General features: G+C 41.8%; 62 protein-coding genes (1 of these 62 cut by a window edge). 22 read left to right on the top strand and 40 right to left on the bottom strand.

The features are described from left to right. Positions 1 to 202: 202 nt before the first annotated feature. Complete coding sequence (locus A9Z07_RS10370; protein ID WP_069578430.1) at positions 203 to 817, top strand: hypothetical protein; 615 nt, start codon at positions 203 to 205, stop codon at positions 815 to 817. Between the two features lie 63 nt (positions 818 to 880). Here the strand turns inward: A9Z07_RS10370 and A9Z07_RS10375 are convergent, their stop codons facing one another. After that, positions 881 to 2,155, bottom strand: coding sequence for a hypothetical protein (locus A9Z07_RS10375; protein ID WP_069578541.1), 1,275 nt, complete (start codon positions 2,153 to 2,155; stop codon positions 881 to 883). Positions 2,156 to 2,276: 121 nt separating this feature from the next. Here A9Z07_RS10375 and A9Z07_RS10380 point away from each other — a divergent pair, with 121 nt between their 5' ends. Together A9Z07_RS10380 and A9Z07_RS10385 are read left to right on the top strand one after the other, a co-directional pair. After that, entirely contained in the window at positions 2,277 to 3,056 is a 780-nt protein-coding gene (locus tag A9Z07_RS10380; protein WP_069578432.1) for a class I SAM-dependent methyltransferase, read from the top strand. A gap of 19 nt (positions 3,057 to 3,075) precedes the next feature. Continuing rightward, entirely contained in the window at positions 3,076 to 3,636 is a 561-nt protein-coding gene (locus A9Z07_RS10385; RefSeq protein WP_069578434.1) for a hypothetical protein, read from the top strand. Positions 3,637 to 3,696: 60 nt separating this feature from the next. On the opposite strand, the gene A9Z07_RS10390 is transcribed toward A9Z07_RS10385, so the two are convergent. Beyond that, positions 3,697 to 4,260 (bottom strand): hypothetical protein, encoded by a 564-nt coding sequence (locus tag A9Z07_RS10390; RefSeq protein ID WP_004775961.1) that lies wholly within the window; start codon positions 4,258 to 4,260, stop codon positions 3,697 to 3,699. Positions 4,261 to 4,426: 166 nt separating this feature from the next. Between A9Z07_RS10390 and A9Z07_RS10395 the strand changes: the two genes are divergently transcribed. Next, the gene (locus tag A9Z07_RS10395) at positions 4,427 to 5,062 is read left to right on the top strand and encodes a class I SAM-dependent methyltransferase (protein ID WP_069578440.1); all 636 of its coding nucleotides are present in this window, start codon (positions 4,427 to 4,429) and stop codon (positions 5,060 to 5,062) included. Here the strand turns inward: A9Z07_RS10395 and A9Z07_RS10400 are convergent. Further along, entirely contained in the window at positions 5,059 to 5,526 is a 468-nt protein-coding gene (locus A9Z07_RS10400) for a Holliday junction resolvase-like protein (protein ID WP_069578442.1), read from the bottom strand. The genes A9Z07_RS10395 and A9Z07_RS10400 overlap by 4 nt on opposite strands. Positions 5,527 to 5,656: 130 nt before the next feature. On the opposite strand from A9Z07_RS10400, the gene A9Z07_RS10405 reads away from it, so the two are divergent. Continuing rightward, positions 5,657 to 6,301 carry a ParA family protein gene (locus A9Z07_RS10405; protein ID WP_004775966.1) on the top strand — a complete coding sequence of 215 codons (645 nt, stop codon included), beginning with the start codon at positions 5,657 to 5,659 and terminating at the stop codon, positions 6,299 to 6,301. Positions 6,302 to 6,382: 81 nt separating this feature from the next. Here the strand turns inward: A9Z07_RS10405 and A9Z07_RS10410 are convergent, their stop codons facing one another. After that, a complete protein-coding gene (locus A9Z07_RS10410) occupies positions 6,383 to 6,733 on the bottom strand; it encodes a hypothetical protein (RefSeq protein ID WP_069578444.1) in 351 nt (116 codons plus the stop codon). Positions 6,734 to 7,069: 336 nt separating this feature from the next. Here A9Z07_RS10410 and A9Z07_RS10415 point away from each other — a divergent pair, with 336 nt between their 5' ends. Beyond that, positions 7,070 to 8,164: an AI-2E family transporter gene (locus A9Z07_RS10415; RefSeq protein WP_047430408.1), complete on the top strand. Its 1,095-nt coding sequence runs from the start codon at positions 7,070 to 7,072 to the stop codon at positions 8,162 to 8,164. A gap of 108 nt (positions 8,165 to 8,272) precedes the next feature. Continuing rightward, a complete protein-coding gene (gene sodC / locus A9Z07_RS10420; RefSeq protein ID WP_069578446.1) occupies positions 8,273 to 8,854 on the top strand; it encodes a superoxide dismutase family protein in 582 nt (193 codons plus the stop codon). A 94-nt stretch (positions 8,855 to 8,948) separates the two neighbouring features. Here sodC and A9Z07_RS10425 read toward each other — a convergent pair whose 3' ends face one another. Next, the gene (locus A9Z07_RS10425) at positions 8,949 to 10,184 is read right to left on the bottom strand and encodes an MFS transporter (RefSeq protein WP_413772630.1); all 1,236 of its coding nucleotides are present in this window, start codon (positions 10,182 to 10,184) and stop codon (positions 8,949 to 8,951) included. Positions 10,185 to 10,542: 358 nt separating this feature from the next. Continuing rightward, positions 10,543 to 10,914 carry a hypothetical protein gene (locus A9Z07_RS10430; RefSeq protein WP_069578448.1) on the bottom strand — a complete coding sequence of 124 codons (372 nt, stop codon included), beginning with the start codon at positions 10,912 to 10,914 and terminating at the stop codon, positions 10,543 to 10,545. A gap of 179 nt (positions 10,915 to 11,093) precedes the next feature. Between A9Z07_RS10430 and A9Z07_RS10435 the strand changes: the two genes are divergently transcribed. The 3 genes from A9Z07_RS10435 (at position 11,094) to A9Z07_RS10445 (ending at position 12,997) form a co-directional block, all read left to right on the top strand. Beyond that, positions 11,094 to 11,969, top strand: a complete 876-nt coding sequence (locus A9Z07_RS10435) for a DUF4349 domain-containing protein (protein ID WP_069578450.1) — start codon at positions 11,094 to 11,096, stop codon at positions 11,967 to 11,969. Between the two features lie 112 nt (positions 11,970 to 12,081). Next, a complete protein-coding gene (locus tag A9Z07_RS10440; RefSeq protein WP_069578452.1) occupies positions 12,082 to 12,669 on the top strand; it encodes an NAD(P)H-dependent oxidoreductase in 588 nt (195 codons plus the stop codon). A gap of 13 nt (positions 12,670 to 12,682) precedes the next feature. Continuing rightward, complete coding sequence (locus A9Z07_RS10445; protein WP_069578454.1) at positions 12,683 to 12,997, top strand: putative quinol monooxygenase; 315 nt, start codon at positions 12,683 to 12,685, stop codon at positions 12,995 to 12,997. A gap of 296 nt (positions 12,998 to 13,293) precedes the next feature. On the opposite strand, the gene A9Z07_RS10450 is transcribed toward A9Z07_RS10445, so the two are convergent. Next, positions 13,294 to 14,058, bottom strand: a complete 765-nt coding sequence (locus tag A9Z07_RS10450) for a DNA polymerase beta superfamily protein (RefSeq protein ID WP_069578456.1) — start codon at positions 14,056 to 14,058, stop codon at positions 13,294 to 13,296. A gap of 136 nt (positions 14,059 to 14,194) precedes the next feature. Between A9Z07_RS10450 and A9Z07_RS10455 the strand changes: the two genes are divergently transcribed. After that, positions 14,195 to 14,983, top strand: coding sequence for a xanthine permease (locus tag A9Z07_RS10455; protein WP_069578458.1), 789 nt, complete (start codon positions 14,195 to 14,197; stop codon positions 14,981 to 14,983). Positions 14,984 to 14,996: 13 nt separating this feature from the next. Here the strand turns inward: A9Z07_RS10455 and A9Z07_RS10460 are convergent, their stop codons facing one another. Both A9Z07_RS10460 and A9Z07_RS10465 read right to left on the bottom strand, forming a co-directional pair. After that, positions 14,997 to 15,314 (bottom strand): hypothetical protein, encoded by a 318-nt coding sequence (locus A9Z07_RS10460; RefSeq protein WP_069578459.1) that lies wholly within the window; start codon positions 15,312 to 15,314, stop codon positions 14,997 to 14,999. Positions 15,315 to 15,389: 75 nt separating this feature from the next. Then, positions 15,390 to 16,799 carry an FAD-binding oxidoreductase gene (locus A9Z07_RS10465; RefSeq protein WP_004775981.1) on the bottom strand — a complete coding sequence of 470 codons (1,410 nt, stop codon included), beginning with the start codon at positions 16,797 to 16,799 and terminating at the stop codon, positions 15,390 to 15,392. Positions 16,800 to 17,146: 347 nt separating this feature from the next. Here A9Z07_RS10465 and serA point away from each other — a divergent pair, with 347 nt between their 5' ends. From serA to A9Z07_RS10490, 5 genes are all read left to right on the top strand, one after another. Further along, positions 17,147 to 18,379 (top strand): phosphoglycerate dehydrogenase, encoded by a 1,233-nt coding sequence (gene serA / locus A9Z07_RS10470; RefSeq protein ID WP_004775983.1) that lies wholly within the window; start codon positions 17,147 to 17,149, stop codon positions 18,377 to 18,379. Positions 18,380 to 18,484: 105 nt separating this feature from the next. Then, positions 18,485 to 19,366, top strand: coding sequence for an EamA family transporter (locus A9Z07_RS10475; protein WP_047430385.1), 882 nt, complete (start codon positions 18,485 to 18,487; stop codon positions 19,364 to 19,366). Positions 19,367 to 19,388: 22 nt separating this feature from the next. Next, a complete protein-coding gene (locus tag A9Z07_RS10480) occupies positions 19,389 to 19,859 on the top strand; it encodes a GNAT family N-acetyltransferase (protein WP_069578461.1) in 471 nt (156 codons plus the stop codon). A gap of 39 nt (positions 19,860 to 19,898) precedes the next feature. Then, entirely contained in the window at positions 19,899 to 20,756 is an 858-nt protein-coding gene (locus A9Z07_RS10485; RefSeq protein ID WP_069578551.1) for an EamA family transporter, read from the top strand. Between the two features lie 36 nt (positions 20,757 to 20,792). Beyond that, a complete protein-coding gene (locus A9Z07_RS10490) occupies positions 20,793 to 21,710 on the top strand; it encodes a LysR family transcriptional regulator (RefSeq protein WP_069578463.1) in 918 nt (305 codons plus the stop codon). 54 nt (positions 21,711 to 21,764) lie between these two features. Here A9Z07_RS10490 and madM read toward each other — a convergent pair whose 3' ends face one another. The 29 genes from madM to ispH form a co-directional block, all read right to left on the bottom strand. After that, the gene (madM, locus tag A9Z07_RS10495) at positions 21,765 to 22,526 is read right to left on the bottom strand and encodes a malonate transporter subunit MadM (protein ID WP_005259911.1); all 762 of its coding nucleotides are present in this window, start codon (positions 22,524 to 22,526) and stop codon (positions 21,765 to 21,767) included. A gap of 39 nt (positions 22,527 to 22,565) precedes the next feature. Beyond that, positions 22,566 to 22,967 (bottom strand): malonate transporter subunit MadL, encoded by a 402-nt coding sequence (madL, locus tag A9Z07_RS10500; RefSeq protein WP_004657521.1) that lies wholly within the window; start codon positions 22,965 to 22,967, stop codon positions 22,566 to 22,568. A 41-nt stretch (positions 22,968 to 23,008) separates the two neighbouring features. Next, positions 23,009 to 23,953, bottom strand: coding sequence for a malonate decarboxylase subunit epsilon (mdcH, locus tag A9Z07_RS10505; RefSeq protein ID WP_069578466.1), 945 nt, complete (start codon positions 23,951 to 23,953; stop codon positions 23,009 to 23,011). 12 nt (positions 23,954 to 23,965) lie between these two features. After that, positions 23,966 to 24,574: a malonate decarboxylase holo-ACP synthase gene (locus A9Z07_RS10510; protein WP_139126638.1), complete on the bottom strand. Its 609-nt coding sequence runs from the start codon at positions 24,572 to 24,574 to the stop codon at positions 23,966 to 23,968. Continuing rightward, on the bottom strand, positions 24,565 to 25,392 hold the full coding sequence (gene mdcE / locus A9Z07_RS10515) for a biotin-independent malonate decarboxylase subunit gamma (RefSeq protein ID WP_069578469.1): 828 nt from the start codon (positions 25,390 to 25,392) through the stop codon (positions 24,565 to 24,567). The genes A9Z07_RS10510 and mdcE overlap by 10 nt, the downstream gene beginning before the upstream one ends. Continuing rightward, the gene (locus tag A9Z07_RS10520; RefSeq protein ID WP_069578473.1) at positions 25,389 to 26,240 is read right to left on the bottom strand and encodes a biotin-independent malonate decarboxylase subunit beta; all 852 of its coding nucleotides are present in this window, start codon (positions 26,238 to 26,240) and stop codon (positions 25,389 to 25,391) included. The genes mdcE and A9Z07_RS10520 overlap by 4 nt, the downstream gene beginning before the upstream one ends. Continuing rightward, complete coding sequence (locus tag A9Z07_RS10525; RefSeq protein WP_032811244.1) at positions 26,233 to 26,532, bottom strand: malonate decarboxylase subunit delta; 300 nt, start codon at positions 26,530 to 26,532, stop codon at positions 26,233 to 26,235. The genes A9Z07_RS10520 and A9Z07_RS10525 overlap by 8 nt, the downstream gene beginning before the upstream one ends. A gap of 2 nt (positions 26,533 to 26,534) precedes the next feature. After that, positions 26,535 to 27,419 carry a triphosphoribosyl-dephospho-CoA synthase gene (locus tag A9Z07_RS10530; RefSeq protein WP_069578480.1) on the bottom strand — a complete coding sequence of 295 codons (885 nt, stop codon included), beginning with the start codon at positions 27,417 to 27,419 and terminating at the stop codon, positions 26,535 to 26,537. Then, on the bottom strand, positions 27,419 to 29,098 hold the full coding sequence (mdcA, locus tag A9Z07_RS10535) for a malonate decarboxylase subunit alpha (protein ID WP_069578482.1): 1,680 nt from the start codon (positions 29,096 to 29,098) through the stop codon (positions 27,419 to 27,421). Before mdcA ends, A9Z07_RS10530 begins: the two co-directional genes overlap by 1 nt. A gap of 159 nt (positions 29,099 to 29,257) precedes the next feature. Then, positions 29,258 to 30,031, bottom strand: a complete 774-nt coding sequence (locus A9Z07_RS10540; protein WP_062846586.1) for a sulfite exporter TauE/SafE family protein — start codon at positions 30,029 to 30,031, stop codon at positions 29,258 to 29,260. Positions 30,032 to 30,043: 12 nt separating this feature from the next. Continuing rightward, positions 30,044 to 30,937 carry a tRNA pseudouridine(55) synthase TruB gene (truB, locus tag A9Z07_RS10545; protein WP_069578488.1) on the bottom strand — a complete coding sequence of 298 codons (894 nt, stop codon included), beginning with the start codon at positions 30,935 to 30,937 and terminating at the stop codon, positions 30,044 to 30,046. A gap of 138 nt (positions 30,938 to 31,075) precedes the next feature. Then, positions 31,076 to 31,447 carry a 50S ribosomal protein L19 gene (gene rplS / locus A9Z07_RS10550; protein WP_004657502.1) on the bottom strand — a complete coding sequence of 124 codons (372 nt, stop codon included), beginning with the start codon at positions 31,445 to 31,447 and terminating at the stop codon, positions 31,076 to 31,078. Positions 31,448 to 31,639: 192 nt separating this feature from the next. Beyond that, on the bottom strand, positions 31,640 to 32,380 hold the full coding sequence (gene trmD / locus A9Z07_RS10555; RefSeq protein ID WP_005259937.1) for a tRNA (guanosine(37)-N1)-methyltransferase TrmD: 741 nt from the start codon (positions 32,378 to 32,380) through the stop codon (positions 31,640 to 31,642). 45 nt (positions 32,381 to 32,425) lie between these two features. Then, entirely contained in the window at positions 32,426 to 32,974 is a 549-nt protein-coding gene (gene rimM, locus A9Z07_RS10560; RefSeq protein WP_004776004.1) for a ribosome maturation factor RimM, read from the bottom strand. Positions 32,975 to 32,990: 16 nt separating this feature from the next. Further along, complete coding sequence (gene rpsP / locus A9Z07_RS10565) at positions 32,991 to 33,248, bottom strand: 30S ribosomal protein S16 (RefSeq protein ID WP_004776006.1); 258 nt, start codon at positions 33,246 to 33,248, stop codon at positions 32,991 to 32,993. A gap of 163 nt (positions 33,249 to 33,411) precedes the next feature. After that, complete coding sequence (locus A9Z07_RS10570; RefSeq protein WP_264754285.1) at positions 33,412 to 33,846, bottom strand: type IV pilin protein; 435 nt, start codon at positions 33,844 to 33,846, stop codon at positions 33,412 to 33,414. A gap of 109 nt (positions 33,847 to 33,955) precedes the next feature. Further along, positions 33,956 to 38,464, bottom strand: a complete 4,509-nt coding sequence (locus A9Z07_RS10575; RefSeq protein ID WP_069578500.1) for a pilus assembly protein PilY — start codon at positions 38,462 to 38,464, stop codon at positions 33,956 to 33,958. A 12-nt stretch (positions 38,465 to 38,476) separates the two neighbouring features. Next, on the bottom strand, positions 38,477 to 39,208 hold the full coding sequence (locus tag A9Z07_RS10580) for a PilX N-terminal domain-containing pilus assembly protein (RefSeq protein ID WP_069578502.1): 732 nt from the start codon (positions 39,206 to 39,208) through the stop codon (positions 38,477 to 38,479). Next, positions 39,205 to 40,233: a PilW family protein gene (locus A9Z07_RS10585; RefSeq protein WP_069578504.1), complete on the bottom strand. Its 1,029-nt coding sequence runs from the start codon at positions 40,231 to 40,233 to the stop codon at positions 39,205 to 39,207. The genes A9Z07_RS10580 and A9Z07_RS10585 overlap by 4 nt, the downstream gene beginning before the upstream one ends. 1 nt (position 40,234) lies before the next feature. Next, positions 40,235 to 40,720, bottom strand: a complete 486-nt coding sequence (pilV, locus tag A9Z07_RS10590; RefSeq protein ID WP_005259948.1) for a type IV pilus modification protein PilV — start codon at positions 40,718 to 40,720, stop codon at positions 40,235 to 40,237. Further along, complete coding sequence (locus A9Z07_RS10595; RefSeq protein WP_069578506.1) at positions 40,717 to 41,220, bottom strand: GspH/FimT family pseudopilin; 504 nt, start codon at positions 41,218 to 41,220, stop codon at positions 40,717 to 40,719. Before A9Z07_RS10595 ends, pilV (A9Z07_RS10590) begins: the two co-directional genes overlap by 4 nt. Positions 41,221 to 41,542: 322 nt before the next feature. Then, positions 41,543 to 42,007 carry a type IV pilin protein gene (locus tag A9Z07_RS10600; protein ID WP_069578510.1) on the bottom strand — a complete coding sequence of 155 codons (465 nt, stop codon included), beginning with the start codon at positions 42,005 to 42,007 and terminating at the stop codon, positions 41,543 to 41,545. Beyond that, the gene (locus A9Z07_RS10605) at positions 42,001 to 42,495 is read right to left on the bottom strand and encodes a type IV pilin protein (protein WP_069578512.1); all 495 of its coding nucleotides are present in this window, start codon (positions 42,493 to 42,495) and stop codon (positions 42,001 to 42,003) included. Before A9Z07_RS10605 ends, A9Z07_RS10600 begins: the two co-directional genes overlap by 7 nt. A gap of 9 nt (positions 42,496 to 42,504) precedes the next feature. After that, on the bottom strand, positions 42,505 to 46,188 hold the full coding sequence (locus A9Z07_RS10610; RefSeq protein WP_069578515.1) for a PilC/PilY family type IV pilus protein: 3,684 nt from the start codon (positions 46,186 to 46,188) through the stop codon (positions 42,505 to 42,507). 17 nt (positions 46,189 to 46,205) lie between these two features. Next, the gene (locus A9Z07_RS10615; RefSeq protein ID WP_069578517.1) at positions 46,206 to 46,994 is read right to left on the bottom strand and encodes a pilus assembly PilX N-terminal domain-containing protein; all 789 of its coding nucleotides are present in this window, start codon (positions 46,992 to 46,994) and stop codon (positions 46,206 to 46,208) included. Continuing rightward, positions 46,991 to 48,049 carry a PilW family protein gene (locus A9Z07_RS10620; protein WP_069578520.1) on the bottom strand — a complete coding sequence of 353 codons (1,059 nt, stop codon included), beginning with the start codon at positions 48,047 to 48,049 and terminating at the stop codon, positions 46,991 to 46,993. Before A9Z07_RS10620 ends, A9Z07_RS10615 begins: the two co-directional genes overlap by 4 nt. 1 nt (position 48,050) lies before the next feature. Further along, positions 48,051 to 48,554 (bottom strand): type IV pilus modification protein PilV, encoded by a 504-nt coding sequence (gene pilV, locus A9Z07_RS10625; protein ID WP_171258964.1) that lies wholly within the window; start codon positions 48,552 to 48,554, stop codon positions 48,051 to 48,053. After that, positions 48,554 to 49,036, bottom strand: coding sequence for a Tfp pilus assembly protein FimT/FimU (locus tag A9Z07_RS10630; RefSeq protein ID WP_069578524.1), 483 nt, complete (start codon positions 49,034 to 49,036; stop codon positions 48,554 to 48,556). Before A9Z07_RS10630 ends, pilV (A9Z07_RS10625) begins: the two co-directional genes overlap by 1 nt. A gap of 140 nt (positions 49,037 to 49,176) precedes the next feature. Beyond that, positions 49,177 to 50,127, bottom strand: a complete 951-nt coding sequence (gene ispH, locus A9Z07_RS10635; RefSeq protein WP_069578526.1) for a 4-hydroxy-3-methylbut-2-enyl diphosphate reductase — start codon at positions 50,125 to 50,127, stop codon at positions 49,177 to 49,179. 103 nt (positions 50,128 to 50,230) lie between these two features. Between ispH and gmk the strand changes: the two genes are divergently transcribed. The 6 genes from gmk to bfr all read left to right on the top strand — a co-directional run bounded on the left by gmk (position 50,231) and on the right by bfr (position 55,177). Further along, the gene (gmk, locus tag A9Z07_RS10640) at positions 50,231 to 50,854 is read left to right on the top strand and encodes a guanylate kinase (protein ID WP_004776023.1); all 624 of its coding nucleotides are present in this window, start codon (positions 50,231 to 50,233) and stop codon (positions 50,852 to 50,854) included. A 69-nt stretch (positions 50,855 to 50,923) separates the two neighbouring features. Beyond that, entirely contained in the window at positions 50,924 to 51,202 is a 279-nt protein-coding gene (gene rpoZ, locus A9Z07_RS10645) for a DNA-directed RNA polymerase subunit omega (protein WP_004657467.1), read from the top strand. Positions 51,203 to 51,409: 207 nt separating this feature from the next. Then, complete coding sequence (locus A9Z07_RS10650; RefSeq protein WP_069578528.1) at positions 51,410 to 53,524, top strand: RelA/SpoT family protein; 2,115 nt, start codon at positions 51,410 to 51,412, stop codon at positions 53,522 to 53,524. Between the two features lie 164 nt (positions 53,525 to 53,688). After that, on the top strand, positions 53,689 to 54,069 hold the full coding sequence (locus A9Z07_RS10655) for a RidA family protein (protein ID WP_004657462.1): 381 nt from the start codon (positions 53,689 to 53,691) through the stop codon (positions 54,067 to 54,069). A gap of 181 nt (positions 54,070 to 54,250) precedes the next feature. Continuing rightward, on the top strand, positions 54,251 to 54,445 hold the full coding sequence (locus A9Z07_RS10660; RefSeq protein WP_004776027.1) for a bacterioferritin-associated ferredoxin: 195 nt from the start codon (positions 54,251 to 54,253) through the stop codon (positions 54,443 to 54,445). 267 nt (positions 54,446 to 54,712) lie between these two features. Continuing rightward, positions 54,713 to 55,177: a heteropolymeric bacterioferritin subunit Bfr gene (gene bfr, locus A9Z07_RS10665; protein WP_004657459.1), complete on the top strand. Its 465-nt coding sequence runs from the start codon at positions 54,713 to 54,715 to the stop codon at positions 55,175 to 55,177. A 62-nt stretch (positions 55,178 to 55,239) separates the two neighbouring features. On the opposite strand, the gene A9Z07_RS10670 is transcribed toward bfr, so the two are convergent. Together A9Z07_RS10670 and tfpZ are read right to left on the bottom strand one after the other, a co-directional pair. After that, a complete protein-coding gene (locus tag A9Z07_RS10670) occupies positions 55,240 to 56,892 on the bottom strand; it encodes a PglL family O-oligosaccharyltransferase (RefSeq protein ID WP_069578530.1) in 1,653 nt (550 codons plus the stop codon). An 81-nt stretch (positions 56,893 to 56,973) separates the two neighbouring features. Further along, a protein-coding gene (gene tfpZ / locus A9Z07_RS10675; RefSeq protein WP_069578532.1) for a TfpX/TfpZ family type IV pilin accessory protein crosses the window boundary here: on the bottom strand, positions 56,974 to 57,307 show its 3' portion. Its footprint extends 401 nt past the window's final position; only the last 334 of its 735 coding nucleotides appear in the window; its start codon lies off the right edge, out of view; it ends in the stop codon at positions 56,974 to 56,976.

The following is a 57,307-nucleotide window of genomic DNA, read 5'->3' on the forward strand; positions in this document are numbered from 1 at the left end:
GGTTGTTTAAATTCATATAAAAATTATATTTTTCATGTTTTTATTCCCGTAATCAATCTTCACAATTTCTATCTAAAGTGTGTTTGAGCTGTAATCTGGTTGTAATTTTTGATGAAAATCACACATTTCTACTTTTTAGCTCGCTATGATGCAATGGCGTTAATGAAGTACCACTTTACGGTACATCGCTAAGGAAATCGCAATGAAAAAAATGATCAAAACAGCTATCGTGACAACAAGTATCCTCGCTTCTGCTTCTATTTTTGCACAGAGCGCTGAGGTGAACGCGAATGGCTCAGCTCAAGTCAATGTTCAATCTGGTGGCTTGCTTAAGGGTGTGACTGGCGCAGTAAAAAATACTGCTCAAGGTGTAGGTCACGTGGCACAAGGCGTAGGTCATACTGCACATAATGTAGGACATGCCGCTGTAAATACGGGCGTAACAGCAACTCAAAAAACTGTTGGAACAGCGACCCATATTGGTTCACATGTCGTGAACAAAACTGGTGAAGCAGTTAAAAATACAAAAGATTATGCCGTAGACAAAGCCGTTGATGGTAAAGAGTTTGCAGCCGATACCACTGCAAATGTCAAAAAACGTATTGAAGACAAAAAAGCATCTAACCAACCTAAATCGTTAAATTTAGGTGCGCAAACCAATGCACAAGCGCAAGTGAATGGTAAAACTTCTGGTGTGAATGCGCAAACTGGCTTGAATGCAGATAAGAAAGGCCTTCAAACAGGTGCAAATGTCGGTGTGAAAGTTCTAGGCGTGAATGCCAATGTAAATACCAACGCAAAAATTGGTGCAAACTAATTCTTTAAGTCCGTTCTAAAAAAAGCCCTTTGCAATGCAAAGGGCTTTTTTTATGGAAAAGATCTAGTTACATAACTGTAGCTTGGTCTGCTCATCCACATTATTTTCAACAAAATGACTGAATCCCTGTTCATCACAGCTTAATGTCAGTTGCTTATAGCTGATGCTACAAAACTCTGCATAGCGTTTAAACACCAGTGGTGACTGGTCTAAAGCCAAGGCTTCGCCGACTTTTACCAGCTTGTGAATACCACGGTCATTCATGGTCAATAAATAATTTTCATTATTCAGTTCAAGTTCCACCAATGCATTGGCTGTGACGTTTAACGGAACAAGATAGTTCAGATTGGCTGCAAGCGTATCTAGACGATAACTCTCTAGTTTCAAGCTCACCAGATTAAAGACCAGACAGGTCTCCTGAGCCGTCATGACGGTTGGCTTTGAACTACCTGCCTGTTGCACGAAATGCGGCTGAATCCCGAGCTTATGCAGGTTCTGTTCTGTGCCCTGCTTAAGATTAAATAATTGCTGAACCAGCTTTTGCTTCATAATCGCATCAAAATAGCGTTCATCCAGTTCAAACTCATTATTTTCTAAAATCTTTAATAAGGCATGATGATGTCTTGCCAACAAGGCATCCAGCACATGACGATAATAGAATTTACTTTGCTTTTTGACTTCCCGAACACGCTTGTAGAAATAAGTAATTTCAAAAGGTTTTTCGACAAAATCATTGAGCAATTGCGAACTTGCCAGAACCGAAAGTGCCTCATGACCAGTAAATGGCAAATGAATGACATGCATATTCGGTAATAAAGGCTGAATCTTTAAGAAATGCTCTTTATCTTCAGCAAAGTAAGGATCGTAAACAATAATGTATTCACGTGATGCATCCACTTCATCCGCTTGAATCTGCATGTCTTGATGAATACTTGCATCAAAAAACTCTGCATAACGGCGATCTTGAACGACATCTGGATCAATTGAATATTGTGGGACAAAAGCCACCACTTTTTGCATATTCAACAGGTTGGAATATTTAATCGCAGCATAGCCACCCATTGACCCGCCATAGCCCACAATTTCTTTGAATTGCTGCAAAATTGGCAGAATCTGTTGCTGCATCTGAAGCATGCTGCTTTTAGGAAACCATGATTTTTGTTTTGGCATAATGCCAAGGACGTTGTATTGATATTTTATTAATGATTTTTCAGCATTAATGGACATTCCTTTGGCGCGACTAATTAAATCGCCGAACGAAACCACTAAAGTGTTACTTGAACCTTTTAGAAAAATAACGCGAATATGTTCGTCTTCAAATACGATTTGCTTATCCATGCTCACACTGAAAAATTGATCCAAGGTCTGTAGCAAAAAGTCACCAAATGGTGGCTTTGCCAAACCATAATTGCGGAGTATCTTATTTTATAGAGATAAGACAGATTAAAAAGCGCAAAAGATGACACAATCCTTACACCCAGCCGCTCAAAAAGGCTTTAGTTTAGGTGCTGAACTGTACCAACAAGTTCGTCCCAGTTACCCGCAAGATATTGCCATTTGGCTGCAAGATCGCCTCCAAATAGGTGAAAATTCCACTGTTATCGACCTTGGTTCGGGGACTGGCAAATTCTTACCCTACCTGTTACAGAGCAAGGCAAAAGTGATTGCAGTTGAGCCTGTCGCTGAAATGTTACAACAGCTTCAGCACAACCATCCACAGGTGAAATGTATTCAGGCTTCCAGCCATCAATTGCCACTGGCAGATGCTTCAATTAATGCCATTTTGTGTGCCCAGTCATTCCACTGGTTTGCGAATATTGAAACATTAACCGAAATGCATCGGGTACTGGCCCCATCGGGACATTTAGGGCTGATCTGGAATCAACGCGACACAACGGTTGATTGGGTTCAAGCACTGGCAGATGAAATTGTACCTTTAGAAGGTGATACACCACGTTATCACAGTGAGTTATGGAAACAGGTGTTTGAGCATCAGCAACTGTTTAACTTTGTTGAATTGCAGACTTTCCAGCAAAAACATCATGGCACGGTTGAGCAAGTGGTAAGTAAGCGTCTGTTGTCGACCAGCTTTATTGCCGCCATGCCTGTCGCAGAACAACAACAGTTAAAAGCAAAGTTCGAACAAATTGTATTTGATTTTACAGGCTTAACTGCGCAAGATCAGATTGATTTCCCCTATACCACTTTTGCTTATCATTTTCAGAAAGCTGCAAACTAAATATTTATCGAGTTGATCCATGCCTAGTATTAAAACCACATTTGCCCTGACATGTATGCTCAGTTCAGCCCTGCTCTTGAGCGCATGTAATAAAGATAAACAACCGACTGCTCAACAAGAGCAGCAAAGCAATTCAGCCAATGATGCGATTGGTCAATTAAACCAGACGCCGATCAAACAGTTCCCTGCAACCGCAGATGATGGTCACGATATTGCAATACTGGATGACTATGACCGTCGTTTTACCGACATGAGCGATAGCATGGAAATGGAGTTGGCGAAGATGAAAGAAGCCAATACCTTAACACCAGAATTTGAACAACAACGCCAAAAGGACAATGTCAAATCTGCCCTGTCTATGTTGAAAGATCTGGAACTAAAAACCGAGCAAGGCCGTTACATTCAAGGCTTGCTTTATGATTATTGGGAACAGCAGGCTAAAGTTTTAGAAAAGGCCAATACTTCAACAGCGGATAGCAAGCAGCAAGTTAATCAGCTCAATGAATATCTACATGCACAAAGCCAGTTACATCACTGGAGAAGCACACAGACCGCTGAAACCAAAGCACAGGAAGAATAATTTACATGAATAAAAAAGAGGGATTTCGCGCCCTCTTTTTTATTTAAATACAGCATCAAGTTAAATATTCTGTTTCTCAATCCACTGAATTGAACTGACACGGAACAGTTCACACGCACCATCGCCCACACCACCTGGGGTAAGCGATGATTTCCACACCAGATCTTTATCACGAATTTCGACCAGTTCGCCTTTTAACTGCACCAGATCACCACGCTTCACTTGTTTAATCTGTTTGGCAATTTCTGGATTGGCAGGAATAATGTGCATATTCGATACCATTTTGATGGCCTGATCGGGTGGAACAGGTAATGTTTTCATTTTCCAGTTCAGGTAACGGTCATACTGTTGAACATCAATCGTCCGCGCAATTTGAGGGTCAGCAAAAAGTCCTAAACTGACCGCATAATCAATCGGAGAAAATTTGGCTTGCTCATCGTCATGATAGACTTTTGAACCGAGAATACGGAAGTTCCCATCAAAAGGCTTCAGTACCGAAATCGATTGATATTTCACAACGGGCGCTAAACCATTGGCAATATTGTATTCTTCCCCACTGGTCGATGCATGTGTCTGCCCAATTGCAACAACCATGCATAAACTCATCAACAGACGTTTTTTCATGGCTCAATCATCCTCAAATAACGAAAAACTTAGAAAAGCCCTTCTCTTCATAGTATGCTTAGATGGTGAAAAAAAGTGCTTTTTTTAGTAACAATCAAACTCACTTTAGTCATATTTTTGTGGTGCAGTCGCAATACTTTTATTTTGAATCAACGAATGGATTTCCATGATTTACCAATTTTACCAGCGTCATATATTTCCTCATTTACTTAATCAGGTCATGCAAACTGCGAGTCTGATGGATCGACGTCGTGAATTATTGTTACCGATTGAAGGGGACATACTCGAAATTGGTTTTGGTACAGGTCTGAATATTCCTTTCTATGGCAATATCGATACGCTCTATGCCTTGGAGCCCAATCCAGATATTTATCTGCTTGCGGTTGAACGGGTTCAACATGCGCCGTTCTTTATCAAACATGTGCAATCTAGCGCAGAGAAACTCCCCTTTGCGGATGCATCTCTGGATCATGTGGTCTCAACTTGGACTTTGTGTAGCATTGCGCAGCTCGATCAGGCACTTGCAGAAATCTATCGTGTGCTTAAACCGACCGGAACCTTCCATCTGGTTGAGCATGTCAAACATCCAGACTCTGCGAAAATACAGTCCTTGCAGACTTTACTCACCCCTATCCAGAAACGTATTGCAGATGGTTGCCACCTCAATCGCGATATTGAACGACATCTATTACAAGCCAAATTTAAATTTATAGAAAAACAATATTTTGATGCCGAAGGAATCCCTGCAATTGCACAAAAGATGTTATTGGCGCGGGTACAGAAATTAGAGATCCCGCTTTAGTCTTCAAAATCGATTCTAAGGGTTTCAAAACGAATCCGCCCTTCTCGTACCGCTTGAGCAATGGCCTGCTGCCCCTTGCTTAAGCGTGCACCACCACTTTTAATATCCAGCAGAATCACTTCGATATCTTCGGCAGCTCCGTCGCCATCTCGGAAATCGGTATAACCATCAAACACCACATAATCGACTGGATCACCAAGGAATTTGGCATCACTCGGCAAATACTGGAACTCGGGCAAGATCGGCGCAAATTGTTCCGCCATTTTTCCTTTTAAGACCGCACGACTGGTATTGACACTTCGCTTCTGCGCATCCAGCAAAGCCTGTTTATGTTCTAGCTCCAGCTCGGCAATATATTTTTCATACTCTGCCTGCACACGACCATTGCGGGTACTCGACAGAATAATGGTGGTGATCACAACCCCTATACATCCACCAATCAACATTGCAAGCCAAACCGACATAACACATTCCTTTTCCTGAATGCAGCTATTTAACTGCAACATTAAACTTTTGTCATGTGTAACACACTCGACGCAAAAAGATGCTAAGGTATAGTTGAATACGAGAGCCTAGTTAAATAAATCTAATTTCATGAAGACAATATTAATCGCAAATCAAAAAGGTGGCTGTGGTAAGACCATGACAGCGATCACGCTCGCTGCTGCATTATCACAAAAAGGCTATAAGGTCGCGTTGGCCGATGCCGACAATCAGAAATCATCTTTGCAATGGTTAAAGCAGCGTCCAGATACCGTGACAGGCATTCAAAGTCTGGATTGGCGACATGAAAAATCAATTGGTGAGGCACCGAAAAATCTGGATTATTTAATTATTGATGCACCTGGCGCCCTGTCAGGTGAGCATGCAGAACAACTGGTCAGTGAAGCACATGCAATCGTGACACCGCTGCAACCTTCGTTCTTTGACATTGATAGTACCCGTCGTTTCCTCAAGCATTTACAAGACATTAAGCGTATTCGTAAAGGTAAGGTACAAATCCTGCTGATTGCCAATCGGGTTAAACCGAACAGTTCCAGCTCTAAAGACATTCAGGACTTTTTTAACAAGATTGAACAGGAACCTGTGGCATGGATTTCAGAACGTACTGCCTATGGCAGCTTAGCCATGCAAGGTCTCAGTATTTTTGATAAAACCCAGAAAAACTTTGTCAGTATCCAAAGCCAGTGGCAACCCGTGTTAAACCAGTTAGTCGATGATCCAAGCGAATGGTTCTAAAACGACTTGTTCCATCCTGACTGGATGGAACAAGTAAAAACTTGGTTCTCGATCTTCAATTTATTCAGAGTGAATTGATCTTTATTTGGGTGTGATGAAAGGGGCTGGATTAGGGCTAGGCTCATCTTTTTCAGCACTTTCATCTTTCAAGTTATGCTTCATTTCATCGCGATCTAGGTTTTCAACCGCTTTACGAATATTTTCATTACCGTGACTGCCCTCAGGGTTTTGAGAAGCAGCGCTCTGATCTAAGGTCTTTTGTAATTGATCCGTATCTGTCAGCCCTTCAACCTCTTGATAACTGACTTTATCGTTACTCAATAGCTTCGCGACGTTGTCATTGGGCTGGGAAGCCTCATTAGGATTCACTTTTGCTTGATTATGCGGATCTGCTTTTTCAGGTGATTGATTCTGATTATTTGAATAAGCCATCGTACTACTCCTTAAAATTCATTTATGGATAAGTGATGGATTTAATCTAACAATATGCTTTGTAACTCTTTGCCGACTCCTGTATTAAACTCGATAGCAAATGTTGCTAAGGTGAATTCATGTATTTTATGCATCTGTGACGTAATAATTTTTCTAAATATGTCTGGTTCTTTTCAGCTTATTCAATAGCGAAAAAAGTATAGGGATGACATTTTAAATTTTATGCTTTTATTGCCCCAAAAGATTTAAACGTGAAATTACCGAATGAAATTTTACTGTGCCCATTTTTCAGTTAATATGATTTTATTCAACTTTTACGATTAGAGACGGACGCTTGTGCAACAATACGCTCCCATATTACAACGCGTTTTGCTATTTGGACTGTTCTTTGTCCTGCTCTTTTTGGGATTCAGTATTCTCAAATACTTTATTGTCCCTGTGCTTTGGGCTGCCATTATTGCTTATATGACCTGGCCTGTATATTTATGGGTACAGCGTCGTTTCTTTGGTGAAAACCGTCCAACTTTAAATGCCACACTGATGATCACACTGGTGATTTTAGTGATCGGGATTCCGTTCATCTTTGCCATCTTTATGTTGCAGTTGGAAGGGCGCAATTTATATTTTAATTTACAGCGTCAACTGTTCTCAGGCCATATCCAGATTCCTGACTTTATCAAGAACCTGCCGATTATTGGTAAAGACATCAGCCGCACCATTAATGAACTGAGTAATGATCCCAATAGCATTACCAAAAATATTGCGGAATGGATTCAAAGCCACTTAAGTTATGGGCGTTTTGTTCTCAGTGAAATTAGCCGAAATCTGGTTAAACTCACTTTTGCAATCATGACCCTGTTCTTCTTCTACCGTGATGGACAAATGATCCTGTCTCAGGTTAGCCGTGCCTTGGAAATGGTGATTGGGCCACGCGTGCATCATTATCTGGATACTATTTCAGAAACAACCCGTGCGGTAGTCTATGGCGTCGGTTTAACAGCAGTGGCGCAAGCCCTGTTGGCAGGTCTGAGTTACTTTGTAGCGGGTGTACCAAACCCAATGCTACTCACCATGGTGACTTTTATCCTTGCCCTGATTCCTTTTGGCACACCCGTTTCCTATCTGGGTGTCGGTCTGTGGCTATTTGCACAAGGTCAGACCATGGAAGCAATTGGAGTAGTTCTGTGGGGCGTGTTGATTGTCAGCAGTTCGGATAATGTGATTCGTCCCTTGGTCATTTCAGGTGCCACCCAGATTCCATTTATCCTGATTATGTTCGGTGTACTGGGTGGGATTGCCAGCTTTGGTTTAGTCGGTTTATTCATTGGCCCTGTGATTCTGGCGATTTTGCTGGCAATCTGGCGTGAATGGTTGCATGAAAATGTCGAAGAACCAGTTGCCGCATTGGATGCGCCACCTGAGAACAAATAGGTTTGTTTTGTTTAATTTTTTGTCATTAATTGATTAATGTTACTTGCGGGATATCCCTGACTTTGTTTGAATCGTCAAATAAAGATAATTTATAAGGATATCTTCGCAATGACTTCTACGATTCAAAAACTCTCTTTACTGAGCTGTCTAGGCCTAAGTATTGCTGCCTGTTCCTCTGCTGATTTAGATCACAATGCATCTAAAATCCAGACCCAATCCACCACGCAAGATCAAAAACAACTGGTACAAGTCTATCAGGTCGATGCCAAAGGTGTTGGCTCTTCAATTGGTACAGTGGCTTTTCAGGAAACCCCAAAAGGCCTGTTAATCACCCCTGCTCTCGGCAAGCTTTCTCCAGGTGAACATGGTTTCCATATCCATGAAAATGGCTCGTGTGAAGCGGCAATGAAAGATGGCAAAATGGGTGCAGCACTCGCAGCTGGAAGTCATTTAAATCCAAATAATGCGCCACATCACGGTACGCCAGAAAATGGTCATTTAGGTGACTTGCCTGTGCTGGTCGTGGATGAGAAAGGTTTTGCAACCACGCCTGTAATCGCACCACGTTTAAAACTGGCTGATATCCAAGGTCGAGCAATCATGGTTCATGTCGGCGGCGATAATTATTCTGACTCACCGAAACCTTTAGGCGGTGGTGGCGACCGTATTGCCTGTGGTGTGATTAAATAATTTACCAACTGTGGGTATCTAAAAAGATATCCACAGTTTTGCTGTTGTTTTGAGCAGTATAAAAAAAGCTGAGACATTGATCTCAGCTTTTTTATTAGTTCATGCCTTCTGCTTTACGTTCCAGCATGACCTGTTTTAATACTTTCCGAGGTTGTGCAAACCAGAAAGCGATCAGCACCACACTCGCCAGTGCAAAAGCCCAGATATGCACATGGGTATACAGCACCCGTACCAGTTCAATAATCACAAAATAACTGACCATCATCAGCATCGAAACTGCCGCTGCAACTGTACCTTTTGACACTTCAGATGACATTAAGGCAAAGCGATACATCACAGAGAAACTGATCCCCTCACCTAAACTCACCAATGTCATGCCAATCAATAAACATGGCACCAGATAAGCTTGCCAGATCACACCCAGCACCAAGAACAGCGTTCCCAGTAACATAATCGGCAAGCCCATTAAAATGGTTTTACCTAAAGGAAAACGGTCAATAATCTTGATTAGGATGACATTACCAATGATCAAGCCAAAGAACACTGGGAATTGGGCCAAGCCATATTGCACACTGCTCAGCTTCAACTCATCCACCAGAATGATTGGTGACAAAGCAATCCAGAGCATTAACGGCATACCAACCAAAGGTAAAGCAATGCTTAATCCAAGGAAACGGCGATTGCTAAACACTTTTTTAAAGTCATCAAAAATATAGCTAAATGGCTGTTTCGGTTGTTTTCGACTTTCCTGTGTAGCTGGCATAAATTTCTTTAAACCAAACCAGCTCATGAAAGACACCGCCGCAATGGCGACAAAGCCCCAATGCCACGATACATAATCAATCAGGAAAGCACCCAGTACAGGTCCGAGCAAAGGTGCAAGCAAAGAAATATTTGCCATCAATGCCATCACCTTGATCGCATCACGCTCTTCAAAGGTTTCCTGAATCGCAGCATAACCCACTGCTGAAATCACAGATAAACCAATACCTTGCAGGAAACGTAATGTTAAAAATTGCTCAATATTATGCGTCAGCAAAATTAGTAAACAGCAGATCGTAAAGAAAGCCACGCCTGCCAGTAATACTTTTTTACGTCCAAGCCGATCCGAAAGTGGGCCAAGTAACCATGCCACACTGGCACCACCCAACAGATAGAATGACATTGACGATGGCGCCCAAGTTGCACTCACAGCAAACTGTTCTGTAATCGCCAACATGGCGGGCTGAATCAGGTCATTACCGATATAAACCGAAAATTCAAATAGCACTAAAGCTAAAGGAAACATGAGCGTTATACGGTTTAACGTCATGTTCTGATTATTTGTCATCATGTTTTATTCACAAAAATAACCAACTAGCGCCCGTCCCATTTTCAAAAAAAGAAAACAGGATCACGACCACGAGATTTTATGGTTTAGATTTAAATTTTGATTTCATGCTATAAAAAAGCATGTGATAAATGTGAAAACACCGTATTCACTAGGTGTATATAAGAAAAACAATCTATTTACGTGAGACTGGTAAATGTTTTTACCTTTTGGCTAAATCGCCAGGCGCAACTTTAGCACTTTTTTAAAATGACAGCAATTTTAATCCATCTTCCACAGGGATTTTGACAATGTGAATAACCTAAAAGTTATCCACATTTTTGAATAGATTTTAGACTGGACAATAGAGTCCCGATAATTATGGACATAACTCAAACTGGAAGGTTTCCGTATTTTCACCTCTGGCACATTGATAACTTTGCTTCTTATTCACAATTTTCCAGACGTCCTGATCACGTTTTAATTGATATTCCGTACGCACAGCCACGACAGAATCATCTAATTGTGCCTGTTCAACCGTGATCTGTGCATCGGTAGGATTTTCTGCCATATTAAATTGCTGATCTATTTTTAGATTATTTTCATCGTGAAATAAATTCGGCTGATCCAGCAAAACAGCATGCATGGCCGTACTTTTTTGAACCGCCGCCTGTTGTTGCGATTCGGTGATCGGTTGATTACATGCGCTCAGCAATAAAGCACATCCCAACAGCATTGCCATTTTATACATTTTACCCCCTCCACTTCACATTGCTCATTTATGCTACTATACAAAACAGCATTGCCAAGCAACAAAATGTTATGGCGTGCAAGGATTTGTTGGATTCAGCAATCCCTTTATAAATAAACAAATAAATCGAAGATACTGATTTTATAACCTTAATATCACAACAATTTAGGCATACAGAGATGTCAGATTTAACTAAAAAATTAACTGTTATTTTAATACTGGGCAGCAGCTTGGTTGCCTGTTCAAAACATCCAGATAACGCTGCAAATGAGGCTGCTATTGCGACTGAGAGTGTTGCACTCGATAGCGACGCGATTCAGGAAAATGCCGCGAAAAATCCCGAACAACTGGTAAGTCAGCAACAAAATGCGTTGGAGCAAAATCGTCAACTGGTGAAAAGTGCCCAACTCCAATTTGAAGTCAAAGATGTATTAAAAACCACATCTGCGCTTGAGCAACAGTTATCGCAATATAAGGGCTATATCGAAGAAAAACAGATTAATTATCAAGTCAGTGATCGTTCGGAACGAGACCGTATTGATGGTAGTGTCGACATCTACGAAAAAATCACCCCGACTGTACAACTCACAGTCCGCATTCCCAATGAACAGGTCACGCCATTCCTGAATCAGTTATTGCCACTCATGTTGAACTTTAATAGCCAGACCTATGAAGCCAAACGTTATGAATTAAAATTGCTTGAAGAAAAACTCAATACAGCCAATCAGAGTAACAGTGCTTCGAATGCTGTGAACAATCAACTACAGCAACTGACGAATCTGGAAGTCAAAGACCGTTTGGCTTATAGCACCATTCGAATTGAGTTTTTCCAGCAAGCGCAAGTACGCAAGAGCCGTGATCTCAATATCAATCGCATTGCAACTTTAGACAGCGATCCTTTACTCAGCCGAATTTGGGAAGCTATAAAAGTCGGACTCTATGGCTTAAGAGAAACCATCATCTGGTTAGTCATGCTCTGGCCGCTTTATCTTGCGATTGCAATCTTATGGGCGATCCGTCGTTGGTATAAAGCGAGAAAATCAAAAACTGAATAACTCCATTCTTGATTTTTGATCAATAGTATTTTGCTCATTTATGCATTTTTACTCATGAATAGATTTCCTAAAATGCGTCCATATTTTTAGAGATTTATTCCTGAGTCCTCCCATGAGCAATATTTTAATTATTAATGGTGCCAAACAATTTGAACATTCAAATGGCGAATTGAATGACACCTTAACCGAGTTTTCCGAAGCACATTTACAAAGCTTAGGTCATAACGTACAGGTGACACGCACCGACAGTGACTATGACATTCAAGCCGAGATTGCTAAATATTTATGGGCAGATGTGGTGATCTATCAAATGCCAGGCTGGTGGATGGGTGCGCCATGGACCATGAAAAAGTATATTGATGATATTTTTACTATTGGTCATGGTTCACTGTATGCCAGCGATGGTCGTAGCCGTTCAGATGCATCTAAAAAATATGGTTCTGGTGGTTTAATTCAGGGTAAAAAGTACATGTTGTCTTTAACATGGAATGCACCGATGGAAGCCTTTACCGATCCAGACCAGTTCTTCCATGGCGTTGGTGTGGATGGCGTTTATTTACCGTTCCACAAAGCAAACCAATTCTTGGGCATGGAATCGCTTCCAACCTTTATTGTCAATGATGTCATCAAGGCGCCCAATGTACCAAGCTATCTTGAAGCCTACAAAGCGCATTTAGATCAATTGTTTGCAGCCCATTAAGTGAGAACATGTCATGCTAATTATTATTGCTGAAATCCGTACCCATGTAGGTGCTGAGCATCGTCAAGCGGTTTTAGATGCATTTAAAAAAGTGACGCCAACTGTACTAGCAGAAGACGGCTGTCATGGCTATGAAGCTTTGATTGATCACCTACCCGCGATTGAGATGCAGGCCACTGATGAGAATACCATTGTCATGTTAGAGAAATGGCAAAGTACCGCTCATTTGGAAGCTCACATGCAAACTGCGCATATGCAGCAGCATTTTGAAGCAACCAAAGACCATGTTGCGGATGTGAAAATTCGTATTCTAAACAGCGGGATTTAGAAAAAGGTTCACTATTAATCGAACCTTCATAAATTTTATGATACTCGGCAACGTCATCCACAACCTGCATGATTTTTATAAGATATTGTTTCTGCGAATTAGTTTAATAGATCCAAGAAGCGGACAGGTTTTGTGGATGACAATGGTTTTGCCTACTTTTCCCGAAAGAAAAGTAGGGCGAGCCGCAGGCTGGTTCTGGAATTAGATGAGTATTTGACCAGACTCCGATCATCTTATTTTTCTAATAGATAGATGGATATTTAAATTGAACTTAGCTCATGAATAAACGCATTGTATTACTGATAGTAATGCTGTTTTAAATGACGGCTATACTCAGTTAAATACACTTCCAAACTGGCACGACGATCGGCCTTCTGTATCGACTTTTCCGCCAACTGCTCGATCTTATGTTCCAATAAATTAAGAATCGTGGCTTGTTCTGCTTCAGGCAGTTGTACCTTTTCTTTCTGCTGCTTTTTAATTTCCAGATAATCCTCTGCCCAATGCCGTAATGGATCATTCGCATTCACTTGCGCAAACAGGTCGGTGATCAATAATTCAGGCATCTGTTCTTGGGTTGCCAACTCAGCCGACATCAAACCACGAATCGAATAAAAGACTTTCTTATAGGTAAAGTTATCTGCGGTTTGCATCACTTTCATCCCACCTTTTGCCAGTGATAAATAGTGGTGATATAACGCGCTATAGTCGATTCGCTCTAGTAATCCATCACGAAAACCCTGCCATTCAGGAAAGGCATTAAAATACACAATATGTGCTCTGACCCACTCCAAAACAGTGGGGTTACTTTTTGCCAATAACCCAAACATTTTATCCAAGTTATAAGAAACAAAGTCAAAGTCTCCGTCCATGATCTCAATCAGATCACGATATTTTTTATAATCAAAATATTGGTCTTTACTCGGTAAATGAAAGCCGCGAACATCATAGTCACTGTCAGGACTGTCCATGCCCCATAAGCGGCTACCACTTTCAATATAAAATAATGGAATGTCTTGACGTTGTTGAAACAGTTTTTCGATTTCTTGATGGATGTTCATTGCTATAACTTCATTATTTAAAAATTTATACTTGTGAGAGACAATACTCTTTTTGACTGCACTCATTCATTTGATTTTAAAAAGATCACCAACTGATAAAATCAAGCTCTATTCAATATAACAAATAGGATCATGCATGCAACTGACTTATGCGGGACAGGTTTTCTTGGTGGTGGTTGCGACCTTATGTATCTGGTCTTTTGTACTGACAAAGTTTTGGCTAAAGCGTTTAGCCAAGAATCGTGACAGCAGTAAGTTTGAATTTGCTTATTTATTTGTTGTGGTGTTTAGCATCAGTTCTTTATTTTTCCCTTTTAGCTATTGGGTCTCGCAAGCGATATATGGCTTAGTGACTAAGCCTAGCTATGATGCAACCATCGTGAGCTATCACTCTGAATGGGTTGATACCGAACGTACGGATTCCAACGGGCGTAAATATAAAACCCAAACGCTCATGCACACCGCTCAAGTTCAATTCAAAGATGATCAGAACACAACATTGGTCTTGGATAACTCAGTCCGTTCAGGTGATGTGCCTGTCGTCGGAGATCATATTCACGTGGTTTATGAAACGGGGGATCGTTCTGCACAAGAAAAGAGTTGGCGTACAGGGTTATTGTTTGCCGCTACTCTGTTTATGCTATTTATCATGGGCTATATCTTAGTCATGATTATTGCCTATGCTTTGCATCGAAACATGGAACCTTATAAAGACTTTGCCAACGTATTAATTTTTAGAATCACCCTCCCTCTTGGCACCATGGCGATGTTCGGGATGCTGTCTCATTCCGTTTTTGCTTATTTCTTTTTAGGAGATCCACAGAATCTACCTGTCTGGGCTGTTGCAATCTGTGGCTTCTTTGCACTCTGCCTTTTACCGCTGATTTATCATATTTTGACAGGTTGGAAAGCGTATGGAAGGTAATGTGATTCCTCCGTTATTCTCCGATTTCCGTTAGATAAGCGATTCCTACACTTTTACCTTGAAAATCCAATATCGGATAATTTTTCATCAACATAATTTGATCTAAAAATTGTCCAAATACAATTTCACAGACCAAAAACTCATCCAAGATTTTCTTTTCTTCATCTTTCAAATATAGGCGCATCATATGGTTTGAATCTTCTATTTTCATAAACAAAATCATACTTATATACAAATCATTATTCTTGTTATGAAAATTAACATAGTCAGCAGCAATGTCTTTACGATGTAAGCAAATATACCCCTGACAAATAGTTTGTTTTTCTATCATTTATTCTTTCCTACATAACAAAAAAGCGCATCTTTCGATACGCTTTTAGCAGAACTTCTTTTATCTAATCAAGCATTAAAGATCAAATAATTTACCTGGGTTCATAATCCCTTTCGGGTCGAACGCCAACTTCAATGCTTTCATATATTCAATTTCTTCAGGCGAACGTGAATACTCTAAATATGGCTTCTTGGTCATGCCCACACCGTGCTCGGCAGAGATTGAACCATCATATTTTTTCACGGTATCAAATACATATTTATTCACTACCTGACACTTCGCAAAGAACTCATCTTTGGTCAAGTTTTCAGGTTTTAAAATATTTAAGTGCAAGTTACCATCACCGATATGACCAAACCAGCAGATTTCAAAGTCAGGATAGTTATCTTGAACAATTGTATCAATCTCACGAATAAATGCAGGTACGTGGGTAATTAATACTGAAATATCATTTTTATATGGAATAAACGGCGCGATTGATTCAGAAATATCTTCGCGTAAACGCCATAAGCTTTCGACCTGATCAAGGCTCTGGCTCATAACGCCATCAAGCACCCAACCTTGCTCCATACAATGCTCAAAGATTTCCATTGCCTTGTCGACAATCGGCTCATACGGCGCTTCAAACTCAAGCAATACATAGAATGGGCATTGTGTTTCAAATGGACGTTGTACATGACCGCGGTCGAGTACCTTTTGCATCGCAAGTTCACCAAAGAACTCAAATGCTGTTAAGTCGATATCTTTCTGAAAAGCATGTAATACAGGCATCACGGCATCAAAATCAGGCACACCGAGAACCAGTACCTGTAAGTTCTGTGGCTGACGCTCAAGCTTGATTTCCGCTTCAGTGACTAGGCCTAATGTGCCTTCGCCGCCGATAAATAAATGCTGAAGCGAATAACCCGTCGCATTCTTAATCATGCCTTTGTTTAAACGCAGGACATCACCTTTACCTGTAACGACTGTCAAGCCAAGTACCCAGTTACGGGTCATGCCGTATTTAATGACTTTAATACCGCCCGCATTGGTCCCGATATTACCGCCAATCTGGCTTGAGCCTGCTGATGCAAAATCCACTGGATAATACATGCCTTGTTCTTCGGCATAATTCTGTAATTGCTCAGTCACCACACCTGCTTGAACACGGACCATGCGATCCGCTGGGTAGAATTCAAGAATCTGGTTCATCTTGTCAAAGCTAATTACAATCTCGCCATTGGTTGCGACCGCGCCCGCAGAAAGGCCGGTACGACCGCCTGATGGGGTAATTGCAACATTAAACTGGTTGGCAAGTTTAACAATGGCCTGCACTTGTTCAGTGCTTGAAGGGAAAACGATGACTGATGGGTTCGGATCAAAATGTTTAGTGTGATCACGTCCCCAATTTTCCAAACTGTCGGCATCGGTTTTAATACGGTTTTCACCCACAATTGCCGTTAATTGGGTCAATAACTCAGGTGTTAAAGCGACTGAAGCATTCATCGTTTACAGGCCTAGCAAGAAGTAAAGATAGAGCGTCTGGATAACAATATAATATTTTTCAATATTTTAAATTGTCGTATCCAACATATAGAAACTCGGCAGAACAGCGCAAACCTGATGGTTTCAGGTTTGACTATCAGATACCTGCATTTTACATAGAAGCAGGCATGGGATAAAGCGTAGGTTAAAGATACTGTGATAACAAAATGTGTTTAACCAATAAAATTCACTCTTAACTGAAAAATTATCATCAATTCTGATGCGGTAATTTTAAACGAAATATTTATATCTCAAAGCTGTATGCTATAGTACTGCAACTAAATTTTGGCCTTTGTAGCGGAGCCGTAATGAGCCAACATCTATCACTACCTAAAGACAAAATCCGTTTCCTTCTGTTAGAAGGTGTGCATCAAAATGCCATCGATACCTTAAATGCAGCGGGTTATACCAACATCGATTACCACAAAACTGCGCTTGAAGGCGAAGCTTTGAAAGAAGCGGTTAAAGACGCTCACTTCATTGGTATTCGTTCCCGTACTCAATTGACTGAAGAAATCTTTGCAGCTGCGAACAAACTGATCGCGGTTGGCTGTTTCTGTATTGGTACAAACCAAGTCGATTTAAAAGCGGCAATGTCTCGTGGTATCCCAGTTTTCAATGCACCGTATTCAAATACACGTTCGGTTGCAGAATTGGTTCTTGCTGAAACGATTCTGTTGCTTCGTCGTGTACCTGAAAAATCGAAAGATACACATGCGGGCGGTTGGAATAAAGCTGCGGTGGGTTCGTTTGAAACTCGTGGTAAGACTTTGGGTATCGTCGGTTACGGCTCGATCGGTTCACAACTTTCTGTATTGGCAGAAAGCTTAGGTATGAAAGTCATCTACTTTGATGCTGTGACTAAATTACCATTAGGTAATGCACGTCAAGTTGGCTCTTTAGATGAACTTTTAGAAACTGCGGATGTGGTGACTTTACACGTTCCAGATGTTCCATCTACGCGTAACTTCTTCAAGAAAGAACAGTTCGCGAAAATGAAAAAAGGCTCAATCTTCTTGAATGCAGCACGTGGTACATGTGTTGTGATCGAAGACTTGGCTGATGCAATCAAATCAGGCCACATCGCTGGTGCAGCGGTTGACGTATTCCCGAAAGAACCAAAAGCAAATGGCGAAGAATTCCTGTCTCCACTCCGTGGCTTAGACAATGTTATCTTAACCCCGCACGTGGGTGGTTCAACGATGGAAGCGCAAGCAAACATCGGTTTAGAAGTTGCTGAAAAATTCGTTGCTTATTCAGATAAAGGTATGACGCTTTCTGCGGTGAACTTCCCAGAAATCGCATTGCCACTTTCTGATGGTCAGCACCGTTTACTTCACATCCATAAAAACGTTCCGGGTGTGTTATCGAAGATCAATACATTATTTGCTGAACAAGGGATCAACATCTCTGGTCAGTCTTTAATGACCAAAGGTGATATCGGTTACCTCGTCATGGATGTTGATGCATCTGCGTCTCAAGAAGCGCTTGATACATTGAACCACGTTGAAGGTACGATCCGCGTTCGCGTATTGTTCTAATCTCTGTCTTAGAACAATCCAGAAAAAGCCACAGTTGATGCTGTGGCTTTTTTATGGGCATTTGAATTATTATGTGAATATTATACTGAATGTAAAAAAAATAAGATGTCGAACCCTGTACTGAAAACACCTCTGCATGCTTTATTGCTCCTGATGATTGCCATGTTATGTGTACAAGGCAGTGGTTCTTTAGCCAAAGTCCTGTTTCAAAGCTTTCCTGTGCTGACCGTCTCTGCCATGCGCCTGTTTTTTGGTGCAATCATTCTGGCCATTATTTTTAAGATCTGGACCATTAATTTCAAAGTGGTTCGCTGGAAAGCCATTCTGACTTATGGCGTCGCCCTTGCAGGGATGAATGCCCTGTTCTATTTATCGCTTGAACGCTTACCTCTAGGTTTAGCTGTTGCCTTTGAATTTATCGGCCCCTTAAGTGTGGCGCTCTATCATGCCCGCCAAAAATACGATTTTATTTGGGTCGGCTGTGCCATTTTAGGTCTGGTCTTATTGTTTCCATTACAGCAAGCGCAACAAGGTCTGGATCTCGTCGGGGTATTCTTTGCTGTGAGCGCGGGTGCATGTTGGGCACTGTATATTATTGCGGGGCAAAAACCGTCAGGCATCTCGGGTAATCACACCGTCTGCTTAGGCATGTCGATTGGTATGCTCTGCTTACTGCCCTTTGCGCTCTTTTCAGGGGCAATCGATCGGGTCTTTGAACTGCCAAATTTATATTATTTTATTGGTCTTGCGATTTTAGCCAGTGCCTTACCCTTTACCTTAGAAATGATCGCCTTGCGCAGTTTAACTCCGCTTAGCTTTGGTACATTGATGAGTCTGGAACCCGCGGTTGCTGCCCTCTCAGGCTTTATCTTTCTGGGTGAAATGTTACTTTGGAATCAGTGGCTTGCTTTGGGTACAATTATCATTGCTTCGATTGGCTGTACCTTTACAACACAACATGCTCGACAGCAAAAAGAGGCTGGATAATCAGAGTATTCAGTAAGTGCATATGGAAGAATATTTAGAACTCACGTTGGTGACCTTAAACACCTTGTCTGAGCAAGCTGGTAAACCCATCAACCAGTCAGCTTATCTGGCCTCTTTAATGCAGGCTTCAACTCAAGGCTATCTATTCGAATACCGAAATAATCAGCAATTACTGGGTTACTTCACTGTTGAGTACATGGAACAGCAGACCTGGTTTGTTCCAATTTTAGTTGTTCATCCAAAGTACCGAACACGAAAGGTATTTACATCATTACTTTCGCAACTCATTCAATTTATTGAAGCTAAACAGGCGACAACTTTAATCAGCCACTCATTAAAAAATAATACCTTATCTATAAAATTCCATAAACGATTAGGCTTTAACGTCATTCGAGAGAATCACGTCGCTTTTGAATTTCAACTCGATATTAATGAAACAACCAAAAAGGCATGGTGTTCTTTTTATTCACAAGGAATACATTCTCATGGCTAAACACCTTATCATCGTCCTATGCATGAAGTGGCTACCAACATGAAAAATCTCCAGTTAGTCGCTGTGTTGTACATGGTTTTGTCCATGTTGTCTTATCAAATCAGTGCTTCATTCGCCAAGCAATTGATTGCCACACTCGATCCACTCACAGTGACGATTTTAAGACTGTGTTTTGCCACCATTCTGGTTGCAGTCATGTTCCGCTCATGGAAAATCATTTCCAAATTAAAAGAACTCAAATGGCGTGATTTACTGTGTTATAGCGCTGCCTTGTGCTGTATGAATATTCTGTTCTATACCTCTTTAGGCAAACTTCCTCAAGGAATTGCTGTAGGTCTGGAATTTATTGGCCCGCTGGGTTTGGCGCTGCTCTCGATTAAACAGCGCAGTGACTATATTTGGGTCGCATTTGCGATTTTAGGTATTGCTTTAATGGTGCCTTGGCATGATGCCAATGCGCAACATTTTTCCTATATCGGTGCGGTGTGTGCATTGAGTGCAGGTTTCTTCTGGGCACTGTATATTTATTATGGACATCGTGTGGTACAGCAAAATATCGGCATGCATGCGCTGACCATTGCGATTGGTTTATCCGCCCTGACCTTACTGCCTTTTGGTCTATGGAATAATGCTCCTGTACTTCTGGACACGCAATATTGGGGCAAAGCACTGGTCATTGCCCTGTTGGCAACTGCGATACCTTATGCACTGGATTTAATGGCACTGAAACGTCTCAGCAAACTCAGTTATGGGACGCTTTCCAGCCTTGCGCCTGCACTTGCAGCTTTAGCAGGTCTGGTATTGTTACATGAACGAATTAGCCTGATTCAATGGGTGGCTTTGGCTTGTATTATGGTCGCGTCGATTGGTGTCACGTTGCGCGGAGGGAAGACTTAATTTTTTAAGGAAAGTCATTAGGAATTGGAGATTGATATGGAAATTGATGAAGAACTCACCCTTAAAAAAATACAAATCTTCCTCGCTTTTATGCGCTGTGGAAATCTTTCCAAAACAGCAACTGAAATGCAGCTCAGCAATGTCAGTGTTCATAAAGCCTTACACTCGCTGGAAAGTGCCCTACGTTGTCCACTTTTTAAAAATGAAGGTCGTAATTTAATTCCATTAAAGAGCGCTTATGTATTTGAAGAACGTGCGCAAAAAATCATACAGGACATTTTTATTACGGTAAATAAAACCAGAGAAGCTGCGGGCTTTGCAGCCAAAGTTCTACATTTAGGTTCTCTTTATTCTTTAACCGTAAAAACGATTCCCAATGTGATTAGCGGACTCAAATTAAGACGTAGTGAACTCGATATTCAATTACTTCTTAGTTCCAATCAGGATCTGGTGAAAAAGCTTAAAACGACGGAACTTGATGCCATTATTGTGGCACTCAATGAAACAACACAAGATGATGACTTTGAAATTTTGCCGATGTTCTGTGATGATATTTTTTTAGCGGTAAATAAAGACTCTAAATATGCTGATTTTGAGGAAATTGATCTCAGTCTACTCAAAGAAGAGACCTTTTTGACTTTAACTCAGGGCTTTGCCACCCATAATGACAGTGATTTCATTTTTAAAAAAGCTGGTTTTTCGCCTAAAGTCGCCTTACAACTCAATGATATTTTTACTTTAATCAGTATGGTTAGCTCAGGTGTTGGTTTTGCACTTTTGCCCGGTCGTATTTCTGCGGTATATGAAAGCTCGGTTAAGCTCATTCCTTTAAAACAGCAATACCATCTGCAACAGGAAATTGGGCTGGTATTTCTGAAAAGTAAGGAACGTGATCCCAATTTACTGGCATTAATTGCAGAGTGCCGTATGTTTGCTTCTCATGTGCAGAAATGAATGATAAGCAACTTATAACAAATGAATAAGTTGCAAATATTCATGCTTGATTAGTTATCCAAAAATCGCATTTACCGTGAGAAAAAATACAGAGGGGCCAAGTAAACAGCCTAGACCTGTATAAAAGGTTGCCACCAATGCACCATAAGGAACTAACCTGACATCTGTACCTGCCAATCCTGCGGCTGTGCCACTGGTTGTACCAGCCAGACCACCAAAGACCATGGCCGAGCGTGGACTTTTTAGATACATGAATTTTGCAAGGAGTGGTGTGCCAACCATAAAGAACACCGATTTGATCAGGCCAATTGCAATAGAAAGCGCGATCACATCGGAACTTGCACCAATGGCTGTTCCTGTGATTGGACCCACAATATAAGTCATAGCGCCTGCGCCAATCGTGGTCATGGAAATCGGATCTCGATATCCCATAACCCATGCAACCATTACACCAATTACAAAAGGAACAATACAGCCAAGCGTGAGTGCAATCAGGCCAATTTTTCCTGCTTTTTTGACTTCTTTAACATCCACTTCAAATGCAGTCGATGCAATTGCCAGATCACGGATCATTGCACCGCCCAACAGTGCAAAGCCAGAGAAAATAGCAATATCAGAAATCCCTTTTGTACCTTGTGTATAGACGCCTGCAAAATACGCCACTACAAGCCCTAAAGTAATGGCGATTGCTGAACTTTGCAGTTTTCCTTTGGTCAAATATTTTGACAACAGGTGGGATACAAACATCATCAAACCTGTGACCGCAAGTGCAGTCACCAAAGCATTTTTTGTAAATACCGTAATTAACTCGTCCATTGTTTAAGTCCTTTTGTTATTCATTATCGTGAGGATTATTTATGCTGCTTTTTCAGTGCCTTCTATTGTCCATTCATAGGTTTCATAATCACCACTTAATCGATTTAAATGGCGAATAACCAGCACCGTCCCAATCAGGGAAGTAATAGAAACGATCAGTCCCAACATACCGCCAGATAACGCTGCAACTACATTTTGCCCTGCCGACATCGCCACCACGATTGGAATATACATACCGGACCAATATAAGATTCCAAACTGTGTCACCTGTGGTAAATAACCTTTTTTTGCTAATAATTCTTTAGCGAGAATCAAAAGAATCATAGAGATGGCAACACCACCCACATTGGCTTTTACCCCAATAAGGACACCTAAGGTATTGCCAAGATAATCACCGAGTAAATGACAAATCGCTAAAATTGCTGTTCCATATATAATCATTGTAAATCCCTCATATCCTTGGATTACTTAAATTTTTTAAATCATATTCCCATAGAAATCTGATTTTCCTGTTCTTTTTGCATTGCCATTCGAATGCTATCTATGCGCGTTCCCTGAAATGACAATACGGTTCCTTCTTGAAAAGTTCGACGTGCAAGTGTCGTCAGTACCGTTCCCGGTAAAGCTTCAATCTGTAATCTGACACCTCGTTCCCATGCCGCCTGAATAGTGCTTTCCCAATCTACAGTGCGACTCATATTAAAAGCCAAGTCATCACCAATCTGTTCTGGCCTGCCAAGTGTACGCGCCGTTGTACCACTTAAATAACGTATTTTAGGCTGCTTTAAAGTCACTCCCTCCATAGACGCTGCAAGCTGCTCAGCTTGCTGACTTAATAATTCACAGTGCGATGGCACCGATACATCTAATTTTTTTGCCACTACGCCTTGTTGCTTCGCCAAAACTGCAACTTGGTTCATGACTTCAAAGCGACCTGAAATAACAATCTGGTTATGTGCATTAATATTGGCGACAAAAACCTGTGGCGTTATTTCATAAACTTGTTTCACCCACTTCTCAACAGATGTGCGATCTGTACCTATTAATGCGGTCATGCCATATCCTGCTGGATAAGCGTCTTGCATAAGTTCACCACGATAGGCAACCAAACGAACAGCATCTTCATAGGCTAAAACGCCTGCTACAACTGCTGCCGACCAAGCACCAATCGATAGACCCGCGACATAATCAGGCATTAATTTTTCAGCAGTTAATAGGGCTGAACTCACTACACCTGAAATCAGTAAACATAGCTGTACTGAACGTGTCGATTGCAATGCAGCCGAGCTGTCCAAAAACAAGACATCTTCTTTAAGTGCATCCGATGCACGCTCAAGGTATTCTTTAACCAGAGCCGTTTGTGGCAGGTCGTGTAGCATATTGCTTCTTTGCACTCCCTGTCCTGGATACACCCAAATCGAAGCCATGATATCTACTCCCTAATTCCATGGGTTTTCTACTAAAACAGCACCATTAGGACGCTTCAATAAAACTTTTCCACGATTCCCAGCCCACTCTTTTAACGCCAGACCACCTTGTGGCAGTTGTAGCTGTATATCTACATTCAGCCCAGCTTGCTGAAAATCTTCGAGTAACGCAATTGCCTGCTTTTTGGCAAAAGGCTGTTCCGCTCGAATCAACAAATCGATATCGCTGTGCTGGGTGATGGTTTCAATACCTGTTGCCAGTTCAAAACCGAAACTTCCTGTATATCCCCAATACCCTGAAAAACTTTTCATGATGTTGGAAATGCTCTGTAAACGTTCTGCCAAGTGTTTAAAGTGACTAATATTTACTTGAGTCAGTGCTTCGGGTTTAAGCTGTCTACTAATGGCAGATCGTGGCATTTGCGTTGCATATCGTTGATGACGAAATTGCCCTCTTACACCCACCGCCACCTGATCTACAGAGGTCATTGCCCGTCTAACGACAACAGGATCGCCTCGTAACAAAACCTCCTTTACCCAAAGCGGAGCATCATCAGCCAAACAACTGACCGTCATGCCCCACAGTAAATCATGGGCTTCGAGCTCAAGTTTCATGACCATTGCTCACGCAATAATTCACGCACCTGTTTAGACATCTGACGATTTTGTTCGTGAAGTCTTTGTTCCAGCCCTCTGGACGGCTCAGCATGAATCTCTTTAAATGCTTGTTCTACAGCCAGCTTTGCCAATGAAAGATCATTCACTGTTGGTTGCTCTGGATTCTCAACCGATAAAAGTTCAGACAACAAACCAAGCGTTGCATAACTTTCAATGTCATAAGCCATTGGTGGAATGCTTGATGCTAATTGCTCTAACTCATCAACCGACCGCAGAGTAACGCGTGCAGCAGATTCTTTGCCCATTGCATGCACCATAACACCTGAATCTTTTAAGGCAATAATACGATTGGCTTGGTAACCATGCGCCAAGAAAGCCCCCGACATCGACTTTCCAACCAATAAACTGACAATAGGATGTCCTGCTAATCTGGCTCTGGCATAGCGATCTACTGCACCCGCTAAAGCTTGATGGATACCCAGCAATTCTTCACGACGTCCATAAGCCTGACTAGGCACATCCACCAGACATAAAATGCCACGTTTCGTTTCAGCATTTGCATCGGCCTGAATCACGTCATCAACAGCTTTTGCCAAACTCCAACCTTCCAGCAATCCAACTTCACCTTGTCTTGCACGCGGGAACAGATTATTACTATCTGGAACAACAGCAATTACCCGTAGTACTTGTTGACCGATCTGACCATCTGCAACCAAAACAGAAGCAGGAAAGCCTTCAACTACCTTAAAACCTTGCGTAAAAGCCTTAAACCAATCTGCACCTCGAGTAGATGCTTTTAATGTATCAACGGCGATATTCATGCTTGCTCTCCTTGATACAAAGCCTGAACCTGTGCTGGAGTAATTTGCTCGGCAGTATCGACTTGTTGTAGCTGCGCTAAATAAAATGCGTAATTTGAACTGCGATGTTGATGAGGCAAACCTTGTTGCAAATAATCAATCACTTGTTGACGGATTATATTGCGGTCATCATCCACATAAGCATCAGCCAAACCACTGGCGAAGCGCTGATTACCACCTGTAATACTCCAAATAAATGGACGATCTTTGGCGTTATATTCTTGTATGCCTGCTTCCTGCTCAATCACTTGTGGGCCATTCAGCCCCAATCTGCCTTCTTGCGTCATCACAATATAACTGCATAATCCAGCAGCAATTGACATACCACCAAAGCACCCGACACTCCCAGCAACCACAGCAATCACGGGTTGATACTGACGTAAATTCACAATTGCGGCCTGAATTTCAGCAATTGCAGCCAAACCCAGATTTGCCTCTTGTAAACGAACGCCACCCGTCTCTAACAGTAAAATTGCAGCAGTAGGAATACCTTTCAGATTATCTTCAACCGCAAGCTCTAAAGCGCCCGCAATTTTGGCACCACCAACTTCACCCAAACTTCCACCTTGGAATAAGCCTTCAATTGAAATTAAAACCACTGGCTGTTCTTGAATAGAACCTTTTGCAATCACCACGCCATCATCGGCTTGCGGGACAATATTCTGCCGAATCAACCAAGGTGACATGACGCATGCAAATGGATCAAGCAACTCTCGGAATGTGCCCTCATCTAACAATGCTTTGGCACGTTCCCTTGCGCTGAGTTCAATAAAATCCTGTTTATTTAACAAGCTCTCGATATCAGTCATGCGCAATCTCCTCTAATGCTTGTTCCAGACGTAAGCGAACGACGCCGGGGGTTGCACCAAAATCATGAATATCAATTTTGACCGCTGGCGGTGTTTGTGCAGTAAAAATCCGTTCAAACAGATTGTGCCAACGTGCCGCACTACCATCTACCGAAGTGACGACATGAATAGAAGCTTTCCCTTTCTCGCCAGGTTCCATCAAAATTTCTAAATCACCCGAGCCCACACACCCTACCAATGCTTTTTTTATAGGTGGCTCTGTCGCAACAAACTCAAAATGAAGTGTTTCCATCATCAAAATCCCTCTTTATTTTTTAAAGTTGACTGCTCAACACGATCTATAAACAAGGTTGCTGCCAACAAATCTGCAGCACCGCCGGCAGAAGCGTTCATACGAAGCAGATCAATCTCTAAAAGATGCAAAGTACGTCGGCCTTCCAAGCTTGAGCTGCCGCCCAAATCCAGTACTTGCTGTGCCCCTTGTTGCATACGCTTTAAACCCGATATTCCCGAGCGATAAAGCACGCAGGTATCGGTCAGATCAGTCATCATGGCAAGCAAGGCATCTAGACGAGCAAACGCTTCTTTCATAGGTTTATTGCGACTTTGATAAAGCTGCTTTAAACCAAAATTCACAATCGTTGGAAAACCTTGTTGAGCCTGTTCTTTGGCGCCTAAGATGCCTAATTTCTTTTGTACCTGCTGACCATGACTCAAGGCTTGCTCAGGAATAAAACGATCTTCAAACTGGGCAAGCTGACCTGCTAAACGGCATAGCTCAACAGCTGATAAATATTGTTGATTGGTCCGTGCCAATGCTGCCGCCGTCACCATTAAACCCAAGGCCCAAATTGCACCGCGATGTGTATTGACGCCATGTGTCGCCAACATCATGACTTTTTCACCTTGGCGACCAATTTCACCAATGTCTTCACGCAAAGCTAAACAAACTTTTCCGTGATGCACTGCGGCTTGAGCCATCGTCTCGAACATCGGCTTTAAGCTTTTTGCAGAGCGCTCCATTAATTCCAAAGTCAGGTCATCATGTGCACCGCTACCACGGCGATCAACCAAGGCTGGTTTTGGTGTCAGATTCACTTCATCAATCAGAGCCTCGACCGCCATATCTGCCAGAAGCTGACTATCACTGAGTGTTTGATATTGAACTTGTGCCATCATTACCAACTCCTGAATTTTGCAGGGGGTTGATATAGACCATCTGACCATGTCACCAAGTCGGCAATATTTTTCGCAGCTAACAGCTCACGCGTTGCATCGGTGCGGCGAATGCCTAAATCCTCAGGAAATACCACCAGACCTTCACGTCTTAAACGCGCTGTCGTTTTAGGGTCTTGGCTTAAACCAATACTGGTCACGCCTGCCACCGCAGCAATCATGGCTTGACGCTCTTCTTGGCTGCTTGCTTTATATAGATAAGCAATGCCTTCTTCGGTCAGTAGATGGGTGACATCATCGCCATAAATCATGATTGGGGCTAAAGGTAGACCTGCCGTTTTAGCCACATCAATCGCATCAAGACGCTCTACAAAAGTCGGCTTCCCCCCCTCTTGGAAGGTTTCCACCATTTGTACTACCAGTTTTTTACCACGTGCCAAATAGGTTTCTGTTTCATTGGCACCTTGCAAACGCATATCAAGCCACGCTGGCGTATCGTGACGACGTCCACGTGGATCATGCCCCATGTTTGGTGCACCACCGAAACCCGCCAAACGCCCTTTGGTAACAGTCGAAGAATGGCCCATGCCATCAACCTGCAACGTTGCACCGATAAATAAATCAACCGCGTATTGACCTGCCAGCTGACACATCATGCGGTTGGAACGTAATGCACCATCACGGCCTGTAAAGAAAACATCGGGACGAGCTGCAACATATTTTTCCATACCGAGTTCGGTACCAAAACAATGCACGCTTTCAACCCAACCTGTTTCAATTGCTGGAATTAAGGTTGGATGCGGATTCAGTGTCCAATTTCGGCAAATTTTTCCTTTTAAACCTAAAGACTCACCATAGGTCGGTAAAATCAGTTCAATTGCTGCCGTATTAAAACCAATGCCATGATTTAACGATTGCACATTATGCTTTTCATAAATTCCGCGAATTGCCATCATGGCCATGAGCACATGCACAGGCTTAATGTGTTTTGGGTCACGAGTAAATAAAGGTTCGATGTAAAATGGCTGATCTGCCACAACCACATAATCAACCCAAGAGGCAGGAATATCGACACGTGGTAACTCAGAGACATCATCGACCAGTTCATTCACCTGAACAATCACAATGCCGTCGCTAAAAGCCGCAGGTTCAATAAGGGCTGGAGAATCTTCGGTACTTGGCCCTGTATAGATATTGCCATGACGGTCTGCCATAAAGCCCGCCGACAGCACCACATTTGGAATTAGATCGACCACCAAACGCGAATACAGTTCGATATAAGTATGAATCGCACCGACTTCCAATAAACCATCTTCAATGAGCTGGCTAATGCGCAAACTCTGGGGACCAGCAAAAGAAAAGTCCAGTTTTCGTGCAATGCCTTTTTCAAATAGATCGAGATGTTCGGAACGACCAACGCTTGGCATGATCATATGCAGATCATGCAAAACATCTGGATTGGTTTGCGCTAAAGAACGCGAGAGGAAATCTGCCTGTTTTTGATTATTGCCTTCGAGTACAACTCTGTCGCCCGGTGTAATCAATGTTTCCAAGACTTTAATAATGTCTTGAGTTGGAATGACCACACCATCGGTATATTGGTTTGCCATATCCAGCTTTAGCTGTTTAGCATGACGCCGCTTTGTCCATAACCGTTCTTTATTCTGAACTGAGCCTTCCATGTGTACTTACCTATAGATCACAGTTTTATTCTGAATCTATAAAAGCGCTTTATGAAATTTTGATCAATCAACCTACAACGCTGGTTATTAACCTGAAGTTAATGATTTTCAGCAATCGCTGTAATATCAAAGGGTTTAAGCCTTTATTTATTAAAATATTTACGATGTTCCACTCAGAATCTGATATCCCAATCGGCAAATCAAGATACTTACCAAAATCAGGAATAAAATACGGATAAAACCACTGCCATATTTTAAAGCCAAGCGTACGCCCAATAATGAGCCTGCAATATTAGCAACCGCCATCATCAAGCCTAATGCAAACAGCACATGACCGGTTGGAATGAAGAAGCTTAATGCCGCCAGATTGGTCATTAAATTGCCAATCTTTGCCAATGCCGAAGCATGTAAAAAATCGACCTGTAGAAAACGAATAAAAAAGAAAATAAAGAAACTGCCTGTACCCGGGCCAAAAATACCATCATAGAAACCAATGGCTAGACTACCTATTGCAGCCAGTACCAATAACTTTGGCGTGATCTGTTGATCGACATGGACTTGCCCAAACTGCTTTTTGGCGAAGGTATAAATCGCAATCACAATCAGCATAATCAAGACAATCGGTCTTAAGATATGTGTCGGAATCAATGATACACATGCTGCACCAATAAAGGAGCTAATAAAGGCAAACAGCGCAATCACGCCCAACAGCGACCACTGCAATTTCACCCGACGTACAAATGAAAATGCAGCAGAGCCTGTCCCAAAAATGGATGCCAGCTTATTGGTTCCAAATAAGGTAGCTGGCGCTGTCTGCGGTAAAGCGCCCATCAATGCGGGAATCTGAATCAGCCCACCTCCGCCTACGGCAGCATCAATTGTTCCTGCACAAAAAGCAAAGAACACCAGTGTCAGAATCAGTTCCCATTCCATGGATAATACCTTTTATAGATTTAACAAGCGTTTTGGTACCAAACGTTTTTTATCTGTGATTTCAGCCAGACCTAGACAACGTTCGCCATCGAAAACCAATACTTCAGGCGCAGCTTCATGATCAATATTACTTTCCTGACCATTGCCAAAATATTTTTCACGGCCTTCTGGCAATTGCACGCGCGGGAAATGCTCAACAGGTGCATACACAGGCAACAATAAAGCATCCCGTTGTTCTAAAGTCAGACCTTCAAGATATTCGATGGTATAACTTGGATTAATTTCAAAATGCCCAGTTTGGGTACGGTGCAACTGGGTTAAATGCCCGCCACAGCCCAAAGCTTCACCAATATCTTCACCCAATACACGAATATATGTGCCTTTCGAACAGGTCACATCTAGCGTCAAGCTATCTTCGGTAAAATCAACTAAGCTTAAATCATAAATCGTAACTGGACGTGCTTCACGTTCAATCTCAATCCCTTTACGTGCCAATTCATATAATGGACGGCCTTCACGCTTCAATGCTGAATACATCGGTGGTACTTGCTGAATATCGCCTCTGAATTGCGCCAGCACTTGTTCAATACTTTCTGCCGTTAAAGTTGGTACTTCTCTCTGCTGGAGAATTTCACCTTCAACATCACCCGTTGCCGTGGTTTGCCCTAACTTGACCGTAGTTTGATAGCGTTTGGTTGAATCGAGTAAATAATGCGAAAACTTGGTCGCTTCACCTAAACAGATGGGCAATAGTCCTGTTGCCAATGGATCAAGCGCACCTGTATGCCCTGCCTTTTGTGCATTAAAAAGACGACGCACCTTTTGCAGTGCTGAGTTAGAACTTAAACCTAAAGGCTTATTTAATAGGAAAACACCGCTTAAATGGCGGTAAGCACTTTTTTTCATAAAAAGAAAAGTCAAAGCATAAAGACCTATTTTAGCAAAACTAGGTCGAGGATTTAGAAAAGGATTGGCTTTTAAGCACAAACAGACATAAAAAAATGCGCCAAAGGCGCATTTTTTTGCTTTACAACAAAGTTAAAATTAACCTTGTTTACGAGCTGGTAACTTTTCACGAATACGTGCAGCTTTACCAGACAACTCGCGTAGGTAGTAAAGTTTAGCACGACGAACGTCACCACGACGTTTCACTTCGATCTTAGCAACGATTGGAGAGTGAGTTTGGAAAACACGCTCAACACCAACACCGCTAGAGATTTTACGAACTGTGAAAGCAGAGTTTAAACCACGGTTTTTCTTCGCGATTACAACACCTTCAAATGCTTGAAGACGCTCACGGTCACCCTCTTTTACTTTAACTTGAACGATAACTGTATCGCCCGGTGCAAAAGCAGGGATGTCTGATTTTAACTGTGCATTTTCAACAGCTTGAACTAAAGGATGTTTACCACTCATGTGGAATCTCCAATATGTGCGGGAGAGAAGAGGTCTCTGACGCCGCTGGGAATAGAGGCTAAAGCGCATATTTCCCGTTTAACTTTCCCCTTAAGACAAACGTCCTAAAGAGCCTATTTTTAACTTAAACCAAGTTTAAGTAGAACTCGAAGCAAAGCTTCTCGTTGGGTGCGAAGATCAACTGATATCAGTTTAACCTTTCGAATTTTTTAACCATTTAATTTGCTGTTTGCTCAACTCTACTTTTTCAACCAGTTCAGGTCGACGATCTAAAGTTCGTTGATAACGCTGCAAAAAACGCCACTTCTCAATATTGGCATGATGTCCTGATTTAAGTACCTCAGGCACATCTAACCCTTCGAAATGGTCAGGTTTTGTATATTGTGGACAATCAAGAAGACCATCTACAAAAGAATCTTGTATCGCAGATTGCTCGTCAGTCATGACATTGGGCAAACGGCGAATAATACTATCGAGCAACACCATGGCAGGAAGTTCACCACCCGATAAAACGTAATCCCCGATTGACCATTCTTGATCAACATAATGCTGGATTAAACGCTCATCGACGCCCTCATAACGCCCACACAATACAATCAAACCATCATAATCAACGAATTGTTGTACTGCCTGCTCATTCAAGGTTTTGCCTTGCGGTGACATATACACCACTGGGGCATGAACACAGCCTGCTTGTGAAGCAAGTTGTTTGGCATGATTAATTGCTTTTGCCAAAGGCTCAGCCATCATCACCATACCTGGGCCGCCACCGAAAGGACGTTCGTCCACCCGTTTGTAATTGCCCTCAGCAAAATCTCGTGGGTTAATGCAAGTCACTTGCACGATGTCACGCTTTGCTGCACGTCCGCTAATCCCGTACGCTGTAATCGCTTCAAACATTTCAGGAAACAATGTGATGACTGCAAAAAACACCGCAGACTCCTCTATTTTCCTGCTGCGCTACTTTCCCTAAAAGGATTAGTAGTCTACGCCCCAGTTGACGTAAATACGACCAGCTTCAAGATCAACGCGTTGTACCACATCTTTATGCCACGGAATCATTCGCTCTTCAGCATCAACACTGTCAGCAGTCGCTTTAACGACCATGACATCATTGGCACCTGTTTCAAACAGTTCATAGATTTGACCGAGATTGACTTCTTGTTCTTCATCATCAAGACCTAACACCGTTAGACCTTTAAGATCAGACCAGTAGTACTCGTCTACATCTGCTTTTGGAAGCTGAGATTTGGCAATCCAGATATTTGCGCCAACCAGATTTTCTGCACCAGTGCGATCATTTACGCCTTTTAATGCAACAACCAAGCCTTTGCCATGTGGTTTCCAACGTTTCACATCTATTGTTTGCCAACCTGCCTTGGTCTCAATGTACCAAGGAAGGTAGTCAAACATATTACTCATAGGTTCAGTATTTGAATAAACCCAGAGCCACCCATTCAATCCATAAGCTGAACGTAACTGTCCAATCTGAATACGATCTTCTGGCACATTCTGTGTCGATGTCATGGGCTACCTACTACTATTACGCAGCAGTTGCAGCTTTTTTAGCTTGAGCAGCTAAAGAAGCAACGCGCTCTGAAGGTTGAGCACCTTGAGCAACCCAGTGAGCAAAACGGTCAGCGTCTAAACGAACTTTTTCAGCTTTACCTTGTGCAGTTGGGTTAAAGAAACCAATACGTTCGATGAAACGACCGTCACGTGCGTTACGGCTATCAGTTACAACGATTTGATAGAATGGACGTTTTTTTGCACCACCGCGCGCTAAACGAATAACAACCATGAGAACAACCTTATAATTTTTACGGATTATCCCTGCGCCGACCATCGGCAACACTTCAAACCCCTTTCATAGAGGGCGATATTCTACGTTAAATTGACTTTGAAATAAAGATTATTTTTCGGCTTATCCACAGCTTTGAATTTAATTGATAAAATCTGCTGGCTTACCAGTCTTCTTTGTCTAATCCACAATCTTGAGCTGTAATATTTGCAGGTGTTTTGGTCTTACATTTAATGCCCGCACTGGTCAGAAGTAATGAGTAATTTCGCGGGCTTTGACTCACGGCTTTTAAAGACCATGTTTGAGCATTCACAGTTAAGGTAAGGGTAAATTTCTGCTTGCCACTGCTTGCGTCTAAAGGTAAAAGCAGGCTGTTATTGGTTGCACTCGCTACCGAGTAATAAGGCCCCTGATTTATAGATGTGCCTTTTAGTACAAAACCATCGTAACTAAAGTTACGCGCCCGATGCTTTTCCAGCAGTTCTGCAACCTTTAGCATTTCCTGTTGGGCTGTAGATAGTTCTGCACGGCGGATATAAACCTGATAACTCGGAATAGCGATTGCTGCGATAATCGCAATGATTGCCACCGTAATCATCAGTTCAATCAAAGTGAAGCCTGTAGCTTTAATTAATTTACGCTCGTCGCAGGAAAGAGAGTGCACATCTCTCCTTCCTTTTAAGGCTACATAATAGTATCGCTTCCTTTTATTCATTACGTTCATACCAAGTCAGTGGAACCAGTTGGCGACGCATGGTATTCGCAGATAATTTGCTACTTCCGATTTTGTCTTTGGCATTTGGATTGAGCAGCTGACGTGTAATTCCATTTTTGTCACCCAGTCCAATACCTGCACCCACCATCGACTCAACAATTCCATGCCCAGCCCCAAAACTCATCGTGGTATCTTTGACATCTTGTTCACATACACCAAAAGGTAAGCAATAACGTTGCACTGTAGTTGCGCCATTGGCCTGAATTTTACAACCATTCCCTGCAGTGGTATTTGGATTATAGACGCTGACATAGAGGCTCTTATTCATCACCACCATTTCACCCAGCACCTTACTTCCAGTCTGACTGGTTAAAGCAGTTTCATTGCCCTGAGCATCCAGTTCTTTTCCAACCACACTATTCGCCTGTACATACCAGCCATTTGGAATCATGGCCTTCACTTGTACCAGATTTTTGCCTTTTAGTTCACTTGCTGTCAGCATTGCTTTAAGATCCGTGGCTAAAAATTTTGGCGTGCTATTACTGCTACTTGCAGTGGAGAAATTACGACGAACCACATCCTGATCAAAAAGATTATAAACAGTGCTACTTGAATTCTTATCGCTATATGGCAGGCTGCGATTCCCTGATGCAATACTCACTACTGCAAGGGGTTGTTCATAACCGTATACACTAAAATTTGGTGCTTCATAGAAACGGCTATTAGTATCTTTAAACAGCATACTGTAACTGCCACATCCGCCATCTTTGGTTCCGAAATCTTTACTCAAATCGATCCGCCAGACTTGACCTCCCAAATCACCAAAATAAAGATGATCAGTCACGCCATCTCCGTCTCGGTCTACTGCATTGATACGGCTCACAACACTATATAAATCTTTCATTTTCATGCCATGATTGGTATCACCTGAACCACATGATGTGCTTTGATTATCGCCGCCTGCATACCAGATCAGGTCACCATTGTCTGCATCGAACATATACACCATACGTCCTTTGGTTGCATTTGAAATCACTGGTGCAGTTTTTTCATATTCCATATCATAGCCACCACCAACAATCATGACGCGTTTTGCTGCACCTTTATACATGATGCTGGTAATGGTCGGTTTAGACCAGCTTTGCCCCATCGCAGCTAAAGCCGTATTGGTTGTGGTTTTATAGGTTCCATCAGCTTGCAGACTAATAATACGATTGCGATCTGGATCAATGTGGAATTTAAGTTTAGGTTGACTGATATCGCTGAGATCTAATGCATAGTAACTACGTCCTCCCATACGTAAACCACCATAGGCAATTTGTTTGCCTTTCGCGACCACTCTACCATCGCTCTTGATCTCACCAACAGTCGCGACAATTTCACTGCTGACACTGCCACTACTGACTGCTTTCATCCCATAAGCATATTCGCTATAAATGGTCCATGCACCATCAATACCGTATGCCATATCTGCTTTTACGCCAGCTGGTTTTTCTAAAAATGCTTTGCTTTGTTGGGTATTTTCCAGCATTTCATTGGGTACAAAAGCAAAGCTTTCTTCACCCGTTTTGGCATCAACGACATGCAACAAACCTTGTGTGGTGCCAAATAACATATAATCCTTGCGTTCTTTAACACTGTTATCTGCATTAAAGACAGCTTCTTGAGTCAATTTAACAGGTGTTGAATGCAGGTTCATGCCCACTTTCCAGTTGGTACGATTTGCTTCAGTCAGATCTGCTGTGGTTGCGGCATTACCCGCGTTATATCCCAGCAAATTCATGAGCAGATAACCTTTATCATCTGAACGGGCTGTAGTTCCAGATCCGCATTTAACGTCCAGATACTTATTATTAATTGTTTTTAAGGAGCCCACCTCAGTAAATTGATACGTTGTAGTATTATCAATTTGCTGGCAGTCGCGATTAATCAATACTTTACGCTCTGTAATAATCGGCTTGGTCGGATCTGAATTATCAGTTTTATTTTTCAGATTTTTAAGCTTGGCAAGCAACCCACCTTTATTCCAATCCTGAACATCATAGCTGCTTGCTGAAATATCCCAGGCATCTTTCAGCTTATTCACAGAATTGTCTGTTTCAACATAGTATTTTTTGAAGTTACCGATCCAACTGGCTTTTTCAGTTGGTTCAAACATACTTTTATAAACATCATTACTCATACGATAAGGCGTAAGTGGATCTTCAGGAATAGTTTGTAAACCAATCGGATCACCGTCTGTTACACCTAAATTATCGTGAAAGTCTTTAATACTTTGTGCAATATTCTGGCTATTGGCTGCGTTATACCAGCCCCCACCACCAATCACCCCCCAACGTGCCATATTCTTGATGTCTTCTTCATCTGGCGGTAATAAGCTATTGAGAAGGCTTTTTACCCCATTGCCTAGAGGGCCAATCGCTAAAGTATCCAATAAGTTTTTTACTGTTGTCGGTAAAAAACCACCTAATAATGTATCTTTTGCTACAGTCGTCGTCTTAATTTGATTAAGACCTTTTGTATCACTGCTATCAGTCTGCCCAGCAATATATTCAGGAAGTTGTAGGAATGAACGATCCAGACCAATAACAGCCGTTTTAATACTATTCTCAGATAATCCCCTAATTTCTGAGGCATAAGACCCAATGCATTTCCAGGTTGCAAAGTCCCCATCACCTTTTCTCGTTTGAATTAAATCGGTAGATTTACACTTAAAGCCCCATTCTCTTCGCGTTGCATCTCCTCCATCTTTATACTGAATTGATAATGTTTGCTTAGAATCCAATGAACGCCCCATTAAACGTTCAATTGATTGTTCAGTTCCATCAACTTTTCCTGCCCGAGACTGCAACAGCACATCTGTTACTGTTGGTGAAATATTTGGAACATTTCCAGAGATAACCATTAAACCATTTGCATCACATTGAGGCGCTGTGGTTGGCTTTTTATAAAAGTTGGGGTTATTTGATTGAATGACAGAGCTATTTCTCTGACTATCAGAAAAACCACTATATAGTCCATCTGCTTCAATGGTATAGGCATAATATAGTTCCTTACCTCCTACTTTCACCAGAGAACCGACAACACCACTTAATAGGCCTCCAACAACCCCATCTCCTCCAACCAGAGAATCAATTAAATCTGTTGATACCGCTTTATATTCGGAAGTATTGACGCCTCGTCCACCAACAAAGGTCCATCCATCTTTCTTACAAGTTGCCTTATCCGCCTCCCAAACGGTACATTTATAGTCATACCAACCGAGTAAAGGAAGACCTAATAGCTTTACAGGGGTTAACCTCATGGCTTCTTGTCTAGCACCTGTCCCCTTAGTGGTATTTCCCAGTAAATATGCACCTGTTTCAGCATATGTACTCGCAAGCGGACTATTTCCTCCTAAACCCAACACTTTTAATAAATCGTTGAGTTTTTGATTAGTTTTTTCAAACTCTAATAGTGAACTTACACTTCCTAGAGGGTTTGTTAAAATTCCAGCAACTTTATTTAGCACATCCGTTAGAACCGCACCGATTAACTCAGGTAATCCTTTAAAAAGCAGACTACCAACATTAAAATCGCCTTTAGAATCCATATTGGCGCTGGCAATGTAATCAATTAAATGCTCACGATGGGATTGTGTTTTTCCATTATAAGAATAGACATCACTCAATAATTTTGGCTCAAAAACAATCGCTCCCGCACGATCATTTGCTTGGTGATCATAAGGTGAAACCGATAAACCGACCATGGTGCTATCAGGGATTTTCTCCATATCTGGCAGGCCAGCTTCACCCTTTTTACCTTTTAAAATATCAGTCAATGCCATACGTACTCTTGATGTTTTATCATAGCAACGATAAATACCAACTGTTGAAGAATGCGTAATCGGTTTCAGAACACTAATATCAATAAGTGGATCGCAGGTTTCACGAATATATTGCTCTGCTGATAACCCCGTACTTACTCCTAGTAATCCGCTCAATAGGTTATCTAACAACTTGATGGTTGCATCTGTCGTCACGACCGTACAGGATTGCCGAGGAAATGGATAAGCTGTATTTGGCTGTTCAGTTTTGATTTCAGCAATAGAGTCCAAGATTCCCTGTCCTTGTCCATTTCCAAGCAGTCCTTTTAAAACAGCTTGATTTACCAAATCAGTTGCTTCTTTTGTGATATCAATTAAATCCGTTTTACCTGCAACATTTACTCCTAATTTCAAGTCTCCTAGTATGTTTGTTACACCGCCTCCCACACAAAGCGGGTAATCTTTAACCAACCCTAATAAACCAGCTCCCCCCATACTACGAGACTGATCTACCATCAACATTAATCGTTTTTTATTACCCGCTGCAGGTTGATAAATTTCAATATCACTGGCCGATGTCACCGACGAAAGGATTAAAAGGCTAGACAATACCGTACAACTCAACAGCAAGCCTTTAACTTTGTTCTTTTGTTGTTCTTCACACCTGTTGAGTTTCTTCATCTTCTTATTATTCATGGCATTTCTCCCTTATGAACCTGTAGGTTCAAAGTCAGACAAGAAACGATATTCTGCGACTTGTATGTTATATATTGGCTTTTCTGTATTTTGTTTTAGGCAGGCGGCAACAGCATTGACGCCATTATTGTCTATGCTTTTCGTCAGGCAACCTTTGTCAGGATCATTGTCTGCTTTAAATAAAGCATCAGCTGTTAATAATCCCTGCATTACTGATACAACATAGACACGCAAGCGAATATTGTTTTCAGTTTTTGCCCCTGTTACCTCTGTGCCACGAGATAGGTCTGCAAAAGGTGAAGTTGGTGTTAAGGCTCTTTTGATATAAACCTGAGTCACAACCTGTTTACGGCCACTTGAAGTTTTTGCTGAAGTCTCTGTACATGCACCCGCACCAGAGCTATTAATATTAAAAGACTGACTATTTAGCCGATAACCCGCTTTACTTAATGCAAATGGATCCGTTCCTGAAAAACAAAATACGAGTTCTGCATCTTTGTTATTTTCGTTTTTAAAGAATCCCACAATGCCATTTGCAGAGGCTAAATTTTGTTGAGTATTCGGATCTTGAAAATACATCAATGCTGCATCCGCATTTTGGGTCAACAGAGTCTGGATCTGATGATTACTCACCAGCTTTAATGAACTCACACTTTGACGTATCGCCAGCGTCCCAATAATCGTAATCATTAATAAAATCATGAGTACAACGATGAGTGTCGCACCACGTTGAGCCTGAATCATGTTCCAGCCCCCCCATTTGTACAGGTTGTGGTTTTACTGCTATCACAACCTTCCGAAACCCAACCCATTGCATTTCGTAAAGAGATTGTTTGATTCACAACCTGACGCAAATAATTATCCTGATAGGTAGATATCAGATTGACTGGGGTACCCAAGACTTGAAATGGCTCTTTGTTCCGCTCTTTAATAATCGACTGGTTACCTGTTCTGTCATCAGAACGAACCAGCACCCCCAATTGAATGGCATGGACATGTGGCCGAACAGCCTGTGTGACTCCATCAATATTTTTTGACGTTGCCTTTAAGGCCATATAGTTTTTAATATCGGCATAGGCCAAGGTACTATTTGCACTATTGAGGTCGCCATCCATATAACCCAAACGTACCTGAAAGAAATCAACATTAGGTAAAATGACCTGACTGTCTTCCCAAGCAAGTTTTAAACGATCAGTCGATGTCTTGGCATCCAGTGAAGCTTGACTATATTGTGCAGCTTGGCAGCGTAAAGACTTACGTGAATCTTTTACCGTGGAATCAACATAATAGCGCTGCACCACAAATGTCCCGCTACTCACATCCTTACCTGAGCAGTCCAATCCACCTTGTGGCGCTTGATAACGGATGAGTAATTGATCATTGGTTAGGCCCGTCACATTGGCATTACCAAAACTGGTGAGCTGATTATTGGCAAAGCAATCTGCACAATTCAGATCAATCTTTTCACCAACATTGTTTGAGGTCAGCAAAATTCCCGCATAACCAATCTGGTCATTAACGGCGGGTACAGGCGAACTCAGATTGGCTTTACGAATATCATCAACAATAAAATTCAAGCCCAAACTGGCATTGTCCTGAATATGTGCCATAGCTTTTTGTAATTTATAGCTAGTAATCCCAGTAATAAACAGTTGAATTGCCGCAGCGACAATCAACAAACCTAGAGTCAGTGAAATCATCAGCTCAATCAATGTAAAGCCTGATTGACTATTGGTATATGGCTTAAAATCTGCAAGGCTTCTTCCCATTTTAATAAGCCTCCAGAAACAGACAATGTGATCCTGAAACGTAAGCCCCATCTTTTATGCATGAAGCAATTCCAGTATTTCCTGCCAGATTGGTCTCGTCCCAGGCGACATAAATACATTGTCGGTTATTTCCAGTTGGACATTGATCCACAGCGAGATTCATCCCACTATCTTTGGCTTGTAGCGCAGCATTCTGTAAATCCTGTAGCGCAATCTTTTCAGGTTTATCCGCTACATTTGATACTGCTATTTTCGGCACCTCTACTGCTGCAACCTTATATTTCCCTGCTCGGGTCGCCTGTGGATTTGCACGCATTTTCTCTGCCAGATCGCGTGCAATGGTCAGCGCTATCACCTGCTTATTGGCTTCCAGACTGGAGTCCACCGCCCTTAACTGCAAAGCAGCAAAACCCAATACGCTGATCGCTAATAAAACCAGCGCGACCAAGACTTCAACCAGTCCAACCCCTTGTTGTTTTATATTCATGGGCAGGTTCCTTCCGTGATAATGGTATCCCCAATGACACCGACCCGAACACAATAAGAAAGGCCTTGTCGCTCCAACATAAAGTCTTTTTGTGCAGCAATGCTGCCATTGGTTCTAAAACTGAGACTTGTGGCTGAGGCATTTGTTTGAGACACGCCATTTTCTAAACGGGCAATAAAAATTCGTTGTGTTTCAGTTTTGGGAATCGAAATTGCAGTTGCACAATCATCGATTGATAAAGAAGCCAGACATATACCAGTGCTTTGACGGAGTAGAACTGCTTGGCTTCTTGCTTCTGAAACCTTCATCGTCAGTTCACGTACGGAGGACTCTAACTTTTGGCGGTTATACATGGAGGCGAATGAAGGTGCAGCCATTAAAGCGATAATTGCTAAAACAGCGATGGTGATGATCAGTTCAACCATCGTAAATCCCGAGCAAGGTTTGGCCTGTGCACAAGATAAAGCGCGATGCTCCGCGTCGTCATGGGCTTGTTGCATATAGTCCTCCATATGCACAAATCTTTTTGTTGTAACAGCGCTCTCAAGTATTTTAAGTAAGTAAAATCAATTCATTATATAAATGAGAGAAGCACTATTTTTCGTGATTGTTTTCATGTTTAATTATCAATTTCAACCTAAAATACACGAAAAGCTACCATTAGGGGATAAAAGGTATAGAACAGCAGATAAGTGATAATTTGATCACATTCACTTGTTATTATTGTCAATAATGTTAAATAACATCAAAAATTATTCATAAAAAAAGCAAACCTCTTTAGGGTTTGCTTTCTCTAGTTCGCCAATCATAGTTATAAAAAAGTTAGCGACCGTCCCAGTTGGTAGTTGCGGATGGAGTACAGGCTGTACCACTATTTTTATCACTCCCTTTGGTCCAGCAGCGCTCCCCTCGATGGTTTAAAACGATGTGGCCATCCCCTGTTTGCGCTCCCGTTGGGGTCGCGGTCAATGTCCATGTGCCAGCACTAACATTAGATAAAGCCAAGGTATATAACGCTGCACCACCTGATTCTGGCAGTGTACCCGTGTGCCCAACATCAGCAATTGCGATTGGTGTGGCGCCATCGGATTTTAAAAATGTAAAATTCGCGATTCTGTAGCGTTGCAAACGTCCGGCAAGCTCAATCATATCTGCCTGTGCATCAACACGTTTGGTTCTCCGAACATATTCTTGATATGAAGGGTAAGCAATCGCAGCTAAAATCCCGATAATGGCGACGACTATCATCAACTCAATTAATGTAAAACCTCTGTTTTGCTTTACCATGTTGACTCGACTCCAGATCCTGAGCAATCTAACGCAATAGTTTTATCCTGTCTTTTACAGCGTAGACCATTACTGTTCAGAACAAAACTCCAATTTTTTGCATCAGCAGCTTGTGCCCGAATGATCCAGCTTTGCCCATTAACACCATTCGCAAAGAGTGTTTTTGTCGGATCATCGCCATCTTGCACAGTGATTGTATATTTAATTGCTGCACCTGTTGCGCCTGCAGGTAAAACCACCTGATTCATAGCTGGAGATGCATTGGGCACTGTCGAAAAGTTAATATAATTAAAATTACGGCTTTTATGCTTTTCCAGCTCTGTTGCCAGCCGCTGTATTTCTTGCTGAGCTTGAGAAGCCTGAGCTCGGCGGGCATATACCTGATAACTCGGTATCGCTATTGCCGCCAAAATAGCGACAATAACCACAACAATCATCAGTTCAACTAGAGTAAAACCCTTAGAAGGAGTGAATCTCTTATTTAACATGACTCATTCCTATCTTGAACGTTCATACCAGCGTTGAGGGATTAAACACATTTCACTACTGCCAGAAGAGATAACACCATTATTCGTCATCGCCCCACGGTTCCCTGTTGAAACACAGTAATTTTTATTGTTTTTCCCATCTCCCGGCCCAGGTCCACCACTACCGCCTCCACCACACTCTCCTTGGGTCGGATCACAGTCCTTAGCATCATCCACAATGGCAGTGTATTGAATTCCTGCCCCTAATGAACAGCCATCACCAGTACTACACGCAATACCTGAACCTGATACAACCGTCTTATCACATTGGCCATACGGCATACAGAACTGATTTAGGAAGCTTTCGCCTTTGACACCAGCACCACAGTCCCCCGATAAACCGGGTTTACTTCCATCAAACGTCGAGACAAATAGACGATTATTTAAAGCAATCGGCGTGGCAAAAACTTTGGCACTCTGTAGTTTGTTAGATTGGAAACGGTAAAACCATCCTTTCTTGGCATAAGGTGCAACAAGTGTCGTATTGTCATTTCGATTGCTTGCTTTGACCTCTCCTAAATTTCCATCGCCTAAGTCTGCTAATGTCACTGTAGTAGTTGAATAGCTATAACCAGAATTATATAAACCACGGGCAGCTACATCTTTATCATAAATATTATAGACAGCATCATAATCATAACCAGAAGTGCCAACAGTATAATCCTTTAATGGCGTACTTCTGTTGCCACTACCAATTGAGACGACTGCAAAAGTACTTCCCGCATAATCATAAATCGAAAAAGCTGGCATCTCATAAAAACGAGGACTGGTACCCGTAGTTCCTGAAGCTTTGTGTAAATTCAACAATAAACGAGGTGCTTTCGCAAAACTTGAGGCTGTACTGGCTTTATTATCTAAATCGATACGGAATAATTGTCCACCTAAATCACCAAAATAGAGATGATCAGCCAAACCGTCACCATCACGATCCTCGGTTCGAATTTCACTGACTACACTATATTTCAGATCATCTGATTTTAAACCAATTACCCCTGTTGTTGTATTGGTGGCATTGGCACTCGCCCACCATAATGGCGTACCATCATCAGCATCGAACATATAGACACCACCACCAATCTGATTGGTTTGATTATATGTATCACTCTCATACCCCCCACTATTGGCATTACCATCGGTACCACCAGCATCGTATCCTCCGCCTACGAACATCACACGTTTACGCTTGCCGGCCCAATTTACCCAGGCAATGGTCGGTTTTGACCAGCTCTGCCCCATTTTTGCCAGTTCAGAATATGCCTTACCTGTTGGATTAGTATTGTTATAGACTTTTCCTTCTGCAGGAGAAATCTGGAACTTCAATTTAGGATCATTTATATTTTGCAGATCTAAAGCATAGTAGCTTCGTCCGCCCATACGTAAGCCACCATACACGACTTGTTTACCCTTCTGGTTAATTCCTTTACCAGAACCGACGGTGAGGTTACCAGAGCCATCTATCACATATTCGGTATAAGCTGTCCAAGGCCCATCAATCCCATAATAAAGATTTGCCATGCCGCCGGTTGTCGTATCATATTTTTGGAAAGCTTGTTTTTGTTTCTCAATCATTTCATTCGGGACAAAAGAGAATTTTTCTTCGCCTGTTTTAGCATCCACGACATGTAATAAGCCCTGTGTCGTACCAAATAGCACATAATCTTCACGATTTTCTGAGCCTACAACACCTTTGGTATAAGTCACCTTGCCTTTATTGGTTACCAATAGAGGAGATGAATGCATGACTGCACCAATCTGGCGTAACTCAGGCGCTGAGCTAAGTGAGGTGGTTGTAATTGTATTCGGATTTGCCGCATCAACCCCATAACCTAAAAGCAACATCAAGTAACCACGATTTGCATCATTTCGATAAGTTGCATCAGTTAAATCACCACTCGTCACACGTCGTAAACTTGAACCAGTAACAAATGTTGCAGAAGTGCCTGTTCCACTTGCAATACGATTGGTTAATAATTTACGGCTTTCTGTCGCCTCACCTGCAGCAATTTTTAATTTTAGTTGTGACCAGGCTCCTCCTCTAAGTGCAAACTTGGTACTTCCTGGCGTATTTTCATCCGCATCTTTAATTGCTTGCTCAGTACTTACCGCCTTAGACCACAAGTCATAGTTATCGACGATTCGTCCGGTAGAATCCGTAATTTTATTATCGCCTTTATCTTTTAGAATACCACTAATAACATTATATTTTTTAAGGTTTCCAGCCCAAAGTTGATACGGTTTATCAGGTGTGGGTTGAAACTGGGGGAAATAAGCCTGTTTTTGTAGTACGGCTGGATTAAGACTATCTTTAGGAATGGTAGGTGAACCCGTCGTGACCGCAGGAATGTCTGTACCTAACTCGCCCAGAAAAGCATTTACACTATCGACAACATCTTGAGAGCTGTTCCCCGAATACCAGCCACCTTCGCCAATAATCCCCCAATAAGCTGCTCTCTTTACATTGGTATTAATGGTTCCTAAAGCATCAATATTCTGTTGCTGGGTTTTGGTTTTGTCATAAGAGGCAACATTATTAAAGCTACTACCAAAACCAACCACAGCGGTTTTGAATTTTAGACCGGATGGGTTCTTGCTTGGATCAAGCAGCGTTAACGCAAGATTGTTCAAGCAATCATAACTATTGGTTGCATCATTGGTACCCGTGGTTGTACAAGTGAAACCTGTCCCTTTCTCTCCTAAAGCCCCTTGTATTAATGGCAGGGAATCAATATCTCGGGTTGGATCACCATCCGTTAAAACATAAATCCCTTGCCCGCTACATTTTTTAATTTCGTCATTCTGAGTTAAGGAAGATGGAATTTGATATAAAGTTTGATCCGTATTTTTTGTATCTGCTGCCGAGTAAGGAAAGCCCGTATTATTGTTGGCAATACTAATCACACCAGAATAATCATAACAAAACTGGTTATCATAATAACGAGAAATAAAACATTCACGTTTAGCTATTGAATTACCTGGAGGTACCGAGCCTGATACAGTTGCCCATGAACCTGAACTACAACTCGAATAGCTTGAGTTCCACGATGTACATTGCTGTACAACAGTACGGCCACCGTATTCATAGCTGCGATAATATGGCATATCGGAAACTGTGCGATATCTTGAGGCGGTAGTCTGTCCAAGTAAGTAGGCCGCAGTTTCCGCATAAGAACGTGATGTTGGCGTCCACGTACTCGCACTTAATCCATTAATCTTTTCAGATAAAATCTGACGTTGGGTTTTGGTTCCAATAACAGCATCCAAGCGGCGTGCAGGTACTAAAATAGCACCCGTATCGTATGCCCTATTATTCTGATATGCACCGAGGGTAGATAACCCAATAACTTTGTCATCGCTAAGTTTGGTAATTTTCTTTGTTGCATTACCGTTCAATAAGTCTTGCATTGCTGTTTTTAAACGAGCGATACGCTCTTGTCCTGTCCCATCATATGAACCAGATCCTCCCATACTCCCAGAAATATCCAGCATAAACATCAAGGTAATCTCACCTGACTTAGCTTCCTGATAAATATCAATATCACTGGCTTGAGTAACACTGGTGCTCACAACTCCCGTAAACAACCCAGCAATACTCATGGCGAGTAATTTTTGACGAAAAAATGTGGTTTTACGATTCTGTTTCATATTTTTATTCATCTATATTTACTCCCCGTTTAAGAGAAATTCTGAGTTATGTTGTATTCACTCACTTGCGTTGTGAAAGGCACATTTAAACTGGTTAGACATTCCGTAACGTTTTTCAAAGGATTATCTTTTACCGCTACTGCATTTTCATCAATTACAGGTGCAGTGGTTCCATCTGGAATAGTGACTTCACTCATATGCGACTGTAAGCATGTATTAATCTCTGAACGGTCAACATTAGTTAAACTTGGCATAAGCGAAACAGCAAAAACCTTGACTATCTTTGCATCTTCAATTTGTCCTGTTTTAGGATCTACCCCTCGTTGACGTGCATAAAATGGATCATTCCGAGTTACTGTTGAAAACTTTACTGCAACTTGAGTCATGACTGTTTTACGCCCGCTGGTGAACCAGTTCCCACTCGTATCAACCGCATCACAATAACCATCTGACCCCAAACTGTTATTTGTAGGCTTCTTCGCCCCATCTTCCCAAATCATCAGACTTGCCCGATTCAAATCGAAAAAACTGGCCTGATCACCACGAAAACAAAATACAAGCTCTTTATTCTTATCATTTGCACCGCTGATATAACCAAACATTCCATTGGCACCCAAACTTTGAATCAGTTGATTCGCCTCTTCGATATTAAAGAAAGAGGCATCTGAGTTCTGCATGACCAATTGCGACACTTGACTATTGGTTGCAATATTCAGCCCCACCATGCTTTGGCGAATAGCAAGTGTTCCGATTACTGTAATGGCCAATAAAAAGATCAACACAACAATCAAGGTTGCGCCAGTTTGATGCTGCCTCATTGTCCACGCTCCCCAATAACGTTACGTAAAGCAATCGTTTGCGCTACGACCTGTCTTATATACTTAGGACTACCTGCTTTCGGTTTTTTAACTGTGACCTCTTGGTCCAACACCCTAAAAATCTGGTCATCATTAATACTATTTTCTTTATTAACCGCTTGAGCCGAGCGCGCCAATATACCGATTTGTACCGCTACAATGCGAGGACGCGGAGAAGGCAAAGCCATATAATCTTTAAAGGTAATATAGCGACGGCTAGCTCCTGGTGCAGTTACACTATCATCTTGAATGTTGAGCAGAACCCTAAAATGATCAACGCGTTTCATGATGATTTCACCTGCATCCCCATAGCCTGTAACCGCCATGGCAGGTAATGGATCTGTAGGGTTTACTGCTTTAGCTGGCTCAACCGGATAGCGTCCAGCATCACAAGCTAAAGCTAGAGCCTGATTTGGCTCATTCCCATTCTTATTATTGTCGACTCTTAAGAAATAGCGTTGAACGATAACTTGCTGTCCAAATTCACCACCTTTAGCTGGTTGGGTCACAGGAAAATTTAGTGCATTCCCCTCGCAATCGTATCCCCCATTCCAGATTGTCCCTGCTGGATTCAGAACATACTGCGGCACATATTGAATCACCAATTGATCACTTAAAATATCAGTACCTTTAATCTGTACGTTCGAGGGAGCTATACCACTTGCAGATAAAAATTTAGCTGCAACATTACTTCCTTCAACCTGATGAAAGATATTACTTAATGCCGTACCTTGCGCATCCTTCTGGGCATTTGTTGAAGAGGTTAGAACGATTCCACCATAAGCCGTCTGATCATTAATCACTGCTTTAAAATTATTTAGATTCGCCAACCGAATATCTTGGGTTAAATAGTTCAAACCGAAATTGGCATTATCCTGTATATCGGCTACCCCCTGTTGCATCGATAAGCTTTTTTGACCTGCTAAAAATAACAGGACCGCAGCAGCTGTAATAATCAAACCTAGCGTTAAAGAGAGCATTAATTCAATTAATGTGAAACCTGCTTGTTTTATCATTTTAATAGGTCTCCATAATCACACAGGTTGAGACTGGGTTATAAGCACTCCCATTCGTACAATCTCCTACTCCTGTCCCATCCGTTGCACTTGAATCCCCCCAAGCGACATAAATACATTGACGATTACTGGTATTTTGACAGTCCATAATATTCATGGTCATACCTAAAGAAGCAGCTCTTGTGGCAACCTGTGCGATATCAAAATCAGCTAACTCTTTATCTGTACAAACTGTTGTACCAATGCATTCCTTTGCTGATGTTTTCTGTTTCTTAGAATCAGACAGTTCTTCCTGATATACACTAAATGAATTGCGATTGACCCGAATCCGCTCAGCTAAATCCCGAGCAAGCGTTATGGCCTGTACACGAGAAGTACTTTCAGCACTTGCCTCTAATGAGCGATACTGCAATGTCACAAAACCTAATACCCCAATGGCAAGTACTAATAGCGCAACCAAAATTTCAACAAGACCAACACCACGTTGATGATTTAAGCGTTTCATTAACATGCCCCATCTGTTGTTTGCTGAATGGTTCCCATACGTGAAACACTGACAGTTTTTGACTTATCACCAGAACTTTTATTGCAGATTTCAATACTTGTATCGCTATTTACAGGAATGCATTTTGCAGGTGTACTGCCATCTAAAGCACAAACCCCACCCGTCAAATTAAAGTAAACAGAAATGTTAGAACCAGACTTTAAAACTGCTTTACCCACTGGCATCCAATTGAATTGAGAATCCGTATTTGCACTTGGTGTAGATGTAGAATCTGATTTTAAGGAAACCTCTACTTCTCTTCTTTCCTGTACAGCTTTTGCTCTTGCTTGATTTAAAGTCAGGATTAATTCTTGTGTACTTTTATTAAAGTTCTGGGCCAGCATCATATTGTTAAATACTGGCACAGCCATCATCGCAATCACAGCCAACACCGCAATTGTCACCATCAATTCAATTAAGGTGAATCCCCGAGTTTTCCCCATTTCCCCAGCACCTAATTTTTAAAAATTCACTACTCTATCTTAATTTTTATTTTTACAGAACCAATACAAAGCAGATAAGCAGCAAAAAAAACGGATGGAGTGTCATCCATCCGTTTCTAGTTCACATTTTTCTAATAAAATTAGGCTTGTATCACCTGTATACGCAACTCTTTTGGTAGACTAAAAGTGATATTTTCCTCACGTCCTTGTAACTCTTTTGGTGGTGTTGCACCCCAATCTTGTAACCGCTGGATCACTTGTTTAATTAAAATTTCAGGTGCAGATGCACCCGCAGTCACACCAATTTTACTATCCGATTTAAACCAGTCTTTTTGCAACTGATCAGCATTATCGACCAGATAAGCAGATTTACCCATACGCTCAGCCAGTTCACGTAAACGGTTTGAGTTGGATGAGTTTGGCGAACCGACCACCAATACTACATCACACCGCTCAGCAAGATCACGTACTGCATCCTGACGGTTTTGCGTGGCATAGCAAATATCATCTTTACGCGGGCCTTGAATTTGAGGAAATTTCGCCCGTAAAGCATCAATCACTTTCGCTGTATCATCAATTGAAAGCGTAGTTTGAGTAACAAAAGCCACTTTATCTGGATGATTGACCGTTAAAGCTTCAACATCTTCTTCGTCTTCGACTAGATAGATTGCGCCACCTTTGGTTTTATCATACTGGCCCATTGTGCCTTCAACTTCTGGATGGCCTTCATGTCCAATCAGAATGGCTTCAGTTCCTTCACGGGCATATTTAGTCACTTCGATATGCACTTTGGTGACCAACGGACAGGTTGCATCAAATACTTTTAAACCACGGCGATCAGCTTCTTGTTGTACCGCTTTGGATACACCATGCGCACTAAAAATCACAATAGAATCATCAGGAACCTGATCTAGCTCATCAACAAAAACGGCGCCACGCTGACGTAAGTCATCAACCACAAATTTGTTGTGTACCACTTCATGACGGACATAAATTGGCGGATTAAAACATTCCAGTGCCCGATTGACGATTGCTATAGCACGGTCAACACCAGCACAAAAGCCTCGTGGATTGGCCAACACGATTTCCATAACAACCTCTCTGATCAACTGAATTTTTACGCCAAACTATTTCGTTTAATGGCACGCTACACTACAATAGCCAAGATATTTTATCATATTCAGGAAAAATATCATGTCGGGTCTCTTGTTTGTCGTTTCTGCAGCCTCAGGAACGGGCAAAACATCTTTGGTCAAAGCCCTACTCGATCGAGTCAGCAACCTACACGTTTCTGTCTCACACACTACACGCGGTCAGCGCCCTGGTGAACTTGATGGTGTTCACTATCATTTTACCAGTAAAGAAAGTTTTTTAGCACAAGTCGATGAAGGTGGTTTCATCGAATACGCAGAAGTATTTGGAAACTATTACGGTACTTCGCAAGCCAAAGTAAAAGAACAACTCCAGCAAGGTCACGATGTTTTACTTGAAATTGACTGGCAAGGTGCTGAACAGGTTCGTCGACTTTTTCCTGAATCAAAACAGATCTTTATCCTCCCTCCAACCCAGTATGACTTAAGACAGCGCCTGTCGAACCGTGGCACAGATTCTGTCGACGTGATCGAACATCGCTTGAGTTGTGCCGTGGAAGATATGCGTCATTTTGCCAGTTTTGACTATGTCATTATCAACGATGATTTCAACAAGGCAGTGCATGACCTAGAAGCCATTATTACCGCAAACCGTTTGGTGACCTTGCAACAAAGCAACCGCCACCAGCAATTAATCGAAAACTTGATTACCCTTAATCGCGAATAACTTGAGTCTTGTATAAAAGCCTTTTATACTACTCAGTCTTTCAAATGTGATGTTCAGACGAGACAACTTATGGCACGTGTAACCGTTGAAGATTGTTTAGACCATGTAGATAACCGCTTCGAGTTGGTACTGGTAGCGAGTAAACGTGCACGTCAATTGGCACGTCAAGGTATGGAACCAACTGTAGAGTGGGATAATGACAAACCAACAGTGGTTGCATTACGCGAGATCGCAGTGGGTCATGTCACTAAAGAAATTTTAAAACAACGCGACCAAGACTACCAAACATCAAATCTTGATATGGTATTGTCAACAAATTCATTAAACTTAGAAGGTTTCACTTTCTAAATCGAATTTGCTTTGCTGAAAAGCCCATTGTGAAGACACTGGGCTTTTTTGTTTGTTGTAAAATTCAGCGTTATATTGGTAAAAACAATATACTTCATTGAAAAAATTTACGAGTTTTTATAATGAACAAATTGACAAGCTTTGCAATTTGCTTTTCATTAGAAGATAAGCTTATTCATTACTGAATTCATGTTAAAAAGGTGTTATATGCCAGGCGAAGAAGTCAGCCAAGCCAAGCAACAGCTCAAAGTCATCATTGAAGCCTATCTCAAGGATAGCGACGTTCAACGTGTGCTTGCTGCCTGCGATTTTGCTGATTTAGCCCATAGCGGTATTACCCGTAAAAGCGGTGAACCCTATGTATTACACCCGATTGCGGTCAGTTGCATTCTCGCGCATATGCGTCTGGATGCGGATACACTCATGGCAGCTTTACTGCATGATGTAATTGAAGATACTGAATTTACCAAAGATGAAATCGGACAAAAATATGGTCTGGTGGTTGCCGAGCTGGTCGATGGTGTCACCAAACTCAGCCATTCTAGCGATAAAGAATATAACAAAGCCGCATCATTCCGAAAAATTCTGCAAGCAACGCTACAAGACCCACGTGTCATTATTATTAAACTGGCAGATCGCTATCATAATATGACCACCTTGGGCGCGCTCCGTCCCGATAAACGCGCGCGTATTGCGCAGGAAACCTTTGATATTTTTGTACCGATGGCGCGTCTGGTCGGTATGAATGAAATGGCGGATAATCTTGAACATCTCTGCTATCAAAATCTTGATCTGGATATGTTTAATGATGTGCAAACCGCATTATTAGAAACCAAACCAAAACGTTGTGAATATCAGGCGATCTGGGAACAGAAACTGACTGACCTGTTAAAAAATCATGATTTAAAAGGTCGTATTAAAAAGAAAAATAACAATATCGAATTACTCCGCCACTTTGTTAAAAATGAAATCGACCTGAATGAACTCAGCCATAGCCATGCCTTTGAAATTATTTTACAAAGCATCGCTGACTGTGACCGTTTAGTCGATGCGCTCAAAGATAATTTTCAGGTTTTACAATATAGCGATCATATTCGTCGTCCACTCCCTGGCGGCAACCAGTCCTTAATGATCAAGCTGAAAGGTGAGAAAACCACGCTTTCCTTGACCATTCAAACCGAACTAATGCGCAAAGCTGCGCGTTTCGGGGTAGTCCTTGGGGAAAATGCGCCGCAGGCCTGCCGTTCTGCGATTCAAGCATCTATGCAGAATCTGAATACATTGATCGATAGCGGTTGCGCGAAAACGACATTTAGCGACTTACTCGATTATTTACACCAAGAAAAAATCTGGGTCTATACCCCACACGGGCAATTGCACGAATTACCGCAAGGCGCAACTGTTGTTGATTTTGCCTACTCAGCTAGCCTATTTTTAGGCAACCATGCCGTAGGCGCCAAAGTAGATGGAGAAATCCGTCCTTTATCGACACCGTTGCATAGCGGTCAAGTGGTCGAGATCATTACCGATGTCCTTGCGACACCAAATCCGGACTGGCTCAGCTTTATTAATACCCAAAAAGCCCGTCGTGCCTTACAGAACATGCTGCGTGAACAAGATATTGATGAACAACGTCTGGTGGGTCAGCAAGCCCTGAATCGTGCTTTAAAATTGTTTCAGCGCTCGATCAATGATCTTTCACCAACCGACTGGATCAATGTGCTGGAATGGCGTCATGTCAGCAGTAAAGATACGCTTTTTGAACAAATTGCGGTGGGTGACTTATTACCTCAACTGGTGGCCAATCATTTATTTTCGCAAGACTATTCACAGCATCAGGAAGCTTCTGACCGCCTCATCGCAGGTACAGAAGGTGTCGATGTCAAATATGCACATTGCTGCAACCCTGTTTTAGGTGATCCAATCCAAGGGCACTTATCACGACGTGGTTTAATCGTGCATCGCTCGCGTTGTCGTAATTTATTGCATGAACAACATCTGCATCCAGAAAATATCATGCCGCTCAACTGGCAATCTGAAGAAATTGATGATGTCCGCTTTAGTGCCTACTTATGCATTCATATGGAAATGAATGATGAACAAATTTCTGACCTGATCTATCAATGCCGTAAAGCCAAAACAGGTGTTGAAATGGTTCAATCTCAAGACCATAAAACCTATGTCAACATCGTGGTCAGCAACCGTAATCAGATTGCCCAAATCATTCGCGACTTACGTATGCACTTCGGTTTCCCTCGTATCGAACGCCTGAACATGCCCACTGTGCAGCCTGAAGTATCTAAAGCTGAAACCGTCAATTAAGCCAACCCTAAGGCCGTAACGTAAATGATAAGCATACGACCTCAATAAAAACTCAGGAATAAGTTCAAACAACAGCGACTAAACAGTATTCAGCCCTTTCGTGTCTGCGCTTTTGTGTTAAAGTCTCATTGTTTAAGAGAAAACATAGGACTTAGGAGAGCTTAATGTCACGTCAAGTTATTCATACTGAACACGCCCCTGCTGCTATCGGAACATATTCTCAGGCAATTCTTGTTGGCAACACGCTCTATCTATCAGGCCAGATTGGCTTAGATCCGTACAGTATGGAACTTGTAGAAGGAATTGAAGCTCAAATCCGTCGTGTATTTGATAATCTGAAAGCAGTCTGTACTGCTGCTGGCGGTAGCTTGGCAGACATTGCCAAACTCAACATCTTTCTGACTGATCTATCTCACTTCCAACTCGTGAATCAGATTATGGGCGAATATTTTGCTCAACCCTACCCAGCACGTGCAGCACTCGGTGTTGCCAGCCTGCCAAAAGGCGCACTGGTCGAAATGGATGGGATTGTGATCATTCCATAAGATATTTTTAACTTATAGTTATCAATAAGATAAAAAACACTCAAAATACCGCCGATAAAGCGGTATTTTTTTATTCAAATTCCCAATAAACATATTCTACCGCTTAGAATGAAATTCATTGACAAACGATAATAATTATCAATAATATCAATTATCGCATTTATATTTGTGGATCACTCCCATGTATGTCTGTTTATGTCGTGGAATTACAGATCAGGATATCAAAGACGCTGTTGCAAACGGCGCTGAAAGCTATCGTGAAATCCGTGACCTACTCGACCTAGGCACGTGTTGTGGTCGTTGTGCGCCTGAAGCACGCGCAATTATTAGTGATGAGCTTGCTGAAATTGCAGCACGCATCTCCATCGCAGCCTGATTTTGCTTAAAAATTACCTCTTAATTTACCGCATCTTTTACGACTCCACCGCTTCTTGCAGAACTTTTAAGTTCCTCATCCAGCGGTTTTTTTATGAAAATCATATTTCTATAATGATGTTACGGAGTTTCAAATACTCCACTTATGATTGTGATTTTCATTTGCCGTTCTATAAATTACTCGCCAGAACATTATTTGTTGATTAATATAAGATAAATTGCCTTAGCTACTAGGGCATCAACACTTGGTGTTTTTGGAGTAAACGCAATGAAAGGCAATCGCGAAGTTATCAACCAACTGAATCAGGTGCTTTACCACCATTTAACCGCCATCAACCAATATTTCTTACACTCTCGTATGTTTAATGATTGGGGTATTGAGCAGTTAGGTTCAGCCGAATACAAAGAATCGATCCGTCAAATGAAACACGCTGACAAAGTCATTGAGCGTATCTTATTTTTGGAAGGTTTACCGAACCTACAGCATTTAGGCAAACTCTATATTGGTCAACACACCGAAGAAGTCCTGAACTGCGACATCCGTAAAGTGAAAGAAAATATTGAAGCAATCAAGCAAGCGGTTGAACTTGCTGAAGCAGAACAAGATTATGTGACCCGTGATTTAGTTCAGGAAATTCTAGAGAAAGAAGAAGAATATTGGGACTGGCTCGATACACAACTTGATCTGGTTGAAAATGTGGGTATTGAAAACTATATTCAAAGCCAGATTTAAAAAGATCGCCAATAAAAAAACCAAAGCATTGCTTTGGTTTTTTTTATTGCAAAAAGCCTAGCTTAAGACTTTTTTATCTGCGCCTTTTTATTTAATTCGATGATGTCTGCCAGACTCACCTTTTGTTTATACAGCTGTCTCAACACAACGAGCTGTTGTTCTGCTTCCTCTAACTTTTGGTTGTAAGCCAGTAACTGCGCATACTTCTTCAAGTTGTATGGTGTGGCTTTATTCTTCACCATTTCCCCAAACAGTCTTAAATCCGCCTCAGACATCTCTACCTGTGGTTTTAACGCAATCCAGTCGAGACGTTGCTGGAACTGGGTCAAAACTAAAATTTTAGAACTTCCCAAAACTTCTGCTGTCGGCTGTTGGTTTTTAAAGACCAGACGGCTATTGTCCTGATAAAGCTTATAGTCACGCCAAATCAGCAATACCACGATAAGTGCGCACACGCCAACAAAGCGGATGACATTCTTATTGACCGTTACTCCTTTTAACTTCGGAGTCTGCGCCTGAATCAATCCTAGCAAGAAGCCCATTGGCAGCAAGAAATATGCATAGCGTTGTGGAAACTCGAGCATCGCATGAATCAGGATTGCACAGACCATCAAGATCGCAATGATCGAGGTCATATCCTTGGCATTTTTATTGAGCCAGAATAACCATAATGAGATATAGCCAATAATCAACAGCCCCAGAGGCACACCGTTCCAGACCAGTAAATCGAGCAACACATTATGCGCACTGTTATACCAGACTTGTACGGTATTAAATTGAATGCTCTCGACCACCGCTATGCTGGTTTGACTCCAGCCATAGCCAAACCAAGGCTTGTCAGCGATTGCATGTAATATCTGTACCCACATACCAAGCCGTTCATGTCCTGAACCTGCACGTTGCGCAATGGATGCTGTTTGAGTCACACCGGTATCGATACTTGAGCTTAAAAGCTGTGTCAGAACAGGCAATAAGTAACCTGCAATGACAAAGTACAACCCTACCCAAAGCAATAATCTTGGGAAGTTAAATCGAGGTGAGTTTTTGTATTGCTTATAAATCCAGTAAAAAAACAGGAAAATACAGACCACCCAAGAGGTTCTTGATTGAGTCAGCGTGATTGCAAATAGTGTGATCAAGCTGACTGGGATTAATAACCATAAGGTCAGCCTTCTTTTTTCATATAAATATAAGCCTCCCATCAGGCCCATAATTAAAAAGGTTGCCAGATTATTCGGTTGTCCAAAGTTGGCATAAGGGCGACTGGTTTTGAGCTGTATAATTCCATCAATATAGGCTTCGAGATTTAGCCACTGCACAATGGCCATGATCGCACTGACAAAAGAAATACTCAGCAATAGATAGCTCACACCCAGCATGATACGTTCCCGTTGCTCTGCTTGCAGGCTTAGGTTGTATCCTGCAATGATCATTAACCAGAATACAAAGAGATAAGCAGAACTGAGGAATGCTGTACTGAAATCCGTAATCAGGCCAAAAGCCCACTGGCATAGCGGAATTAAAGCAATACCAAGCATCAAGATTTGAGGACGCGGGATTTTTACATTTTTATTGAACAGCAGGGCCAGTAACGCCACGCCACCGCCAAAGCTTGCCAGTTCACTGGAAAAGGTCACCCAGGGATAGGTATGGACTGGGGATAGCCAGGCAAAACTAAACAAGATGCTGGCAAGTAAAAAGCATAAAAATTGCATAGGTCATACATGAAAAAAGGCCTAGCGAATTATATCGTTAAGCCTTGAGATAGAAATCGAATATTAGATAAAAACTACAATTTACTTCCACGGACGTAAGTCGACGATCTTAACAACTTCACCTTTTTCTTTGTTTATGAGAACGGTCATGTCTACTGCATTGGCTTTTAAAGGGACAAAGGCAGTTGCTTGGGGATAGTTAGATAATATCTTTTCTACCAAAGCTTTATCGTTAAACTGATTTAATATATTCAAATTTTGTGCATGTTGTTGAATCTGGCTTTTCACTTTATCTAGGGGTACATAGCGTTCTGGTTTTTGGGCAATCGAAATTCCTCCTAGCACTTCTGCAAACATATCATCACTACGAATATTTTTATCTTTAGCAAACTCAACGCCGACAAATTGAGGTTTC

This window comes from Acinetobacter sp. YK3, from assembly GCF_001729365.1.
In the GTDB taxonomy this organism is placed as follows: Bacteria; Pseudomonadota; Gammaproteobacteria; order Pseudomonadales; family Moraxellaceae; genus Acinetobacter; species Acinetobacter vivianii.

Bases quoted from the DNA above. Each gene is read 5' to 3' on its own strand.
- A9Z07_RS10370 (WP_069578430.1), top strand. From the start codon at position 203: ATGAAAAAAATGATCAAAACAGCTATCGTGACAACAAGTATCCTCGCT.
- A9Z07_RS10375 (WP_069578541.1), bottom strand. From the start codon at position 2,155: ATGGATAAGCAAATCGTATTTGAAGACGAACATATTCGCGTTATTTTT.
- A9Z07_RS10380 (WP_069578432.1), top strand. From the start codon at position 2,277: ATGACACAATCCTTACACCCAGCCGCTCAAAAAGGCTTTAGTTTAGGT.
- A9Z07_RS10385 (WP_069578434.1), top strand. From the start codon at position 3,076: ATGCCTAGTATTAAAACCACATTTGCCCTGACATGTATGCTCAGTTCA.
- A9Z07_RS10390 (WP_004775961.1), bottom strand. From the start codon at position 4,260: ATGAAAAAACGTCTGTTGATGAGTTTATGCATGGTTGTTGCAATTGGG.
- A9Z07_RS10395 (WP_069578440.1), top strand. From the start codon at position 4,427: ATGATTTACCAATTTTACCAGCGTCATATATTTCCTCATTTACTTAAT.
- A9Z07_RS10400 (WP_069578442.1), bottom strand. From the start codon at position 5,526: ATGTCGGTTTGGCTTGCAATGTTGATTGGTGGATGTATAGGGGTTGTG.
- A9Z07_RS10405 (WP_004775966.1), top strand. From the start codon at position 5,657: ATGAAGACAATATTAATCGCAAATCAAAAAGGTGGCTGTGGTAAGACC.
- A9Z07_RS10410 (WP_069578444.1), bottom strand. From the start codon at position 6,733: ATGGCTTATTCAAATAATCAGAATCAATCACCTGAAAAAGCAGATCCG.
- sodC (WP_069578446.1), top strand. From the start codon at position 8,273: ATGACTTCTACGATTCAAAAACTCTCTTTACTGAGCTGTCTAGGCCTA.
- A9Z07_RS10425 (WP_413772630.1), bottom strand. From the start codon at position 10,184: ATGACAAATAATCAGAACATGACGTTAAACCGTATAACGCTCATGTTT.
- A9Z07_RS10430 (WP_069578448.1), bottom strand. From the start codon at position 10,914: ATGTATAAAATGGCAATGCTGTTGGGATGTGCTTTATTGCTGAGCGCA.
- A9Z07_RS10435 (WP_069578450.1), top strand. From the start codon at position 11,094: ATGTCAGATTTAACTAAAAAATTAACTGTTATTTTAATACTGGGCAGC.
- A9Z07_RS10440 (WP_069578452.1), top strand. From the start codon at position 12,082: ATGAGCAATATTTTAATTATTAATGGTGCCAAACAATTTGAACATTCA.
- A9Z07_RS10445 (WP_069578454.1), top strand. From the start codon at position 12,683: ATGCTAATTATTATTGCTGAAATCCGTACCCATGTAGGTGCTGAGCAT.
- A9Z07_RS10450 (WP_069578456.1), bottom strand. From the start codon at position 14,058: ATGAACATCCATCAAGAAATCGAAAAACTGTTTCAACAACGTCAAGAC.
- A9Z07_RS10455 (WP_069578458.1), top strand. From the start codon at position 14,195: ATGCAACTGACTTATGCGGGACAGGTTTTCTTGGTGGTGGTTGCGACC.
- A9Z07_RS10460 (WP_069578459.1), bottom strand. From the start codon at position 15,314: ATGATAGAAAAACAAACTATTTGTCAGGGGTATATTTGCTTACATCGT.
- A9Z07_RS10465 (WP_004775981.1), bottom strand. From the start codon at position 16,799: ATGAATGCTTCAGTCGCTTTAACACCTGAGTTATTGACCCAATTAACG.
- serA (WP_004775983.1), top strand. From the start codon at position 17,147: ATGAGCCAACATCTATCACTACCTAAAGACAAAATCCGTTTCCTTCTG.
- A9Z07_RS10475 (WP_047430385.1), top strand. From the start codon at position 18,485: ATGTCGAACCCTGTACTGAAAACACCTCTGCATGCTTTATTGCTCCTG.
- A9Z07_RS10480 (WP_069578461.1), top strand. From the start codon at position 19,389: ATGGAAGAATATTTAGAACTCACGTTGGTGACCTTAAACACCTTGTCT.
- A9Z07_RS10485 (WP_069578551.1), top strand. From the start codon at position 19,899: ATGAAAAATCTCCAGTTAGTCGCTGTGTTGTACATGGTTTTGTCCATG.
- A9Z07_RS10490 (WP_069578463.1), top strand. From the start codon at position 20,793: ATGGAAATTGATGAAGAACTCACCCTTAAAAAAATACAAATCTTCCTC.
- madM (WP_005259911.1), bottom strand. From the start codon at position 22,526: ATGGACGAGTTAATTACGGTATTTACAAAAAATGCTTTGGTGACTGCA.
- madL (WP_004657521.1), bottom strand. From the start codon at position 22,967: ATGATTATATATGGAACAGCAATTTTAGCGATTTGTCATTTACTCGGT.
- mdcH (WP_069578466.1), bottom strand. From the start codon at position 23,953: ATGGCTTCGATTTGGGTGTATCCAGGACAGGGAGTGCAAAGAAGCAAT.
- A9Z07_RS10510 (WP_139126638.1), bottom strand. From the start codon at position 24,574: ATGGTCATGAAACTTGAGCTCGAAGCCCATGATTTACTGTGGGGCATG.
- mdcE (WP_069578469.1), bottom strand. From the start codon at position 25,392: ATGAATATCGCCGTTGATACATTAAAAGCATCTACTCGAGGTGCAGAT.
- A9Z07_RS10520 (WP_069578473.1), bottom strand. From the start codon at position 26,240: ATGACTGATATCGAGAGCTTGTTAAATAAACAGGATTTTATTGAACTC.
- A9Z07_RS10525 (WP_032811244.1), bottom strand. From the start codon at position 26,532: ATGGAAACACTTCATTTTGAGTTTGTTGCGACAGAGCCACCTATAAAA.
- A9Z07_RS10530 (WP_069578480.1), bottom strand. From the start codon at position 27,419: ATGATGGCACAAGTTCAATATCAAACACTCAGTGATAGTCAGCTTCTG.
- mdcA (WP_069578482.1), bottom strand. From the start codon at position 29,098: ATGGAAGGCTCAGTTCAGAATAAAGAACGGTTATGGACAAAGCGGCGT.
- A9Z07_RS10540 (WP_062846586.1), bottom strand. From the start codon at position 30,031: ATGGAATGGGAACTGATTCTGACACTGGTGTTCTTTGCTTTTTGTGCA.
- truB (WP_069578488.1), bottom strand. From the start codon at position 30,937: ATGAAAAAAAGTGCTTACCGCCATTTAAGCGGTGTTTTCCTATTAAAT.
- rplS (WP_004657502.1), bottom strand. From the start codon at position 31,447: ATGAGTGGTAAACATCCTTTAGTTCAAGCTGTTGAAAATGCACAGTTA.
- rimM (WP_004776004.1), bottom strand. From the start codon at position 32,974: ATGACATCGACACAGAATGTGCCAGAAGATCGTATTCAGATTGGACAG.
- rpsP (WP_004776006.1), bottom strand. From the start codon at position 33,248: ATGGTTGTTATTCGTTTAGCGCGCGGTGGTGCAAAAAAACGTCCATTC.
- A9Z07_RS10570 (WP_264754285.1), bottom strand. From the start codon at position 33,846: ATGATTACGGTGGCAATCATTGCGATTATCGCAGCAATCGCTATTCCG.
- A9Z07_RS10575 (WP_069578500.1), bottom strand. From the start codon at position 38,464: ATGAATAATAAGAAGATGAAGAAACTCAACAGGTGTGAAGAACAACAA.
- A9Z07_RS10580 (WP_069578502.1), bottom strand. From the start codon at position 39,208: ATGATTCAGGCTCAACGTGGTGCGACACTCATCGTTGTACTCATGATT.
- A9Z07_RS10585 (WP_069578504.1), bottom strand. From the start codon at position 40,233: ATGGGAAGAAGCCTTGCAGATTTTAAGCCATATACCAATAGTCAATCA.
- pilV (WP_005259948.1), bottom strand. From the start codon at position 40,720: ATGAATATAAAACAACAAGGGGTTGGACTGGTTGAAGTCTTGGTCGCG.
- A9Z07_RS10595 (WP_069578506.1), bottom strand. From the start codon at position 41,220: ATGCAACAAGCCCATGACGACGCGGAGCATCGCGCTTTATCTTGTGCA.
- A9Z07_RS10600 (WP_069578510.1), bottom strand. From the start codon at position 42,007: ATGGTAAAGCAAAACAGAGGTTTTACATTAATTGAGTTGATGATAGTC.
- A9Z07_RS10605 (WP_069578512.1), bottom strand. From the start codon at position 42,495: ATGTTAAATAAGAGATTCACTCCTTCTAAGGGTTTTACTCTAGTTGAA.
- A9Z07_RS10610 (WP_069578515.1), bottom strand. From the start codon at position 46,188: ATGAATAAAAATATGAAACAGAATCGTAAAACCACATTTTTTCGTCAA.
- A9Z07_RS10615 (WP_069578517.1), bottom strand. From the start codon at position 46,994: ATGAGGCAGCATCAAACTGGCGCAACCTTGATTGTTGTGTTGATCTTT.
- A9Z07_RS10620 (WP_069578520.1), bottom strand. From the start codon at position 48,049: ATGATAAAACAAGCAGGTTTCACATTAATTGAATTAATGCTCTCTTTA.
- pilV (WP_171258964.1), bottom strand. From the start codon at position 48,554: ATGAAACGCTTAAATCATCAACGTGGTGTTGGTCTTGTTGAAATTTTG.
- A9Z07_RS10630 (WP_069578524.1), bottom strand. From the start codon at position 49,036: ATGGGGAAAACTCGGGGATTCACCTTAATTGAATTGATGGTGACAATT.
- ispH (WP_069578526.1), bottom strand. From the start codon at position 50,127: ATGGAAATCGTGTTGGCCAATCCACGAGGCTTTTGTGCTGGTGTTGAC.
- gmk (WP_004776023.1), top strand. From the start codon at position 50,231: ATGTCGGGTCTCTTGTTTGTCGTTTCTGCAGCCTCAGGAACGGGCAAA.
- rpoZ (WP_004657467.1), top strand. From the start codon at position 50,924: ATGGCACGTGTAACCGTTGAAGATTGTTTAGACCATGTAGATAACCGC.
- A9Z07_RS10650 (WP_069578528.1), top strand. From the start codon at position 51,410: ATGCCAGGCGAAGAAGTCAGCCAAGCCAAGCAACAGCTCAAAGTCATC.
- A9Z07_RS10655 (WP_004657462.1), top strand. From the start codon at position 53,689: ATGTCACGTCAAGTTATTCATACTGAACACGCCCCTGCTGCTATCGGA.
- A9Z07_RS10660 (WP_004776027.1), top strand. From the start codon at position 54,251: ATGTATGTCTGTTTATGTCGTGGAATTACAGATCAGGATATCAAAGAC.
- bfr (WP_004657459.1), top strand. From the start codon at position 54,713: ATGAAAGGCAATCGCGAAGTTATCAACCAACTGAATCAGGTGCTTTAC.
- A9Z07_RS10670 (WP_069578530.1), bottom strand. From the start codon at position 56,892: ATGCAATTTTTATGCTTTTTACTTGCCAGCATCTTGTTTAGTTTTGCC.